Consider the following 57,671-nt stretch of genomic DNA (forward strand, 5'->3'; position numbering starts at 1 on the left):
AATGGATGATAGTTCAGTGTCTACTTTAAAAGTCTCTGTTTTAATTGGATTTGTGAATGCCACAAATAAGATCGTAGCAGTACATAAAGTTAGTGTTGATAATAATTTCTTCATTTTAATGGTTTGGACTTCAAATATATCTTAAAAAAGTAAACGGGTAAACAAATAGTGAACCATTCTTCCTAATCTTATTTCTCATTACTGGCTAGTTCCGCTGGTTGATGGTGAGGGTCATAGAAATAAATAAGGAATGTCGTCCCTTTGTTCTCTGCACTTTGTACTCCGATTTTACCATCCATAGCTTCAACCTGAGATTTTATAATGTATAAGCCAAGCCCTTTACCGTCAATATTAGTATGGAACCGTTGATAAAGGCCAAACACCTTATGTCCAAATTTCGGCATATTGATTCCAATGCCGTTATCGGCGAACGACAACACAGTGAAATCTCTGTCTACACGAGTGCTAATATTAATAATTAGCTGCCTTTCAGGCGAACGGTATTTAATCGCATTAGTTAACAAGTTAAGCAGAATACTTGTTAAGTACCTTTTTGGGAAATTAATGTGTTCAACTTTAGAGAAATCTGTTTCGACAATTGCATTTGATGATTTGATTTGATTCTCAATACTTGTCATCACTTGGTTAAGCTCAATATTCAGATTTAAACTCTCTCTGACAATTTGTTCACCGGACTTACTTGAGACGATTTCAACAAGATCGTTTAGGGTGTTATCTAATTGCTTAACAGACTGCCTTATCTTAGAATTAATCTCATCCTCCAATTCGTCCGGCAGATCACCAGCGGCGTGCATTTCTGTAAGACTCTTAAGGTTAACTACCGGTGCACGTAGGTTGTGAGAGGTTATATAAGCGAATTTTTCAAGTTCACCATTCTTCTTAAGCAGCTCCTTCGTAAGTTGTTGCAGTTCAAATTCCTTTCTTTTAATTGAATCAATATCAAGGTGCAACCCGGTTATATTAGTTGGCTGACCACTCTCATCACGATTTGAAATTTTACGGAATGACAATATCCATCGCCAGTCGCCAGTGCTGGTCTTAACACGATAGCTAATTGTATTTGAAGAATTGCGGGACGCTAAAAAGTCCTGATTGACTTTTTCTACACGGGCCTTATCTTCAGGATGGATCAAAGAATCCCATTTTCGAAGATCTTTAGACGTATCGTCCCATTGGTAACCCAGCTGGTTTAATATCCAACGTTGATTTAGATGCGCTGTTTTATCGTTTAAATTCAGCTCCCATAAACCCAGCCCTGCTGCTTCAATAGCAAGCTCGAGCCTCGCGTCAACTTTTCTACGTTCCTCGTTTTCATTTAAAAGCGCATTCGTTTTAACTTTCACTTGTCGGCGAAGTTCCCAATTCAATACAATGGCTATTAGAAATAACAAACCACCAATCATGAGGGTATATGTAAGGATATCATACCACCCGTTATTCTTCTGCTCTGCTGGATTGAAAAGAAACCCCTTCAGAGTTAAATCCGCATTTGCCAGGCCAAGTTCCTGGTAGATAGAAAGCATATTCTGCCACCTTCCAGCATTCATATGACCGATCTCAACAAATTTTGGCAGAATTAATTTCTCCAATTCTCTGGCTTCATCCAACAAGTTTTGCCGGGTTATACCTCGTTCCTTAACTCCCGGCAATGTTAGGATTTCACCTGCCAATTGCTCTTTATGACTCAAAGCATATTCCCAGCCACGGCGGGTAGCCCTGTTGAAGGCTTCTACAACTTCAGGCGATTCATCAGCATATTTTTTAGACGTAAAAATGACGTCACCGTAAAAATCCACCCCATAATCTAAAGGTCTCATCACCAGGGGATCAAGACCTAACTTCCGTAACCGGCTTGGCTGTGAGGTGGCGTAGGTGACTACAGCGTCCACCTCGCCGTCAATTAACTCTTCGGAGTCCTTAAGGCGGGGTATAATTCGGGATTTATCTACGTCCAGACCTTCCTTCAACATAATGGCCTTGAATATACTCCATCCCTGGTCACCGGCAGAAAGTATTCTCTTACCAACCAGATCGCTTGGCCGCCTGATCCCGCTTTCAGGTCTGGAAAGAATGGCGTAGGGAGAGCTTTGAAGGGTGGCAAAAACCACTGTCAATGGGTTTTCTTTGGGATTTTTGAACAATACCTCAGGATCATAAATCCCGAATTCAGCCTTTCCTTCTGAAACTACATGGATAGGTGAAATATCTTTCCCTCCTTCAATGAGGTGCATGTCGATGCCTTCGTCTTTGTAGTAACCTCGCTCAAGAGCTGCATAATAGCCGGCAAATTGAAACTGATGTGTCCATTTGAGTTGCAACCTCACAGTCACTGACTGACTATAAGCGACTGTGGAAGTAGTTAACGTAAAAAGTATGATAAATACAGAGAAAAGGCTCTTAAATCTAATTAGCATGTAAAGCTGAAAGCGACAGTAAAATATTTGTCTAAAATAATATAAGTATTTGATTTTAAGATACGTATTTTCCCTGAACTGGGTTTCAGCTGAAGTGTTCAATAAAAATTAGCCACCTTTTATTCGATTTTTTCCATATTTGAGATGAAACGCCGCCCCTTAGTCTTTTCCCGTTAAGCTCAATCTTCCAGCGATAAACATAATATACGCTTTTTGATGATAACAACTCAATGTAGAGCGGCTCGTAGCTGTATGTTCCCATTTTGGAGCGGTCGGCAAAATCTTCCACATAATTGCCCAATATAGGTTGATAGCCTTTCTCTATTCCTGCTCTGTTTACCCAAAGCAAGCTGTCAGAATTATAGAAGTATGCTATTGCATCTTCAATCCGTCCGGAGTTCCAGGCCTCTACATGCCCATCAAGCGCGGCCTTCACCTGGTCGATGGATTTCGTTTGTGCAATGAGGCTTAGAGGAAAAAGGAGAATAAAGAAAACGGGGGCGAAAATTTTCATAGATCTGAGAAGATGAAAAAGCCCTGTATTATTTAAAATACAAGGCTTCATTAAATGTAATCAATTTTTAACTAACAGTCTCTTCAGCATAGCTTTCAATTGGAGGACATGAACAGATCAAAGTGCGGTCACCATGAGTATCATTCACTCGTCCGACAGATGGCCAGAATTTGTAAGCAGCAACATAAGGTAGCGGAAACGCAGCTTTCTGACGTGAATAAGAATGAGTCCAATCATTTCCCGTCACAACAGCTGAGGTATGAGGTGCATTCTTAAGCGGATTATTCGTCTTGTCAGATTCCCCGTTCTCCACTTCTGCAATTTCTCCGCGTATAGAGATCATCGCTTCACAAAAACGATCCAGCTCGTGCTTCGGCTCTGATTCAGTCGGCTCAACCATCAACGTGCCAGCAACCGGAAAGGACACTGTTGGTGCATGAAAGCCGTAATCCATTAAACGCTTCGCAATGTCAGTAACTTCTATTCCGAATGATTTGAATGAACGGCAATCAAGGATCATTTCGTGAGCACAACGGCCTTTTGATCCGGAATAAAGAACAGGGTAAGAATTCTCTAATCTTGCTTTGATGTAATTGGCATTCAAAATAGCGTATCTCGTTGCATTAGCCAAACCATCCGCACCCATCATAGCTATATAAGCATGCGAAATGATAAGGATAGACGCTGAACCCCATGGAGCTGATGAAACTGCATGAATAGATTTCTCATGATTAATATCAACTACTCCGTGTCCGGGAAGATATTTGACCAGGTGCTTGGCTACTCCAATTGGACCCATACCCGGGCCGCCGCCGCCATGAGGAATACAAAAGGTTTTGTGAAGATTCAGGTGACAAACGTCAGCGCCGATAGTTGCCGGACTGGTTAAACCTACCTGGGCATTCATATTAGCACCATCCATATAAACCTGTCCGCCATTGTCATGAATGATCTGGCAAATATCAATTATACTTTCTTCAAACACACCATGGGTAGATGGGTAGGTGACCATCAAGCATGACAGATCATCTTTGTGATTTTCTGCTTTTGCTTTAAGATCGGTTACATCGATATTTCCGCGTTCATCACATTTTACCACCACGATCTTCATCCCTGCCATCGCTGCCGACGCCGGATTCGTGCCGTGAGCAGACGAAGGGATCAGGGCTACGTTTCTATGCATATCCCCGCGATCCATGTGGTATGCCCGGATCACCATTAACCCGGCATACTCACCCTGAGCACCTGCGTTTGGTTGTAAGCTCATCGCTGCAAAGCCGGTTATTTCACTCAGCCAGTTGTTAAGCTCTGTAAATACCTGCATGTAACCGCCTATCTGGTCAGTCGGGGCGAATGGGTGCATTTTACTAAACTCAGGCCAGGTAATTGGGATCATTTCTGTAGTTGCATTCAGCTTCATCGTGCAGGAACCCAACGCGATCATCGAATGACATAACGAGAGGTCTTTCGTTTCCAGTGATTTAATATAACGAAGCATCTCGTGCTCCGAATAATGTGTATTAAAAACTGGATGTGTTAAATATTCTGAAGTTCGCTTTAACTCGGAAGGCAGTTGTGCTGATATGTCAGAACTTAAGTTTTCTAACTCCGAATCGGCTAATGTTTTGCCTTTCACTTTCGCAAATACGCGAACCAAAGTTTTAACATCATCAAGTGAGGTTGTCTCATCCAGTGAGATAGTAACCGACTGGCCTTTATAATTTAGATTAGCTTCATTATTTACTGCTTCAGCATGAATAGAACTGGCCAAATCGCCAAGTTCAAATTTTAGCGTATCAAAGAAGAACTCATTATCTTGTTTATAACCCAAATTCTCAATCGACTTAGCCAATAAAACACTTAGCCCATGAATACGTTCTGAGATTAATTTTAATCCTTTCGGGCCATGGTAAGCAGCATACATGCCAGCCATAATTGCTAAAAGGGCCTGAGCCGTGCAGATATTGGAAGTTGCTTTATCGCGTCGAATATGCTGTTCGCGAGTTTGTAAGGCCATGCGCAGCGCATAATTACCTGCGTTATCAATGGTTACGCCTATAATACGGCCGGGCATGGAACGCTTGTATTCCTCTTTTGTAGCAAAGTAAGCTGCGTGCGGACCACCAAATCCCATTGGAATTCCAAAACGCTGGGTAGTTCCAACCACTATATCGGCTCCCCATTCTCCCGGAGGCGATAACAGCGTTAAGCTCATGAGGTCGGCAACAACGGTTAGTTTAATACCTTTTTTATGGCCTAGTTGTGCAAAGTCAGTATAGTTATAGACCGCCCCATTCCCAGCCGGATATTGTACGATGGCTCCAAACATATTTTCCGTCAATTCAACGGTTTGGTGATTGCCAATTTGTAGTTGTATTCCGTAAGGCTCAGAACGGGTTCTTAAAATATCTATAGTTTGGGGAAATAGTTCTTCAGAAACGAAAAAGATGTTTGCTTGCTGATTCTTACGCATGCTATACTGCATAAACATCGCTTCAGCCGCCGCAGTACCTTCGTCCAACAGGGAGGCGTTTGCGATTTCCATCCCGGTAAGATCAATCACCATTGTTTGGAAATTCAATAATGCTTGTAAGCGGCCTTGTGCTATTTCAGCCTGGTAAGGAGTATACTGGGTATACCAACCTGGATTTTCAAAGATATTGCGCTGGATAACACCAGGAACGATCACGTCATAATAACCCTGGCCGATGTAAGATTTAAAAACTTTATTCTTAGAAGCAGTTTGCTTAAGATCATTTAAATAATCGAATTCACTTTTTGCAGCAGGAAGGTTTAGCGGATTTTTTAACCTGATTTGAGGGGGAACTGTTTGATCTATCAATTCATCTATAGAATTAACGCCAATTGTCTGAAGCATTTCAGCAGTATCCTGCTCGTTGGGAGCAATATGACGCTGCTCAAATTTTTCCTGGAAATCTATATTTAACTTCATTAAAATGAGGGGGTTTTTGATGCTGCAAAAGTAAGGTTTTTCCCTATCATTTTACAGTGGGCGTAGTGTTGGTTGCTCAATATTCTCCAGTCTTAATTTCTTTAATTTGGAATATATCTTTGCACGATTATATAACACGGATGAGATGTTCGTTTTGCTTTTCTTCAAGCCATCCAAAAGCAATAATATTTTTTTCAGGTATCCCATGGTGGTGAAGGAGGGCCTCAAAATCCTCGGTTCTATCAGAACTTACCGCAACAAGTAGCCCTCCACTAGTCTGTGGGTCAGCCAATATGTGTTTTTGATGTTCAGTTATAGGCATCACCTTATGGCCATAGCTAGCCCAATTACGGTTAGTTCCCCCGGGAACCGAACCCTGAGAAAGGTATCCATCTAAAATGTCAATCTTTGGAACCTTATCAAACTCAATTACCGCCTGTAAATTACTTCCTTCGCACATCTCTGACAAATGTCCGATCAATCCAAACCCAGTTACATCGGTCATGGCATTTACATATTCAAGTTCTCCAAATGTTTGGCCAATTTTATTGAGCATCGCCATACTTTCAGGGGCAATGAATGCATGCAGCGGTTGCAGAATTCCTTTCTTTTGCGCAGTTGTTAAAATCCCTACTCCCAAAGCTTTAGTCAGGTATAGCTTGCAACCTGCAACGGCAGTCGAATTCTTCTTTAGGTTGTTAATGTTAATAATTCCATTTACCGCTAAGCCAAAAACCGGTTCCGGACAGTCGATACTGTGCCCACCCGCTAACGTGATACCGGCTTCTGCACAAACAGCTCGGGAACCTTCCAGAACTTGTTGAGCCACTTCAGGAGAAAGCTTATCAATGGGCCATCCAAGTATCGCGATAGCCAACACAGGCTTGCCACCCATTGCATAAACATCACTGATCGCATTGGCTGAGGCAATACGCCCGAAGTCGTAAGGATCATCCACTATTGGCATAAAAAAGTCGGTAGTAGAGATCAGTGCAGTACCATTTCCTATATCATAAACTGCAGCATCATCCCGCGTATCATTTCCGACCAATAATTTCGGATCATGTTTATTGATAATAGTACTATGTAATATTTTATCCAGTATTGCAGGGCTTATTTTGCAGCCACATCCAGCGCCATGAGAATATTGTGTCAATTTTATTGATTCGGTAGTCATATTTATCTTGTGAAGGATGATTTATTGGCAATTAACGAAAAGCGAAATATGCAGGTGAGAGTTGTAATGAATTTAAATAAGATAGAATGATAACCGCGTTACTATTAGGATCTGTATTCACACAATCGATAGGGTAAATACTTCCAGGATTGCGCTTGCTTTGTCCGCCGGTATAGGTCTTATCGTAGTAAGCTAAAACCTGCCTTACGAAGTCGGACATTCGATTTTGTTGTATAGCTATTATCGCGTCCCGAGTTTGTTCAGGACCCAGGCGTTTTCCAATTCGTTGGGTAGATTCGATAAGAAATTCAGGATCTAAGCAACCATATTCCTCCGTCAGGAAATGAACTCGCTCAAGTAGCGGAACAACCATTTTTATTACTGGTGACTGGCGCATCTGGTGCCAAATTCCATTCGGAATGAATCGTTTACCAATGGTGAGGCTTTCGTCCTCCAGCCATACAGGAACTGTATTGTCAAGTGAATCAAGTTCTATAGCCAGTAGGTTTTCAAAGTATTCCTGGCTGGGTTGTAACTCCTTGCCCATAGACCCATAGGTTGAACCCTGGTGATTGGCCAATGCCTCCAGGTCAATGACTTGCTGACCTTTCATCTTAAGTTCTTTAAGAACACGGGTCTTTCCGGAGCCAGTCATGCCGCCAAGGATTAAAATGTTATATTGTTCATTAAACTTGTTAAGGACCCAATTCCGGAAGGCTTTATAACCACCTTCCAGCAAATAGACCTTAAATCCATAAAGATTCAGCGCCCAGGCCATGGCGCCGCTTCGCATACCACCGCGCCAGCAATGCACAGCAATTTTCTTATCCGGTGCAATTTCCAGAGCTCTTTGAATGAAACCCGACCATTTCGGACCAGTTAGATCAAAACCCAGTAGAATAGCATCCTCCCTGCCTTGTTGCTTGTAGGTAGTACCTACTTTAACGCGTTCCTCGTTTGAGAAAATAGGGAGGTTAAAAGCTTGGGGTATATGAGCATGATTAAATTCAAGAGGCGTGCGGACATCAACGACTGGGGTCGTTTTAGCAATATTTAGAAAGTCATTGATGTGAAGACTGGTGATCATAGATCTTTGATAGCTTATGTCTTGCCCACAAAGTTAGCAAAGTAATGGGCTATGCAATGCTCTCCAAGGGAGTTAGCTTTCTCAAATAAATTTGAATAGTATTTTCCAATCCATAATAGAGAGCATCACAAATTAACGCATGACCGATGCTTACCTCTAGTAAACCAGGAACGTTCTGTGCAAAGTATTGAAGGTTTTGAATGTCCAGATCATGACCAGCATTTAACCCTAAACCTAATTCGCCCGCGATTCTTCCGGCTTCTGTATATGGCTGAATTGCCCTTTCTTTATCCTGATGGTATCCCACGGCATAAGCCTCCGTGTAAAGCTCGATTCGGTCGGTACCGGTTGTTGCTGCGGCCTCAATCATTTCCTTCACCGGATCAACAAATATCGATACGCGGATCCCGGCGTTTTTAAATTCAGTAATAATCTCTTTGAGATAAGATTGATGCTTAACAGTATCCCAGCCGTGGTTGCTTGTCAACTGACCTTCTGCATCAGGTACCAGAGTAACCTGCGCCGGTTTATTAGCTAGTACCAGGTCTACGAATTTCTGTTCTGTGCAATTCCCTTCAATGTTGAATTCAGTACTGATTACCTTCTTCAGGTCAAATACATCCTGGTAACGGATATGTCGTTCATCGGGACGTGGATGAACCGTTATTCCCTGCGCGCCAAATCGCTCGGCATCTAAGGCTACTTTGACAAGGTCGGGATTATTGCCACCCCGGGAATTCCGGAGGGTAGCTATTTTATTGATGTTAACGGAGAGTTTGGTCATAGTTTATGTGGATCGATCAGCTTAAGATTCTTGAAGTCGAATGTTTTGGGCATATTTTCTTCGTCAAGATGACAAGGAACAGGATATGATCGTTTATAATTTGCTTTTTTGCAAAACTTTCTCTTCTGCCAGCAACTTAAACGAAGTTGCTTTAAAACGATTATCCACTACCTGTCCGGAAACTAGAGCTTTTCTTATTTTCTGACAAAATCCATCTTTCGCATGCGCATCACCATGATCATCGATTTCGGTTCCATCAACAAAATAAGCTTTACCGTCTATCCTAACTGCAAGGTCGCAGCTTTTACCTTCCATATTAAACCGGCACTGCCCGCAGGAAGCTTCCACAGCCCGGTTTGAAAGAACTTGTCCGCTTTTCTTTATCGCGGGCTTTTGCTGAGCCGAGCTAATAGCCGCGCTGAATAGTAATGTAAAAAGTACGAGGTATAGTTTCATAGTCTTGATTTAAGAGCTAACAAAAAAAGCCGATCAATAAAGATCGGCTTTTAATAACTATTGAACAATATCAAATACTAATAGCGATAAGTTTCAGGCTTGAACGGGCCGTCTACAGTTACACCGATATATTCTGCCTGGTACTGCTCTAAAACGTCCAGTTCTACACCGATCTTGGCCAAGTGCAAACGGGCAACCTTTTCGTCAAGATGTTTCGGTAACGTATATACTTTGTTCTCGTATTTTCCGGTGTTGGTCCAAAGCTCTAGCTGAGCCAGGGTCTGGTTAGTAAATGAGTTAGACATTACAAAGGATGGATGACCTGTAGCACAGCCTAAGTTTACCAGGCGACCTTCAGCTAAAACGATTACGTCTTTACCATCAATGGTATACTTATCAACCTGAGGTTTGATCTCCACTTTTGTATTGCCGTAGTTTTCATTTAACCAGGCCATGTCAATTTCGTTATCGAAGTGACCAATATTACAAACGATAGCCTTGTCTTTCAAAGCTTTGAAATGCTCGGCACGAACAATGTCACAGTTACCGGTAGCAGTAACCACTATATCAGCTTCTTTGATAGCAGTGTTCAACTGTTTAACTTCGAAACCTTCCATCGCCGCCTGTAGAGCACAGATTGGATCAATTTCAGTAACGATAACACGAACACCTGCATTACGCAAAGAATCTGCAGATCCTTTACCCACGTCTCCATAACCACAAACCACGCCTACTTTACCGGCCATCATCACGTCAGTTGCACGACGAATTGCGTCTACCAAAGACTCTCGGCAACCGTATTTATTATCAAACTTTGATTTGGTAACCGAATCATTTACGTTGATCGCCGGAATGTGTAATGTTCCGTTCTTCATACGCTCATGTAAGCGGTGAACTCCAGTAGTAGTTTCTTCCGAAAGACCTTTAATCTCAGCGATCAGCTCAGGGAATTTATCAAAGACCATATTGGTTAGATCACCACCATCGTCAAGGATCATATTTAATGGCTTGCGCTCAGGTCCGAAATGAAGTGTTTGCTCAATACACCAGTCAAAATCTTCCTCGTTCAAACCTTTCCAGGCGTAAACAGAGATACCGGCAGCAGCGATGGCAGCAGCAGCATGATCCTGTGTTGAAAAGATGTTACATGATGACCAGGTAACTTCAGCACCCAGCTCAACAAGTGTTTCTATAAGTACTGCAGTCTGGATGGTCATGTGTAAACATCCGGCGATACGTGCACCCTTTAATGGTTTTGATGGCCCGAATTCTTCGCGAAGGGACATTAAACCCGGCATTTCAGCTTCCGCCAGTCCGATCTCTTTGCGACCCCATTCGGCCAATGTTATGTCCTTAACTTTGTAAGGAACGTAAGTTGTCTCTACTGATGACATAGTTGTTTTGTTTAATGAATTGATTTTCAATCGGTTATCGGATTATAAAAACATAATGTACAAATAATGTACAAAGGTTCTTGAAATCCCTCTGCAAATCTACTACTATTTATAAAAAAATATGTTTGATGGAAGTAACAAAAAGCCGTTCAATAAACGGGCTTAATGGTGCTTGTCAAACTCTGTCTTTATTCAAATGCTCTCAATACATTATGCAACGCCTTGTTTAACCTGGCATCCATCCCTAAAGTACTACCAGTGATAACTGTGCGCCCTTTTGCTTCTACCGATTCAGCATAGTCCATTCCGGCAACAATAACAACGGCCCAACCTTCTGGGTTCTCAGCTGCAATAGATTTAGCCCGGGATCTTCCTAACTCAATTCCGGTTGCTCTGTCCGAGCCTTGATTAGATTCTTGAAAGTCCTCATGTATTGTCTGGCCATCATAGAGCAAGATGTAACCAATTGAGCTTCGGAGGTTGCCGGTATCATCATTGAACCCGCCTTGTGCTGCTGTCTTTAACCTGGCATCGGTGATAATTTCAAGCGCAAGCTGTTCAACCTCATTGCCAATAACCCGAACGATTCGGTCTAAAAACGCATCAATTTCCTTTTGAAGATCTGCTTCTGTGAAATCTGGTGTTAAGGTTATGTTCATTTTCAAAAATAGCTTCGATCCAACCTACTGTTTGTCTTATGGTGTTGCTTTAAAGCTTCGGAAAGGTAAAAGCAGTTTTAAAATTCACGTGTTGATTCTGGTTATATTTGCTGAATGGAGAATATTAACTATCTATTATCGCTTGGAGGAGGATCTGCTGGGGTTCCTGGAAGACTTCATTATTCATATGAACTATGGGAAGTCGCCGTTCCTAACGATGGAGAAAAAGACACACATAGCTATTGTCTAAAATTGGGTAACGGGAATGACCTCCCGAAACCTGTGCTAGTTTATCGTTTCAATGGCAGCGAGATATATCCAGACACAGATACTGAAGCTCTGCAGATATATGATAGTGGAGTTATCAGATTTGTTCTGCAGTCAGAAGGGCTGAAGTTCGAGGAAAACTTAAAGGAGGAATATCCAAATCACACTATCAAGTCTATTGAGGCACTGATAACATATATTTAAATAACAGACTCAATTACTATTGTTTATTATTGTCCGGACGAAACCTATAAAATGGAATATTTTAAGATAAGTAACTTTCAACCTGGTAGTGGATTGATCGTCTCGTGTGATTGTCCGCATTGCGGTAAAGCCGGAACATTTGATAGATTAATCAACGAGGATGTTTCTGGTAATGATCACATCTTCGGTCAAAGAAGATGCCCGAACCAAGAATGCTTGGGCCATATATTTTTTATTATGCCGAAAGATATTGATAACAAGTCTCTGAAAATTTATCCGTCCCCTAAAATTAGGTTTTCAAGTAGTGGCATTCCGGCGAGTATATTGAAGGCCTTCGATGAAGCAATTTCCTGCCATGCCGCTGGCTGTTACGTTGCTGCTGCTATTATGCTAAGAAAAACCTTAGAGGAAATATGTCACAAAGAGAATGCAACCGGGGCAAATCTTTTTCAAAGATTAGAGAAGCTGGCATCTATAATTGTTATTCCAAAAGAGCTTATTGAGGCAATGAATGAATTGCGACTACTTGGGAACGATGCTGCTCATTTAGAGGCAAAGACATATGAAGAAATTGGCCGGGAGGAGATTGAAATTTCGATAGAGTTTACTACTGAGATTCTGAAAGCTGTCTACCAGTATCAAGGTCTACTAGGCAAACTAAGGGGTCTAAAAATGAAGATGTCCCAGGCTGAAGAAAACACCAACTCTTAATTTCTTATTACGAATCAAGGTAACAGATAGCACGAAGAGCCGTTTTATTTTAATACCTGAATCGTTTTACCTCTTCTACCGGCTTCCATCCAGGCCGTCAAGTCATTGATGTGGAAATACAGCTTGCGGCCTCGCTTAATGGTGGGGATGGACTTATTGAATGCAAGTATCCTGACCGCGTTTGGTGTTTTCTTGATGAATGCTGCCGCTCCATCTGTATCCAAGTAAGGGCTAACATCTGCGACTTTAGCGGGTTTATCTAGCAGGTCCATTAGTAGAGCGACCTGCTTCTTTAATTGTGCTACCTCTTTTGGAAGATCATCGTAACTTATTTGGTTCATTTTGAAATTGTATTATACTTTAAATTTAGATCAAAAATTAACATGGCGATGCTGAAGGTGAAAATACAGCAACTTGCCTGATCTCTTTCACAATTTTATTGACGTATTGATTAGACTTTGGATCGTATACAATTCTATCGGTCTTATATTCGATGTACTGCATTGTAATTTCAGACCGGTTGTATTCCTGACGATCTTTGGGCCAGTCGCCTGATGCTTTAAACAGGCTTGAACTTTGCCTGAATGCTTCAAACCCGTTCCACTCAGAGGTTTTCTCATTATATGGATTGACTGCCATTACCCATCCGCCTTTGACTTGAAATGACGAAAAATCGTTTCTTTCATCCACTTTAAGGGCCCGAGTAATCCCAAAATACTGAGGAAGTCTTTTAGCCTGCATACAACCACTGTGTTGGCAGCTTACGTTTTCTTTACCTTTTAATAAACACATATTTTTTTCCTTTCTTTCTTAAATTCAAATGTAAAACAATTATTGCACATGCACAACAATTGTTTTACATTTTATTTATATCTTTGGTAATGAACGTGAAAGAATATTTACTTAAACAGGAGGCTGTCTCTTTGGCGTATGTAGCTAAGAAGATGTGGCCAACAAACAAGAGCGCGAATACGTATCTGGCCACAAAACTTAAAGGGCAGAACCCTCGAAGGCAATGGACCGCTGCTGATGAAGCGCTTGCAAAAAGAGTTCTGAATGAACTTGGGATTGAATTACAGCAATTGTGATAATTCGCATTAAAAGCCGGTTAACGCCCGGCTTTTTACATTTCAAGCGTCTTGACCTACTTAAATATGTCAGCATGGCCATGGATTAGGCCCGCCCGCGTTATGACACGTAAAAAATCTTCAAGGTGATGAATATTGAAAGCAAAATATGTCAACATTTGTCAACATTCACAGTGAATCTTACCCCTTTTTATGGACTCCGAAAAGTCCTGTATTATGTCAACATTTGTCAACAATAGCAGCGCTATCCAAGCGCGTAATGACTCGACTAAAATCTTCAGCATTCAATAATGTTAAGTTTTGCTAAAGTGTTGCCACCGCTTAAGATAACAGCAACATGCCCACCCGTGTATTGATGGAAGAAAAATCTTCAGCGTGCACGTAATGACACCCGAAAAACCTTCTACGCCCGCGTATTGACAGCGGAAAAATCTTTGGAAGCTCCCAAACCGCTTTTGTGCTGCGGAAAATCGCTGTTTCTCTATATCGGGTTTTGTCGGGTTTTCTAAGGTTTTCAAAAAAAAAATGTATTAGGTTTTATAAGGTTTTCACCAGGTTAATAGATGAGGTTTTATGAGGTAGTAAGCTGAGTTTTCTAAATTATCACATGAGTTTTATGTCAGGTTTTGTCAGGTTCTCAGCTACATAAAAAATATAGGGGCCGGTTCAATCCTGCCCCTGTATTATGTTAATATCGAAATAGTTTACCGTCGCTATTCCTTCGACAAAGCCGGTGAAAGCCGTCTAAAGTGTCTGTAAAGGGAAGTTCAGGTAAAAGTACCGAGTTATCTTCCTGAACCTTGAAAGTGCCAACTTCTAAAGGCCCCTGGACTTGTACTAAACCCTCGAAGCTGGCGGCAATATTGCCTACACCTCCAACCGATTTAACAACTAGAGCAGTATTGTTTGGCGCCCCTGACACTTCGATAATTAGGCCGATGTTAGAACCAGAGCCCACTCTAATATTTGAATTCTTTATTTGAGCGGCTATTCCCTCGTTCAACCCGATCGTCATACCTGATGATCCTGGTATCTCAACTTCTAATCCTTTAGGGTTTATCACAACTTGCCGATAACCGCCCTCTCCATCTTCCGAACGGGATTGGATAAATCCTGAACCATCGGTATTTATTAAGCCTGACCCATTGATTAGGAACCCTGCAATTTTGCCCTCATTGGCCTGTATCATTCCTGATATTTTTGCGCCTGTTGCCATAACTAGTTTATGTGTTTACGGTTATTAATATTGATTTGTACAAAATCTGAGGTAGGACTTACCACCGGATCAATGGTGGAGGCATAAAAGATACTTGCTTTCAGTAGAGCTTCTAAGGATCTACCAGGCCCGATATATTTACAGATGAAATCCTTAACGCAGTTTATCGTATCGGCTGTTACATTGTCTGCCCTTACAGTGTTTACATCCATACCCGCGATATTGTACCCAATGCCTGAACCTTTCTCGGGATAGTTTAAATTCTCGGTTCCGTCAATGGACCGGCTCCAAACAAATAATTTACCGGCATCATCTAAACCGGTTAAAAATAAGACTGTACGGCTCGTTTCCGCGCCCTCAATAACATAGCTTGTATTAAACGATCTAACCTGTCGAAGAATCTCAGCGACCGGTAATAAGCGAATATTATCTAACACCTGGCAAAAAATATTGTCCATTTCCACGACCGTTCCGCCGTGAAAATATAACGAATCCTTAACCTTATGGAACTTCACCGCATCGTCATTCACAAAGGAGAGATCACTGACCCGGCTGGTTCTCTTATCCGCAGCTATGCAAACAGAATTGTGATCATATAACAAAATTATTAAACTCATTTTTCTTTAGATTAATAAGCCAGGGAAGAGTTAACCGCCCCGGCTTCTTTAAATGTTACTGCTTCCTAGCCTGCTCAGCTGCTCGATCGGCTATAAACTCCTTCATCGCATCTGAAACCTCTTCTGGCTTCGGCTTTTCAGGTCCTGCTTTTAGCTTCTCGTTTTCCACTTTTAGGGCCTCATTCTGGCTACTTAAGTGATCGATAATTTTTTTTGATGCTTCCATCGACTCTTGCACTTGTTTTAAAAAAATTTCATTCATGATAATATAGATTTAAGGTGAACTGAATTAGGCAGATATTGGCCAGTTATGGCATCTTTTGTTAAAAACCTTGGGAAACTTCCCATTGCTTGCAGATCTATATTCAATCCTCGCACGTTAATCATTTCCGCCATTTGATTGTAGGAATCGGCAACCTGAAGTATAAGATTGTAAAACTGAATGTCATTCAGATCGGTCAAATATTCGTTAAACTCTTCAGCGAGTTTGTCAATTGCCTTCGGGTCAAAATGAACACATCCGTTTTTGAAGGGTAGGCCATCAGGCTTTATCAAATGATTTGGAAAACGTTTCGCGTTGGATGAAATGTCCCTGGATTGCTTATATATGAAAATTACTTCGCTCCAAGCTGTCTTGGTGTCCTCAACGGCATCTTGGTAGTACTCAATAAAATGCCGTTTAACAGCTTTGTTCTGGCCTGCGATAAACTTTTCAATCTCCTTTTCCAGTCGCCCCCAATTGTTAACCATGAGTGCTAAAAACCATTCTTGGGTAAAAGCAGATTTACTGTCTAAAATTTCATCATAAGTTTCATTGAAATGATCTCGAAAAACTTTTGTGGCTTCGTGCATCCGGCCTATAAATTCCAGATATAGATCATGCTCCACCCGGCCATGATAAGTTAAAATTCTGTCAGCTGCTACAGCTGCGGTGTCAGTGTTCTTAGTTGGTTCCATTTAGTAAAGTTTCAATGTTTAGTATTTTCGTTGCCGCATCGTCTCCCGTAGCAAGCACTGCTTGCACTGCTGCAATTGTCGCTTTTGCGGTTTCCAGCTGATCAATAGCTGTCGTAATAATTAAGTGTTTGTTCATGTTTATTTATTTTAAGGGGTTTTAACTTGTTAGCTTACCATAGCCTAAGGCGTATAATTTGCGCGCTGCTTCTCTCTGGTCACCGTTGCAAACTAAGTTCACGTAGACAGCCCAATGATTAAACGCCCTGGGCTTTTTCATTTGCAGGCCTGTAGCTGGATCTGTTGACCAGACAAAAAACAATCTCTTGTCGGTGCAATAATTGCCGCTGATACCTGATTTCTTTTCAGGTCTCGTGTAACGATTGTTGGTTCCCTTCTTACCGGCCGGCTTCCATCCGGATCCAATTAGAATGCTTTCAACTTCACCATTAAGATTAAAGTCGTCGGCTACACTTACAGAAGTACTTGTTTTTGCCTTTTGCCCGCTATAGGTCTTTTTAGTCGTTCTGGGCTCTTCATATACAAACGCGAACGTTTCAGCGGCTTCGTTTAAATAAGCGCCTGCATCATAGCTGTAGCCTCTAAGACTAGCCACATTTGAGGGGGCTGTGTCTATTTCAATTTTATAGAATTTAAAATACCGCTGCATAGCTTCCACATGCTTCCGATGTTGGAGCGGTTGACTAATCTTAAACAGGCCCCATAAACCCAGCCCTGAAACCGATATTCCGCAATAAAACGTGTAGGGCATTTTACAAACGATTTCTTTGAATTGGGGAATCTGATCAGGGGTAAGCTTATCTATATCAAACTGTACAAATCCGCTATGATTAATTAGACACGCTTCATTGCGGCGGGTGAATGTGCCGCTTGGGGTAATGGCGGGCAGTTTTGCTTTCAATATATCCCTTTTCGACTTATCCGGCTCAGATCTGATCTTATCGACGCTGGTTTTATAGCTATCATCCTGAAGCCAATCCAGAATATTTATACCGGTGGGGGTAACGCTTAAATAATGTTCAAATCTTGAGACGTTCATATTATTCTTCTTTTTGAACTGAACTGGAATGGGTATGTCAGTTGCCCCATGTCAGTTCAGTTAAACTGGACTGGAATACCCCCCTTATTTATAAGGGGTATCCATGTCAGTTCCGTTGGTTGATTAAGTATTTAGCTGATTTAGTTCCTCTGGTTCCGGTCACCTTGATATATCCGAACTGCTCCCAATGCTGGATCCATTCATCAACCTTGTTCACTCCGAATACGTCTCTTTGTATCCATCTTTTAATATTGGCATGAGCGGCAATCCTTAATTGACTTCTAAGCATTTCCGGATTAACCTCAAAAGTGTCTCGAACTAGGTCGGTATGAACTGAGGGATCTACTTCATACGGCTGTTGAATGCGCTTGCTTTCGTTATGAGAAATTTTGCTAGGTGCCCAGTCATCAATTAAGAAAGGGATACCGTTGTCATCTCGCTGCAATGCGAATGCTTCAAACGGCTTTCCCCTGGTAAATTCCGGTTCAGCGACGATTTGACTAGCATCATTCTGGGATACTTTTACAACCGTCTCAGCCTTGTTAATTAGTTCGGATCCTAAATGTCCTCGAGCATGCTCATTGCCCTTGTTCTGGTGAAGGATTGTAAGTATGTGACAATTATGAACATCTGCCCACATCATCAAATTGGTAGCGGTAAGGGTTGCCTCTTCTGGACTATTAATATCATAAACCAAATCTCTTATCCCGTCAATGACAATAAGATCATGGCTGCCAGCGTCTATAATTGCTTCGATGATCTCAATTCGCTTTGTAGGGGCATGAATTTTTAAATCGTAGTAAGAAAGGTTTTCGGACTGTTTTAAGCCGGCAATAGATAAGATCCAATGTTGAGTGCGACTTCCATAGTATAAACCTTGCTCGGTATCTATCCAAAGAACTGAAATACCCTGCTTTATTGCTTGAGCTATGATCCATGCGGCAACGGTAGTTTTTCCCGCCTTAGCCTTTGCAATCAATAAGCTGATGCTCTTTTTTGTCAGCATCGGTATTCCCTGAACTTCGAAAACTACTTCAGGTGCAGGAATGTCTATGCCTTGTGGAATAAGGTGCATAGCTGCCAACGCGGCCATGTCCTCGGCTGCCTTTATTCCCAATAATTCGAAATCAGGTAGTGACATGCATTCCGCCTTTCTGTAATAGCTCATTTAAAAGAGCCGCTAGATCCTCGTTTGAGTTCCACATTTTAGCGGGCATGATCAGGGTGCAAAGTTCCTTACCCTCAAAATACATTGTAACTAATGCCTGGTCCGCTAAATAGGGTATAGCTGATAAGTGTAATTTTTTAGTCATTCGGATTAGCCTCCTCCGCAGCATTAGCAAAAAAATAATGATAGACACGTTTGCCGGTAGTTTCGCAAGGCTTGATGCAGGCTATTGTTAGCAGTTTACGGTCATAGGTAAGCTTAGATAAAGCTCTACAGAGGCAGGAAATTTCGATTTCTGTATAATTACTTATCTGTCTGCGAGATAGAGCTTGATTAGCAGAATTTAAGGCCTTGAAAATAAGTCGGGATTCTTTATCTTTGCCAGTGCGAGCTGATAAAGATTCTTTAGAGGGAGTTTTCATTTATTGAAAGCTCCTTTCTTTTTTAGGTAAACGCTCGGGTTTATGTCTTCCAGTTCTGATACTGTCCGACGCCCTTTTTCCATCCACTCAATCAGATCACTTTCTAAAAAGTACAGAGAATTACCCCTTTTGATTGAAGGAATCTGCTTTCTATTGACTATCTGCCTTAAAGCCTGCGAACTCTTCTTAATTCGCGCTGCTGCCTCTTCAGTTGGCAAATAATCATTTGTGGCTTTTACCTGGTTGAGATTTAATCCTGATAATAATCCGGACACTGCATCAGCGATTATTTCGCTTAATTCTGTTTTGGAAACAGACAAAAATACTTGCTCGTTCATGGGCTTTTTTTTTGTTGTTCCTGTTAAGGGTTGCACGAAAGTAAAGAAGCTCTAGCGGACTATTTAATTGCCGGGATTGCGTTAACGTTTAAGAAATGAATATCACTAAAACACAGAAAAGGACACCCGTTTAGGCATCCTTTTTTAATTGGCATTCTAAGTATAACTATTTTAACTTTATGTGCTTATGCTTTTTTTAAGAGCTTACTCTGAAATTCAGCAACTTTATCTGTTTTATACTTATCCAAATAGTTTTGAGTTGTCGCCAAATCCCCGTGCCCTAATTGTTGACTAATGTATGACAGAGGCACGTCCGCATCTCTTAGTATAGTTGCGAAAGAGTGACGGGCGTAGTAAGTACTTATATCATTATTGATATTTAGCTTTTCAGCTATTGACTTAATACCTGTATTGATTGCGGTAATCGTTGATTTAACTTTTTTGTGTTCACTTTCAGCATCTGAGCACTTCTGCAGAACATTAAAGACATAACCACTTTTATTAAGTGTCCTAGTGCTATGTCTATCAATAATAGCTTGTAGATCTTCGTCAATCAGAACAGTTATTTTTTTATCCGGCTGCTTTGAGCTTGTCTTTTGACGTATGAAAGAAAATTCACTGCCGGTGATATTGGACCATCGGAGCTTGAAAATATCGTACATATTCATTCCATTGGCCAGATAGCTAAACATAAACATGTCTTTGGCAAAGCTTTCGTTAATATTATCGGTTTGATAATTATACAGGAGCATTATTTCTGCCTGGCTTAAAGGCCGCTTTGAATTGTTAGACTTGGGAATCTGGTATTTGCCCTTCTCAGACTTCCCGAAAGGATTACTTTCTTTGTTTAGTTCCGAAGCGTTGACAATCGCTTTGACGCGAACCAGGTACATCCCTATTGTCGTGACGCTATACTCTTCTTTCAATGCCCATTTCTGGAAGTCTTTAAGCAGGTCCGGTGTCAATAGTTTTAATGGGAGCTTCTCCGAATCCTGTTTTTTGCTTTTCAGATATTTCTTTAAAAGTTCTGCAGCTTGATTGTATAGATTCGCGCTTCCAAACTTTTCGTCGAGACGAAAACTATCTGACTTTTCTTTTAACAGACTGAAAAGATCTGACTTATCTCCCAGGTTGAAGAATTTCTTTTCAAACGTATCGAAGCTAAAAAACTCAGAACCCTTAATAATATCTTCAGCTTTTTTTTCTAAGGCAATCAATGCGGCTCTGGTTGCCTTTTGCTCCTTGGTTGTGTGCGTGCCATTCATCACCTTCAGGAACTCACTTTTACACATTGAAAAATCAGTTCCATAGAACTTTGTCTTTAATTCATGGATCACCCTAATGCGAACCGGATATAATCCAGAAACCAAAGGTCGACGGACATCAAAGTAAATTTTTGCAGTTGCCATGCTTAAAGATACTGTTAATTTATCCATGTACAAATTATGTACAAATATATTTGTATCTCTATGAAATGGTGTGGTATATGGAAAGGGGCTATATGGGCTCTGGGGGAGGGTTTTATAGAGGAGTGTTAATGATTGGAATCCGGTAAAACGTCGGGGTTTGTCACTACTGATGACATAGATAATTTTTTAAGTGATTAATTAACAGTTAGTTATCTAAGTTTTTAAATAGCAGTTGCCCGTTATTTGCTCACTATGTTGAAAACTTCCTATTATTTGCCTCAAAATTAGGTAATTGTTTTACCAAAGTGAAAGGCGAAAGAAAGAAGTAATAGAGGGTTAGGTTTTTTTACGTTGAACTGTTAATGATTCGACGCAAAGAGGTAGATGATAGCTTAATCTTGCACCCTTTATTCACTTAGTTATAGTAGCTCGCACGCCTCAGTTATTGCTTCATTTTGTATCATGATATAAAGATAAAGGAAATAAGAACGCAATAATTGAAACACAAATATGTCGTTGGCTTATTTTGGAGTACTGTTATTTTTAGGGGTGTGCAGTACTCGCTGGATTCGATTCGCTTATCATTCCATTTAATATACTCACCTAAATTGACGATTATAGATGTAAATTTTACCATCTCGATAGTCGAGTACATGTGAATCCGTCATCTCGAACCTGTCGTTATCCATCTTTTGATAGAGAGGTAATGCCTTTAATTTGAATAATTATGACTCCGGCCGAGGGTGGCTATAAAGTCGGGCAAGATATACGGCGACTTAAACCAAATTTACAAACAGAAGTAATTAGAACAATTGCTTTGTTAAATCTCAACTCCCCGTTAAAGCACTCCATATTATGTCATGAACCTCTGTTGCAGAAATTTTATCCGACTCCAAATTTACATCAGTAACTAGTACTGGTTTGTATTGATCTTTTACGTTGGCTCTACCATGTGAACCTTTTATTAAGGTAGCATCCAGCGGAATCACATCCATTACATATCTAAATCCGGCTTTCTTCCTCATCAGCTTGTATCCCGCCCGAACCTTGGAAGTCATGAACATTTCTACTGGATCAAAACCGGGTTTTTTGTGAATATCAACACAACGTGCGTAATCCGGTGCTTTAGCATCATCCAGCCAAAAGTAATAGGTAAACCAACTATTCTCGGTTGCCACTACAACCAGATCTCCTGATCGCTCATGATCTAAACCATATTTCACTTGTTCTTCGCGGTCTAATACTAACTCTATTCCATTAACCTTCTCCACAAGCGTCCTAACCTTCGAGGCAACTGAAGGATCGTTTATATATATATGAGCAATTTGGTGGTCGGCTACCGCGAAGGCTTTCGACGCGCCCGCATCCAATAGCTCAAGTCCTCTCTCTTCTCTGATCTGCAATAAACCGTTCTCACGGAATAGGCGGTTGAGGTGAACGGGGCTACTAACCGGCGATATTCCATACTCTGAAAGAATAATTATGCGGGCGTTTTTCCGCTCGTAAAATTCTACCAGACTTTTTACAACGGCATCAATCTCATTCAGATCTTTTGAAACTTTTGAAAAATCCGGACCGTATTTTTGAAGACAATAATCAAGGTGCGGGAGATAGATTAAGGATAGGGTAGGATCATATTGATCATCAACCAACATAGAAGCATCCGCAATCCATTGGGTGGATTTAATGTTTGCACCCGGACCCCAGAATTGAAATAAGGGGAACTGCCCGAGTTTTTCCTGCAATTCATCGCGTAAGCTTGCCGGTTGTGAATAACAGTCAGGCAACTTGCGACCGTCAGCCAGGTAGTTAGGTCGTGGTGTCACTGAGTAATCGGCTGAGGAATACATATTGTACCACCAGAACATGCTGGAGCAGGTGAACGAAGGATCTTCTTTTTTGGCTTTTTCCCAGACCTTCTCGCCCTGCACAAGTTTATTAGATTGTTTCCAGAATTTTACTTCGCACTCTTCACGGTCATACCAGCCATTACCTACTATACCGGTTTCTGAGGGCTGTTTTCCAGTAACATAGGCCGACTGTACAGAGGTTGTAACTGCCGGAAGTATCGGTTCAATCGTGACCAGCTTACGACTTGAAAGGTATTTTTTTAAAAAGGAAGTGTGTTCACCGATTACTGAGGCCGACAAACCGACAATGTCAATAACAACTGTTTTATTCATATAGAAGAAGTGTTGTGATGAGATTCAGCATACAGATATATGCATCTTGAAACATTCATTTTTTAAGTGTTGATAGCTGTATTCTCTTTAACCCACTCCAGCTCACGAATAATGGACTGATTAAGTGGTAACTTCAGAGAATCCGGTAGTACTTCCCATGTATATGTTTCTACTTCCAGATGATTAGTAAATGGCATGCCATTTTGTATTTGCAAAACCTGAATAATATCAGATTGGGTTGATCGCACTAGTCCAAAATCTTCCATAAAGATTGGAACATGGAAATGTGCGCGCCATTCTTCAACTTGTAAATTTTCCACATCTGATAAAGCTTCAGGAAGATCAGGGTATCGCAAAAGTTCACCGCTTTTCATTCTGGCCACTACCTGGTGGAGATAGGTAGGTTCATTAAAGCGCCTGAAAGCATCTTTTACAGGTAATCTTCCAATCGGGCTTGCGGGTAAGGCGGCTTTTAAAGCAGCGCTTATCTGTATTTTTCCAACCTTTATGCCTTTCGCAGCTAAGGTTTTTATCACATCTTCGTGGGGTTCGTATCCGATGGCAAAATGGCATACATCATAGCATAAATTCACATGCTTTTTCAGATGATTTTCGGCTTCAGCAACAGAAATCTGAAGTCTTTCAGAAAGGTACTTTATGCCCTGAACAAGAAGATGTTCTTCAAACCAGCACATAAACTCTTCTCCTGTTTCCAGCAAACCATCCGGCTCCGGTTCTATATCCAGATGCATTAATATCCCGGTGGTTTGCCGGATATGGATCAGTTCTTCGGCTATCAACAAAATATTTTGAGTGGATAAAGCTTTTGCTTTTTCTAATTCTTCCCCTGTACCGAACCAGTGTTTATAGCTTAAAGGAGAAGTGGAAATACCGCCATCTATATTTGCAGGAAGCAGGTCTTTTAGAATATGGAATAATCGCAGTGTATAGTCAACCCGTTCTCTAGTCGTCCAGTCGGGCGCATGAACCTGATCTTTTACCCTTGTGTGATGAAATTCTCCGTAAGGAAATCCGTTCATGGTAAATACATAAGCCTGGTTTTCATCAAGCCATTTCCTGAATTCGGTTAGGTTTTCTTCCCGTATCAAATCTACACTGGCAAGGTTAGATAAGCGTAATCCAATTCCCATCGGTTCTGCCGGAGAAATATGGCTCTTTATTTCCGGGAAATTTTGCTTTAAAGCCTCGAAATGATCCTTCCAGTTTTCGCCCGCATGGATATTGGTGCAATAGGTTAAATGTGCTGAACTCATTTCTTAGGATTGGAATAACTAGTTGGTTAAGGAGAGGGATTGATACTCGTTGAGAATTTTGCCTGCTTGTTTTAAAAGTTCCGCATCAATTTCATGGACTTCAGTTCCTTCGCCGATTGCATTGAGCAGCATGATCGTCAACTCCCCACCTAAATGTTCCCTGAACTCCTGCAAACCAACAAGGATTGGGCTTTCATTATTTTCTATTTGCATAAATGGATGGGAGAGATGAAAACCTAGTTGCTGAAGCAACAAAATGACTCTTTTAGCTTCCGGCTCTGATAGGCGGCCACACAGGTTAGAATAGACCGTATCCAGCGCGATGCCCATGGCCACCGCCTCACCGTGCAGTACTTCAAAGCTTGTTAGCTGCTCTAACTTGTGAGCGCTCCAATGCCCGAAATCCAGGGGTCGTAAAGAACCTCTTTCAAAAGGGTCGGATCCAGCGATATGATTTAAATGCAATTCGGCACACCGCCTGATCAGATAATTCATCACAGGCAAATCGCGATTTGTCAGTGCAAGAGCGTTTGCTTCAAGCCATTCAAAAAATTGAGAGTCCTTAATTAGCGCGACTTTAATAGCTTCTGATATACCTGACCTCCAGTCGCGGCTGGATAAGCTGCTTAAAAAATGATCATCGTTAAAGACCGCCGCCGGAGGCGTAAATGTTCCGAGAAAATTCTTTTTGCCGAAATAATTAATACTGTTTTTAACTCCTACTCCCGAATCATTTTGAGATAAAACAGTTGTGGGTATACGAATATGTTTAACTCCACGATGTGATATGGCAGCTGCGTAACCAACCAGGTCGAGCAGCGAACCGCCACCTATTGCCGCGATGTATGAATGACGATCTATTCCATAAGTAGTAACGGCCTCTAATAGCCGTTGAAGAAAAGAAGCGTCATTCTTAATTGTTTCTCCGCCGGGCAAAATCAAGATATCGTCTATAAGGTGGACTGTTTTATGTGCCGCGAAATATCGTTTAATCTGTTCTGGCAGGTCGGCGGTTCCTCTTAAAACTCCCTGATCAACTACAAAAAGAATTTTTTTAACGGACGTTGGTGTTCCGCTGCTAGTTAAAAAATCATTAAGAACAGTGTTGGAGATATCGAAAAGTAGGGAGGTGAAAAAAACCTTGAACTCAAATTTTACCGTAAAGGATTGTTGTAAGTATTCCATAAAATTAAAGAAAATGTATCGTTAGCAGAATTCTCAACCTTGGAAGGTAAAGATAAATTTCACTTATGTAACGGCAAAAACTTTAGCAAGCCAGAGCGATACAGGTAGTAAAAGGATGATAATTGCAGCTGTTGTAAAGGAATTGAAAGCTGCCGCCCAGGCGGCGTCCATAATGATCAGGGAAATGACCCCTGCTTTCACTGCCTTGCCGATGTTCTTTCCAATCGGCTTCCGGATGGCATGCAACAACGGTCTGAAGATCATCGCTGCTAAAAACAACAGACAGATAAGGGTTAGTACTAGTTGGTCATTAACTATTGAAATGTACAGGATAAGTCCAAGAACAGTTGAGTACAGCGCGGCTGCGGTGTACAAACTTTTCCTGTCTCCTCCGTGAACCTCACCGCGGCTGATCATAGTAATCGAATATATATACATAATCGGCACGGCAGCCAGAAGAAACCATTCGTTTAGAGCAGTGGCAATAATGCTGATGCCTAGCAGAAGGTTTAACCCACGGCATATGCCCATGTTTAAAGGGCCCAGAAATGAATGGTGTTTCCCATACCTGTTATAAAGAAGTGCAGCAAAAGCTATAGACACGGCCAGGATACCGGAGATGTAGCTCACCAACATAGCTGAAATTATACCTCCGATTAACAATAAGCCTCCCAGCAGGCTGGCCTCTCCGATAGTTATCAGTCCGCTCGGAATAGGCCGTTCGGGCCGTTCAGTCGCATCCAACCTGGCGTCAAAAACATCATTGAATACTATTCCCCCTCCATACAAACCGATAGTAGACAGACAGAGCAAGATCACCGGATAGATTTTATCCTGGTCGAAAGTGAAGCTTATAAAAAAACCGGAAATAGCTATACCCGCAAGTATATCAGCAATTGCCGTAATAATATTCGCAGGACGTATCAGCCGCAGATAACCGAATGTTTTTTCCAAAGAATTTAGCTGATAATTATGGAGGATTTATCAATTCTTGGCTGCTGGCCACCCCGTAAAATGGTGTTACCTTCAAATTTCTGACTTTGGTCAATGACTTTCACATCCGCAAAATCAGCTTCATTAATTTGTCCGCTTTGCCCGAAAGCCGTAATCGCATTACGGTAGGTGATTAACCCGATCGCTTCATCACTTATCCCGCGGATCTTCATCAACGCGGCAGTCTTAGGAACAGCTAACGGATCGCTGATTCCCCAGTCGGCGGCTGAGTTGATCATTATCCGGTCAGGACCGTATTGTTTGGTGATACTCACCATTCGCTCATTTCCCATTTTGGTAAAAGGGTAAATGGTGAAGGCTGCCCAAAAACCGCGATCAAGCACTTCTTTAACGGTTTCCTCATTGTTATGATCAATGATAACCATAGCAGGATCGATGCCATGCTCTATGGCAATATCCATACTACGCTGAGTACCTCTTTTTTTGTCGCGATGGGGGGTATGAACCTGTACAGGCAGACCAGCTTCTTTAGCCAGCTCAAGCTGCAAACGGTAATATTTATCTTCAGCCGCAGTCTGATCATCAAACCCGATCTCTCCGATCCCCACAACCCCGTCCTTGTAAACGAAAAGTGGAAGGAGTTCCATTACCTGTTCGGCTAAACTTTCGTTATTTGCTTCACGCGAATTCAGTCCAATTGTACAATAATGTTTAATGCCGAACTGAGAAGAGCGGAATCTTTCCCAGCCGATAAGACTGCTGTAGTAGTCCCTAAAAGTATCAATACCAGTGCGTGGCTGGCCTAACCAAAAAGCGGGTTCAATTAGGGCTACTACTCCGGCATCTGCCATTGCCTGATAATCGTCGGTGGTGCGGGACGTCATGTGAACATGAGGATCGAAAAACTTCATTCCCTTTATTATTTCCAGATCAAGTGGGACTGACGTTCCTTTGTTATCTTCTCTTTCCTCGGGAGAAATGCTGCAGCACATATTCTTAAGATTTATATTTTAATTAATCGGTTTTTTTAGGCAAGTGATAAATTTTGCCATGTTAATGATTTGTTGTTAACGATGTTGTATAAATCGGGATATGAAGCAAGCAGCTCCTTTGCAGGTTCATATTCAGACTGATAGACAGCAAGTGCAGCTGCTTTTCTGTCGGTTTCAATTTCACTGACAAACAGCTTTTGTATATCTTGAATGAGCTTTTCATCTATAAACTTTCCGGTTAAGCGCCATAACTGTGGATTTACTGGACGGTTGGCAGCCCATCTTTCGTGAGCATAGTCTGAAAGAATGTTAGCTAACTCTTTATTAGCCCGTTCATCTAGACCAGTAATCAGATCTACATTTTTATCGGTAAAAAAAGCTTTCAAAATCATCTGATTCCAGGCATCCTGGTCCAAATTATTAGAAGGATATGGGTTATGGTACATTACGGCTTCCAGCACAGAACCTATGTTACTTCTGATACCTTCCGCACAACGCTTCCTCCAAAGTTCGGGGTAAGTGAGTAAAGGTAGCGCAGAATATAGAGCTACCAGTTCATTCATCTCGGCTACTACAAAGAGGGTTTCTATATTATGAAAATAAATAGGCTTTTCAGATGCGTGCATGTTTAACAGCACATACACCCGGCAAAGCCGGTCAATCGTCCATCCTTCAATAGAATAGCCATTAGAGAACGATCGAAGAAGTTCTTGTTGCGATTTAAGAATTTGGATTGGCTGTATTCCAACCTTCCTTGGAAGTATTGTAAAAGTTGTACTAATTTTTTTAAAATCCGGTTGCTTTAGTGTGTTTTCTGTAATCCAGAACCAGCTTTCTGGCGATACGTTATCTCTGATCACTTCGCCAAATAACTTTTTAAATTGTTGGTTATTTGTGTCTATTTCTCCCTGCATGTCTTATGTTCAAACACTAAAAACACTCTAAATTGTAATTCAAATTTGAGGAGGATATTAGACTTTCCTACTCAACTCTCACTATAGCAAAGGCATCTCTTCAGACAAAGAAATAATTCAATGTAGTGCAAAGTTTAACTTCTTAATTACTTTTAAAATTCTGCAATCTCGCCTTAATCATTGATATACCTACTATAAGTAATAAGAAGCTTAACCTAAGTTCCTTACAAAAAAATAATCAAAGGTCAAGGCTGCTACCAATATCAGCAATCCGAAAAACTCCCTGGTCTTTTCAATGTAAGGTTTAGTTGCTTGCATGCTCTCGGTAATGCTCTGCCGGTCATACTTTATAAACCAGTCAAGTGCGCCATCCTTGACAAAGAAAAGAAAAATAGCATAAATTAGATATACCGCGATCAATGATAGATATATTGCGGGGTAATATAGTTCTATAACGACTAGTCCGCAACATAGGGCAGCCATAAGATAGATTGGTACCCATAACCATGAATCCTTATCATTTAGGTTGAACCATGCGAAAACAATAAATGTTAAGAAAAAAAATCCATTAAGTACTTTTACCAGCATACTACAGTTTTATATCCGTAAGTAATTCTAACTCATCTATCACACTTTGAAACCGGCTATAAAGTAAGCTAATATTCTGCCATAGATAAAGCTTCATTTTTCTCAAGCTCAACCGGCTTGTAGCCTCCCTTGCGTGACTTAAAGTAAAACATTAAACATAGGTAAAATATTAACATGAAAACAGGAAACAAAGCGACCGTTCTTAATGCGTTTTTCTTTGCGTCATTCTGAACGTTATCAATAGTTTGTGCTGTTTCAAAAGGAGCATCGAGAAGCTTGCTGGCGTCAAGTGCGATGTAGGATCCGAAAAGGCCCCGTTTTTCTTCTGTAAGATAAGTCGAATGCAACTCTGTATTATTGTTTTTATCATAAAGAGCAAGGTTCTTGTCGAGTTGTCTGTCCTGTACATAGCCAAGAATTACAGCTCCAATTACCCCAACTCCCATCATACCGACTGCACCTGTGAAATTTAAGGCAAGTGCCCCTCCCTTCGGAAATTGTTCTGAAACTACTCCAAGCATAGTGGGCCAGAAATAAGTTTTACCTAAGGCATAAACTGTGGCGGCAATTATGATCAGAAAACCGGATGAATATGAAAGAAAGAATAAACCAGCGGCAGCAATCGCAGAGCTTGCTGCAAGCAGCCCTACAGGAGAAAGTTTGCGAACCACCGGGCCTGAATAAAACCTCAGGAATGCCATAATTATTGAAGTATAGATCAAAACCCATCCACCCTGCAGACCCATTGCTTTCATAGCGGGAGTCATCAGATCCGTTATCCAGCTATCTGTGCCTAATTCTGTCGTAGCAAGTGGGATCATAATTAATAGCAGCAGGATGAATAGAGGCCTTCCTAACGATCTCACAAAGTATGCGAAGGTACCTACGATGATCAAAGTGGAAATAATACTGGTGGTATATGACCATTCAAACAGATTACCCAACTGAAACATACTTAAGGATACTATGATCAGCAAACCCAGAATACCAACTTCTTTGAGCATATCAAGGTAAGAAACACCGGCTTTCACACGCTCATTAAGCGGAAAGGTTCGTTTCACAATCACCCAGCCATAAATAATTGTAGGAAGCATGATCAACCCAATAATAAATATCCAGGGTATTTTCTGATCGATCATCACAATTCCCAGTACTCCTCCTATAACCATTCCAACAGGCCAGGCAGCATGAAGAATATTCAACCATTTGGTTTTTTCTTTGGGATACATTGTAGCCACAACTGGATTGATTACCGCTTCTACAGCCCCATTTCCTAAAGCAAAAAGAAATGTACCGAAATAAAGCATCCAATATCCGTTGGCCATGATCGTAATAATGACTGATAATACATGACAGATGAAGCCAAAGACCATCGATTTTTTATAACCGATCTTGTCAATTATAAGACTGAAGACAACAATGCTGATTCCGAAGGGCCAAAAACCGACTCCGAAGATCTCTCCCTGTTGGGTTTTACTCAGATCGAACTGAATTCCCCAGTCCGCCATAATAAAGGCACGGAAAACAAATCCGAATGCTGACGCAACGATTGCCATAAAACAGCCCCAAAAGAGTAATTTTTTAGCTTTTAAATCAGTTTCTTCAATGTCATTACGGTAAACCTTGTCTAAACTCATATCAATTGGTTGGTTAGGTGATTTTATATTGGTTGGTTAGTTGATTTGTTGAACATGTTGTCCCAATTACGGAGTAAATAGCTTTTTGTAGAACTCAAGTCCTTCAATGGCAAGCTCGTCTGAACTATTTGCTAATGGCCGCCATATACTGGCCGCTTTGGCTATTTCTTCTGATACTTCTCCGAAGGTTTCAATGACAATCGCCTTATCATATCCAATCTCGGTGAGGGCATCTTTAATACCTAGCCAGTCCAGATTTCCGGTACCGGGTGTTCCACGGTCACTTTCGTTGGCCTGAATGTGACATAATAGATTCTTGCCGACTTTCCGTATCGTATCCGGGATGTTTTTCTCTTCAATATTGCAGTGAAACGTGTCTAATTGAATCTTGATATTTGGGCTGTCCACTTCCTGCACCAGGGATAGGCCCTGTTCAGCTGTATTTACCATATCTGTTTCAAACCTGTTCAAAGGCTCAAGGCCGACAATGATTCCATAGTCTTCGGCCGCCTTGCCAACTTTTAGAAGATTTTCGACGCACCAGGCTCTTTCCCTTTTTTTCTGTTCATCGGTTATAAACCTGGTTTTCCCAACGGCAGAGTAAATGGGGCCGCCAAATATCGGACTCCCCATATCATGGGCAATCTCAATACAATCTGTGATATACTTCAAACCGTTCTCTCGGATGCGGGGATCATGACTTGAAATATCCCGTTCAGGCCCAAATGCTCCACTAACAGTGACTTGTAATCCCGTTTCCTTTATGATCTCTTTCAGTTTGACCCAATCAATCAGTTCCTTCTTTTCAACAGCCACTTCAATTATGTCGAAACCCATCTCTTTAATTTTATAAGCCAACTCAAAGGAATTGGTGGAAAATGGTGATACCCAAAGAAATGTACTAACTCCAAACTGCATAATATTTATTTTATAGAGATAATTGAGATAGAGGGAAACTAGAGTTCGAAGGTTGGAATGTCAATTCTTTTTCCATTATTCATGGCAGATTCATGTGCACAAATGCCAGCACAAGTATAGTTAGCGGCAAAGTCTGCATCAACTGCAGAGTTTCGGCCTTCAACAATTGCTGCAATAAACTCCTGAACCAGGTGAGGATGTGATCCTCCATGGCCAGCGCCCTGAAGAAAAGAAACGTGGTTCGGATCATCTATCTTTTCTCTTCTGGTAAAATGAGCAATTTCTTCAATAAGCATCTGATCTGTATCTGGAACATCTACACGCCTGGAATTTTCGCCACCATCAAAGATGATATGGCTTTCATCCTGTAACTGCTCCCATTCAAATGACATTTTCGTACCATAAACATCGTAACTTTCCCGGTATTGCCTTACCACATCAAATAAGGAGCGGGTTGCTTCTGCAATTACATCCGAATTTTTTAGAGTGAAAGTGGCCGTTTCAACTGCGAAAGGAGATCCGTACCTTTCTGCAAGATCGTCACTCAACCGGCCTGAGCCGTGACAAACAACCGTTTCTGCTTTAGTATTATTGATCCGCAAAAGTGGTGAAATAGCGTGAGTGCCGTTAAGCATAGGAGGGAACCCTTTCCAATAATCAGCCCATCCGTCCATGCTCATATCCTGTATATGGGATCCTCTTACGAATTGTATTCTTCCAAGATCTCCATTTTCGGCAAGCTTCAGACCATATAAAAATTCCCTGGTATATAATGCAGTTTCCATCATCATATACACTTTATTGGCTCTTCTCTTTGCCTCTACAATGGCTTTGCAATCTTCAACTGTCATCGCCATCGGAATTGTACATGCAGTATGTTTATTTGCGTTTAACGATGCAAGGGTCATTTTTGCGTGTTCAGGTACCGGAGTAACAATATGTATTGCATCTACATCGCTTCGCCCGGGAATATCATCAAAGTTCTCAAAACAAAGATTTTCATCCAGATTGAATTTTGCAGCAAGTTCTGACAGTGTTTTTTTGTTACGGGTGCAAATGCCCACTGCTTTAATATTTGGATGACTTTGGTAAATCGGAATAAATTCTTTTCCGAAACCCATACCTACAATAACTACGGTAATTTTTTTATCGCTCATTTTTTTATTGATATGACTGTTTATAAAATATTGTTAATTCGATGGCATAATGGTTCGCAAATAGCTGAAGCTACCCGTATCAACAGTTAGTTTATCCGGTTGTCCCTTCACTTTTATAAATTTTGATTTTATCAGTACTGTAGATCGTGGTGATACCTTTGATGACGAATTATGTGCATGGAAAACATATCGTAAATCGCCGTCCGTTCCGTTGAAAAAATCCCCATGACCTGGTCCGTTAACATTCAAAAGCTTCCGGCTGATCACCGGGTTATTTTCATGCTTTTTCCATGGTCCCCATGGGGAGACGGAGGTTGCATAGCCTACTCCGTAATCAATATTCCTGAAATCGTTAGCTGAATAAAAAAGATAATATAATTTGTTACGTTTTATGACCGTTGGCCCCTCTGCAACCGGCCAGGTTGCGTTCGCTGTGTTTTCCCAAGGTTGAGAAGCAGCGCTGATACACTCGACAGCGGTTCCCGGCTCAATGTCAGAAAGATCATTTTTCATTTGCGCAACGTATATCCGATTGCCGTTGGTTAGTCGTACGTGATAAAGGTAAATCTTACCATTATCCATAAAAATAAAGGGGTCTATTTGCTTACCAGGGCCGGCAATGGCTTTCATCACTTTCTGTACAAACGGGCCAAGAGGGCTGTCACTTTCAGCGATAGCAATATGTTCATCGGCGGTATAGGCCATGTAATACTTATCATTATGTCTGAATACCTGTGGTGCCCAAAACCCTTTCGATCCAAAACTGTCTCCTTGCATCAGTGCATGCCCATTTCGTTTACCAACAGGTCCTTCCCAGTTTTTCAGGTCAGCGGATTGGTATACCAGGAAACCTTTGTTACTTCCGGTGCCATACAGGTAATGAATTCCTTTATCAGTAAATATGGTTGGGTCTGCCAGAAATATTGTATCTGACTTTGCAGAGCCTGAATGTAAAGGCTGTGCAACCGATTTCAAATGAAGAATAATACACAGAATACACAGGATTAAGTACCGTTGCATATGCTGCTGTATTACTTCCTTGCTACCCATGTTACTGCATTGCGCAGTAGCGTTTGATAATTAGAAATATCATGAGATTCAGCATCATGGCCTAATGCTATGGCTGCTATTCTGGCTTTAGGGTTCTTTATAACAAATACAGATGGAAAGATTTTCTCAGATCCTCCAACACTATTACTGGCCAGCACTTCGATACCAGGTCCGGCAGGGTCCGGTATATAATAGTACCGTTCATCTTTTAGAGTAAATCCCTGTTCTATTCCCTTTGTAATAGGGTGGTCCTGGTTTGTAACATTAACCTGGAAGTCGCCATAGCGATCATGGCCTTTAGATCCACCACCGGCCACCTGCAGGTTATATTCCGGCCAGTCTTTCCAGTTGTACCATAAAGCAGCATGTAATAAAACAATGCCGTTACCTTTACCTGCAAAGTCTAAAATAGATTGACGTACCGCTAAATTGTTGATGGGCTGGTTATTAGTTAACACGAGTACATCTGATTTTTTCAGGTATTCTGCGATTGAATCTGTATTAGTGGTGTAGATCACGTTGCTCAGACCGTCTTTTTGTAATGTTTTGACATCCGCATCTTTATACCAGCGATCGAAATCATGTGAAGAACCACCGCCTACCATCAAAACGCGAATGCTTTTGGAAGAGGTGTTGCCTGCGGCAGACTTAACTACACAGGAGCTTAAGTGAGCACTTAGAAATGCAATAATCAGAAATGTAAATATTCTGAATGATTTAGGAAAAAAGTGGGTTATCTTCATTTTAATTGAGGTTTTTATAATTTTCCGCTAATCTATCTGCCTGGTTTATTTAACAACTCTCATTATTCCGTTCATACCTCTCCAATGTCCCGGGAAAGTACAAACGAAGGGATAATCCCCAGGGGTGGTGGGTGCTGTAAATGTTAGTTTCCTGCTTTCTTCAGGATTCAGTAATTTGATTGAATTTAAAATCTCGGGGATAGCTGGTATATAACTTTTCTCTGCCGCCTTCGGATCTCTTAACATCGCATCAGCTGCAGCACCTACTTTTTGCAAGGTACCTGGCTTAATAATAAGCATGTTGTGAGGCATGCCGTCGGTGTTCTCAAAGTCAATAGTAACTTTTTGTCCGGCTTTTACAGTAAACAATTTTTTGCTGTACTGCATCATATCAGGTACGACGCCTATGCTGATAACTATCGGCTTAAGGGCTACGGTATTTGGCTTTGCGGTAGTTTTAGCAGTTGCTGTGTTAACCTGTTTTTTTGTCGGATTCTTCAATTCGACTGATGCGTTTTGCATATCTCCTCTTAATGGAAATGCTCCGTCATACTTGCCAATATTATCATCACCGTCTGCATCCCTGCCAATTCGGATGTTTTGAATCAGGGGTTTAGTGAAGAGGGATACTGCTTTGGCACCCGCAACTTTTTTACCATCTATAGCAATACTCATTATTCCGTTTTGAGTTAAGCTGGCTAAGACATCAAATTTTTCAGGAAGTGGTTCACTTGTGGCGGCAGTGACGGTTCTATTGTTCTGATTTACTACGAAATTCAATTTTCCATCCTGAATAAATAAGGCAAATCCATTAGCCTTACCTCCCTGAGCAACAATAACTCCTTGTAAACTTTCATTTCTTTTAATTAAGGACGCGTTAACAAACAATTCTTTTCCGGTGACATCAGGAGATGAAATCATCGGATTTCTTCTGTCAAGCGGATAAATTTCCTGATTTACTAGTATCGCTATGCGTTGACTGAAGTTCAGTTGAGCAGAGTCGGCTCCTGATTGAACTGGAGGCCCCGAGGCCAGAAAACCATCCCGATGGGTTATAGCTGCGGCGAACAAAGCTTTAGAGAGCCATTCATCATTTGCAGTTTCAGGGTTTTTACTTGCTTCATATACTAATTTGCCCGCTTCTGCAGATGGAGACATTGCAGCAATTGCTAACAGCACACTTTTACGAACATTCAGATTGGGATCATTAATTAGCCCGCTCTTTTGTAAGAGACCAAATGTTTGCGGTTTAATAGGTAAGATTTCAATAGCAGCTTTTCTAACACCTGCTGCCGGATGTGAAAAAGCTTTAGTAACTACCTGTAGTGCTTCTGCGTTTAAATCATTCACCGCGCCCAGGCCTTGTAAAGTCCACAGAGCGTTTACAGCAGCACCATTAAGTCCAATTTCATCTACCCGCTGGTCGTTTATGATCTTGTAAAGCCCAGGGAGTACGGATTGATTTTTAGATTCCACCAGCAGTCGTTGGGCAGTAATACGCCAGAACATATTGTCGCTCTCTAGTGCTGCAAGCAATCCCGGGGAATCGGTTTTAGACAGTTGAACGGATTTATAAGGTTTTGCCTTCTTATAGACTATTCTGTAAATCCGGCCACAATCAATATCTCTTAACTTGGTTTCCAGTGCATTTCCCTGGCCTCTTTTCTGATCTGCAAGAGTTAATGGCAGGATCACTTCTGTTGGCGCTTGCGCGGGAACAAATGTATTATGCTGTATAATAAAATTATACCAGTCGGCAACCCAAACGGCGCCATCAGGCCCTACTTCTGCTTGTACAGGTGCTACCCATTCATCCGAACTTGCTAACAGATTCCAGCCATCTTTTTCAATAAAGCCAGCACCCTTAGGTTCGATGATTGCATTGTGAATGAGTCTGACAGTTGGCTCAGAAACCAGCGCCATTCTGTTCCAGTATTCTTTAGGAAAACTCCTGGCAGTGTATAGATGGTGACCGGCTGCAGAAGTAAACCCACCAACAACGTCAACCTGGCGCAAATTAGGGGTCATGGCATGAACATCATAGTGGCCATCCAACTTTTGCACAGCTTGTATAGTATTGCCCGTGAGCCCTCTTTGCATATATCTTGCAGGCATAGAGTAATAAGCGCTGTGAGTATTATTGGCGGTAGATATAAATACATTATTATCCTCTGAGAATCCAAGGCCCCAGGTATTATTACTGGTAGATGCCAGGTACTCCAGGTTTTTTCCGTCAGTGTTAAAGCGATACACGCCTTGTCCGAACCGAACATTATTGCCGTTTATGGTACCATTGAAGCCAGAATATCCTAGTACGCCCCATATTTTATTGTCAAACCCATATTGTAAATTAGATGGGCCTGCGTGTGTATCGTTCTTTCCAAACCCTGTAATAATTGTCTCACGGACATCTGCTACATCATCCCCATCGGTATCCTTCATAAAAACAAAGTTCGGAGCCATAGAAACAATTATTCCGCCGTTGGCAAATACCATGCTGGTAGGAATGTTCAGGCTATCGGCGAATACGGTAAACTTATCTGCTTTTCCGTCGCCGTCTGTATCCTCGCAAATCTTAATGCGATCATTGGCTGCACCGTCAGTCTCAGTAAATGTGTTCGGATAATCCACTGATTCTACAATCCACAAACGTCCTTTTTCATCCCACGACATGGCAATCGGGTTAGTTATATCAGGCTCTGCGGCAAACAGTTTTATTTCAAAATCCACGGGTACCTGCATCAGTTTAATTGATTCTTCAGGAGTCAATCCTCTTTGAGACTTTGGAACTAAATGACGCGCGGTAAAATTTGAAAGTGTGTCTGGATAAATGCTTACATTCGGGATGTTTAAGGCTTGTATTTGACCTTTTACCTGATCTCCCATAGCCCATAGTATACCGTTCCCCACTAGTTTTAAGAATTCCGATTTTTTCCAGGTGACGTCATCGTGTCCGTAAGCAGTATAGAAAACCCGCCCTTTTCCTTGCTGACGCACCCATGTATATGGTTCGTGCTTTGACCCATCTACTCGTTCCATCAGCACATTTATATCTGGATTGATCTTTTGATGTACATACGTTTCATCAGTGGTCTCAAATTCTGACAGCCCCTGTGTTACCGGATGAGATGGTTTGACAATTTTGGAAGTGAACAAACCATTACCGTGTGAAAGGAATTGACCTCCTATTGCTTCTGTATACCATTCTGAATTTTTAAAACAACCTGCAGCCGAGTGCAGAGGAATTAATCCTTTGCCACTTTCAACAAAGTTTTTTAAAGCACTCTCCTGAGATGCAGATATGGTATCATGATTTGCATAGATAACAAGCCCATCGTATTTGCTCAGGTTATCGGTATTCAAATCATTCAAATCAGTAGTATAAGTAAGATTTATACCGCTTTTGAATAAGGAAATAGCAAGCCACGGGGCGTATTTGCCGGAGTCATGATGCTTACTCTCATTTCCTAAAAATAAGACTTCGGCTCTTTTAGGATTCAAGTCATGTACTACTGTAGATTGGCTTCCATTTATTGCCTTTTTCGAGCAGCTGTTTAAAAGGAGGCAGGTAAAAACAAACAAATAAATAATCTTTCTCATCCGTTTCGATTTGGTCAGTTAGCAATATTAATTTTTATTAGATGGTAAACCTTACTACATATTATCTAATAGTGACTGTTTTGTATCATAGATCACCCTAAAATCTATGATAATGGGATAATAATATAACAGGTCTTTGGTTACTTTTTTTGGCAACTTAGTCCGTGCCAAGTGTAATTCATGGTTCTGTTCATTCCCGGCATGATTCACTTAGCTAAAGAAGGGGAGAGATTACGCAAACCAAGCTCATTGGATTCAATTATCAGGCAGAAATTTCACTCAGAAACATGATTTCAGTATTCAAGCACCTTCAGGCGATTTGTGCTGAAGGGCTTGAATTCACTTAGTGTATATAAATAGCCGTCTGACTTATTTACCCGAATTTAATTTTTTTATCAAATCTACTTCATCCTGACGGTAGGGGGTGCCATCAATTTTGAAGATATCGTGAAACCATTCTATAGGTTGGGAGCCATCAGGCAAGGGTGTGTCCCAGGCATAAATAGTATTAGATTTTCCGGCGACAAATCCCCAGTTGATCGCACCGATGTTCTCTTTTTTCAACATCGGCAGTATGTTCGAAAATCTACTATTACGGCTACGTGCCATATACTCGGTGCAGATCATCGGGCGACCATGTGCTTTTAGTAAATCGATTACACGCTGATGCCAGGGTTGATCCTCGTAATTATGATAAGTGATAACATCAGAATTTAGCGCCTGGAATTCATTTAATTCTTCATAATCCCATGCCCATAAACCCACACTGATAGGTTGATCAGGATTCACATCACGCGCCCAGCCAAATACTTTTTTAAGTAATGGAAGTGATGAGGTTAATTTACCGGAATTGCCCGGTTCGTTGTAAAGATCCCATAATAAAACCCGTTTATCGTTTTTAAACTGGGTCATAACATCTTTAACATACTTTTCAAGCTCAGGAAAAGAAGCGGTATCCTTATGTCCGGGATCTCCGGGATCCTGAACCCAGCCAGAATTGTGAATGCCAGGTTTGGGTGCCGGTTGAATACCTATTTTACCCTGTTTATTCCAGCAATCATCAAAAAATACAAATATAGTTCTGATTTTATGCTTGTCAGCAATGCTCAGATATTTGTCTACACGTTGTTTGAACCCGGTTGGGTCCTGTTTCCATGCTAAGCTATGAAGGTATACTCGCATAGTATTAAAACCAATGTTTTCCGCCCAGGCAAGCTCTTTATCAATGGTTTTCTCATCAAAAGTTGATGCCTGCCACATTTCAAGCTGATTAATAGCCGTGCTGGGAAGAAAATCCGCGCCACTAATCCATTTGAATTGTTTATACCAATCATTTGCTTTCTCAACAGACCAAACCTTACCGGGAGAAGTTTTGGTTTGTGTTTGTTTTTTACTTTGTGCGTTTAATCCTGCTGTTGTGAAAAATAAAAACAGTGTGAATAGCACCTGAATTTTAGTTTTGATCATGATGTATTGAGGTTAATGAATTACGTTTTGGTTTTCTAACAAAATTTATTGGCTTCAACTATTTTTCAGCAGGAACCTCTACCGGAATATTCGATTTTTGTGGAATTCCGAAATCAGGGCTACCATCCGCATTCCAGGTAAACTTCTGAGCGCGCGGAGCACGGTTCTTTCCACATCCCTGCCCCGGTTCAGAATTGGCATGATACAGTATCCAGTCTTCCTTACCATCAGGAGATTTAAAAAAGGAATTATGCCCGGGGGCGTAAATTCCATTTTCGGGTGACTTTTCGAAAACAGGTTTATCTTTTTTCTTCCATGATGAGGCATCAAGAAGATTGTCCTTTCCTGTAAAAGTAAGTAGCCCGAGTGCGTAAAAATCTGTCCAGCAACCGCTGGCAGAATATATAATAAACAAGTCTTTCCCGTTTTTTAGAAACTGAGGACCTTCATTCACGTCTACGTGAGGAGGGTTGTTCGGATCGTTTAAGTCACCATGTTTTTCCCATCCATAGTCAGGTGTTGAAATCATCACACGCTCAGATTCAATCGTCCATGGATTTTTCATCTTAGCGATATAGATATTCTGCCGGCTATTGGTATCGCCCTCCCAGCCCGACCAGATCATATACAATTGCCCTTTGTGTTTAAAAACATTACCGTCGATAGCCCATTTATCTGATGGAGCCGAAATTTTTCCCTTAAATATCCATTGTCCTTTAAACGGATCGTTGGAGGAATTTTCAAGAACGTACATCCGGTGTGTTTCGTTCTTACCATTATCGGCAGCAAAGTAAGCATACCATTTCCCTTTAATGAAGTGAAACTCGGGGGCCCATATGCTTTTTGAGTACGCCTGCCCGGGTGGTGGGGTCCATATAACGGTTTGTTTCGCTGTTTTCAGATCAGTGAGATTTTTAGTCTTCCATAGGGCGATTTTATTTCCCAGGGTATGGGTATAATAATAATTTCCTTTCCTGTAAAAGCTATATGGATCTGCACCTGATGGTAAAAGCGGGTTGGAGAAGGTATTGTCCTGCGTAAATGCCGTAATACACGGCAACAGTAGTAAAATTAACAGATATATTCTCTTCATGTTGCTTAAGCAGTTTTATTGATTAAATGTACCATTTGTGGGTTCGTTCTGCGTATCTACTCCAGCCATACCTGCTGAGTGAATGCGCCATTTGCGGCAATATCCCACATCTCTATTCTCACCCACTTTCTGTCCTTCAGATTGGTGTTGAAAGTGAACTTCTTGTTGCCGAAAGCACGCGTATCATTCAAATTAATCCTTTCACGATAAACCTGCTTGCCGTCGCCTGAAATGATCTCGGCGAAGTTTAAAGGAAAGGTCCAGCTTGCTTCCAGGCTGATCTCTGCTTTACCGTCAGAAGCAAGTTTGGCAGTTTCACCCGACTTTTTGTTATTTACAGCAAAAGCAGGGAACAACACTTCGCCTGTTGTTGCGAAGAATTTGCCCTGCCGCATAGCATTAAGTACAGGCTCCCAGCCATCGGAAAATACAGGGACCTTGTCAAGCTGAAGGTAGTTAACGTTTAAGTGGGCGTACATTTCATTCTCCGGTTCGATTGTAAACAGGTCGGCCTCAGCAATTACATGCTTTTTAGCCCCCCAATTTGACATATCATCCATCAGGTCAAGTACGCGCTCACCTAACCGGGGGATGGAAAGATCAGCAGGTATCGGTTTCCAGGCGGCGCCGAGAAAACGGTCAGACTTAAAAAAATCTTCTTCTTTATATTTATCAGGAAAGCCGGTGGAGCCTTTTGTCCGGGCATGTGCTGTCCAGGCTAATCCCTTTTCCGCTTCAAGTAATTTTAACATATCGTCTTTATCCCTGATACGGTAAACTGTACCGTACTTCGGATCTGTTGATACGAAGGGCATTTCAGACTTCCTATCCATGATCCAGTAAATAGGATTTGGAAAGAACTGCATCCAATGGCCTCCAAAAAACTCATTAGGTTCTTCTCCGGGAAGTAACAGAAAGTTTCCGTCTGAAAGCCGTCTGCACTCATCAAACAACGTTTTGAGTTCCAATAATCTTTTCTCATCCGGACCTTTTGGATGTGCAGTGTAGTGAAATTCCCCCAGGTGGACGATGTTAATACCAGTGTTCTTAAAAACATTTACAAAGTTCGGTACCTCGGGAACGGGTTTGCCGGCCAATACAACATTCATCACGTGTTCGTTATGAAAATGACTGGACATTGTTTTGTACCCCGGAAGGGGGACATAGGAATCATTGTGAGTAAATTTCTTTACTTCTTCCAGGGCCTTATCAGCGGCTCCGGTGCTCAACAGGCAAAAAAAGTTTAATCGTTGCTGTGTTTTTGGAGGAGCATTGAACCAGGGAACCCAGCGCTTATCACCCATCAGATCTTGCCTGATTCCCATTCCAAACTCGGGAACCATATCCCTGTACTTACTGCCGAACCAGGTGAATTTAAGATTAAAAGCTTCATCAAGTGGATAGAAGTATTGATGAGGGGCCGGGAAAATTGCCAGGTTACCCGACTTGTTTCCGCCAATGATGGTACGATACTTAACCGCCAGGTTTCTGCTGGTATCCGTTAATTTTGGCTCGGCCGACTGTAAATTGTTATTTGTATCAGACCATGAAATTTTACTCCATCCGTTCTTTTTACTAACCAGGCCAGCATCATATAATATCGCGGTAGAGTCTATTTCTGTAGCCATAACTGCAGCTACATTTAACAATGGGCTGCCATTATACAATGTAATTTCGATATCACCCTTGAAAGTTCCTGCCTGAACGCTAGAGACTTTTATAACTGTTCGAGATCCTGAAGTCGAAACGCTGGCATTTCGCTTTTCGAGATTGACACGATAGGACTTATGGGGAAGGCGGTTTGTCTTGTCAAAAAAGATATTCCAGCCATTTTGCGAAACCAGGTCTCTTTTTCCTACGGTTAAAAGGAAAGCAGGATCAAGGTCGGTTCCAATTTCTTTGAAAACGCCTAACTCACTTAACTGGATACTTTTGAGAAGAGGCTTATTTTTTTCCAGGTCGATTACTATTTTGCCCCGCTCTGTTCCTCCAGTTGGCCAGGTAATATCTAATAGCTTATTCTTAACTTTTGCTGTTGCCTGGTTTTTTTTATCAAAGCCCGAGAAACTTACAGGTACCTGGGCTTGTGTACTTATGCTAATAATTAAAAGGAAAAACAGAATGCTTTTTTTCATTAGAATTTATTTAGTGGGCAATGAAGCTTGCATAAACTATTGAGTTCGGTTAGTCGGTTCCAGCTTATCCAGGTTTCATTTGAAAAGAGCATGCTAACCAGGTTAAGTCAGCCTTTATTTGGATTACAGAGTTTTTATCTAAAGTCACCGCTTTTTTTATCTGAAAACGGGGATTCAAATAATTACACCCGGGACAGATCGGATTATTTCTGAACTGAAAATCTATAGATTGAGCTTGTTTTGTAGATGTCCGTGGGCTTTAAAATAGTAGTGGGGAACGAAGGCTGATTTGGAGAATCAGGAAAATGTTGTGTTTCCATACAGAAAGCTGTTCTGAAATCATCTTTTGAACCTCCTTTGAATGTATTTTTGCTTTGCATAAAATTTCCGCTGTAAAACTGCAATCCGGGTTCCTGAGTATATACTTCCATCATTATTCCTGATTTATCTCCCCAAACTGTTGCTGCCAGGTTCAATCCTTCTCCTTTACCCGGGTTCAAAACATAATTGTGATCGTAACCTTTTCCGCTTTTCAGTTGGACATTGTCGTTGTTAATTCTTTCACCTATCGTTACCGGCTTTCTGAAATCAAAGGGTGTTCCTTCAACCTGTGCCAGTTGACCTGTTGGTATCAACGTGGTATCAACAGGAGTATACCTATCGGCATTGATCTGAACCTGATGATTAAGAATGCTTCCGCTCCCTTCTCCATTCAAATTGAAAAAGGCGTGATTGGTTAAGTTTATTACTGTTTTCTTATCGGTTGTAGCTTCATAATCCATTTTTAATTCGTTGTTATCTGTAAGCGTATAGATAACCTTCACGTTCAAATTGCCTGGATACCCTTCTTCCATATCTTTTGACAAGTAAGTGAATTCGACCGTACGATCATCCGTTTGCCGTGCATCCCATACTACGTCCTGAAAGCCTTTTTTACCTCCGTGAAGTGTATTTACTCCATTATTGGTGAACAATGTATAGATTTTGCCATCCAGGGTAAATTTCCCCTTCGCAATACGATTTCCAAATCTGCCGATGGTTGCTCCAAAGTAAGGTTCAGTAGATTTCTTGTACTGGTCTGCACTAGAGAAACCAACTACAACATCAGTCAATTTTCCGTCTTTATCCGGAATGAGCAGGCTTATCAGTCGACCCCCGTAATTGGTAAAAGAAGCCTGGGCATTATGCTTATTCTTTAGGATGTACAAATCCGTTTTTTTTTCATCAATAGTTTGTTGAAATGAATCTTTTGAAAGCATATTGTCATGTTTTAGGCTATCCGCTGAATTTACAGATTGATTGGTTGGATTACTACAGGCGCACAGAGAAAGTAAGTATATTCCTAACAGAAGTGGCGATTGAGTGTATTTCATTTTCTATTCCTATAAGTGACTTGCTTAAACAATATTTGTTCTCTGCTATTATAGACCTTCTTTGTAAAAAGAAGCCCGTATTGAGTTTGAAGTTTTATAGCGGAGTTTTCTGGGCAGAAGGAGCGAGGGTTATTACCATAAGCTCCATGGATAAGAATTAGTTTCAAAGAAAGTCATCCGGTTTTTCTCCCGGATGACTTTTTAAGTTAGTATAACAATGTTATAAAGTTATTTTCTTAGTAGGTGCGAATAACATATCATCCACTCCGGAGAATTTAACTCCTATTCTTGCAAATACATAGTTTTGAGAAGGCACTAATGTTGGGACGGTGACTTCCAGGCTCACACTATTGAAATTTGTAATGGCGCTTCCGGCTAAATTTGAGGTAGCAACATTTGTTTGCGAATCAGCAAACTGCGTTTTACTTATATAAAGTGTTACGCGTTCAACATCCTTGGCATTGGCATCGGTTACAATCTTTTCCAGTGAACAGGTTGCTAAAACTTTGCCGCCCGAAAAACTCAACTGAGGAGTTCTTATCATATAGTAAGGCATAACCTCAATATCCATATTTGTGGTTCCCCTTAGCGTTATTGCAACAGTATCCGGTTTACCTGCAGAAGTCTGCTTCCATACAAACGGCCCCTGCCCGGCAGGCACCACCAACTTGTAGTTTCCATCAAAGAGCAAATGGGAGAACAATCCCTCCGGTGTAAAAACGCTGCCAATAGGGCCGGTTTTACCAAAGCCTGGCTGATATAATTCATAACTTACCCTGTTATACTCAAAGTTGAGCGCCTCGCCGTTATAAACGATACGTCCATTCAACGCAGCTGCAGGTTCGTCATAATTATCCTTTTTACAGGATAGAAGAGCGACACACAGCGCAAAAAATAATATATAATTAAATCTGATTTTCATAACTAACAGTTTTATAAGTAATACTTATTGATTAGGTTGTTTAATTAGTTTAGGGTTATTTGTCAGGATACCTGCATTAATCTCACTATAGTAATTACCCATTTGCCAGTTGTCACTTGCAGTTACTTTATTTGAAAGATCGACTTTATAAATCCATTTACCATTATTTGGTGACCCCGGAGAGTAGAATTTATAAGGTATCAAACCATAGGGCTGAGTACTGCGTTTAGTAGCACTGGATAAGTTGCTCAACAGGTCTGATTGACTCAGCGCAACACCATCAAATATTTTGTGTGCTATTCTGAAACGCCTCAAGTCATAAAAATATCTACCCTCAAATGCGAATTCAACCCGGCGTTCATGAACAATCCGGTCAAAAGACAGATCGCCAGCAGTCAGGGGAATAATTAAGCCTGCACGGGCACGTACCTGGTTCATATAGTCTGCAGCCACCTGGGTCTGGCCTAATTCAAAAGCTGCTTCTGCGGCATTCAATAATATTTCGGCATAACGATACCTTACCAACCAAACTGCGCTTCCGATGCCCCGCTGACCTGAGCCAATGGCCGGATCATTGTATTTACGAATATAAAAACCTGTTTGAGCAGAAAACTCAATTCCGCTTATAGGACCGTCAAAGCCAACAACCTGCTCAGGTACGGTTTTACCCGGCAAAGTTTTTTGAGCACCACGTTCACTTCCGCTTATTACACTTCCGTCAGCTAATTGTACTCCAGCCCAAATATCAACCGGCCTGGCTTTAAAACTTGATCCCGGAATCATGACCGTTCCGGCAAGGCGGGCATCTCTGTCTGCGAAGATATCCTCTGGTTTGGTATAGTAGATAAAATTACCTGCAGCGTCATTAGTCGCAAAAGGTGCAAACGTATTGTCAAGCTTTTCGAATGATTGAACCAGGTTGAGTGATGGATTGATACGACCACCTTCTTCTTCTTCAGCCCCAAAACGAGGTTGGTTTACTTGTGTAAAGCCATGTCTCCTGAATTTTAATGCATAATCATCAACCCAGATAACTTCATTATTTTGGCTTTTATCATAGAATAAAGCAGCGAAATTTTCAGAAAGATTATTTGGTTGTTTTTTATACAAAGAATAATTACCTGCTGATCCGGCTATAACTTCCTGAGCAGCTTTTAATGCGGTAGCATAATACCCGCTAGCCATGCTGGCAGGAATACCTACCTCGCCTCCTGAAAGTGATACCGAAGGCGTGGTCGCACCATATTTTGCAATGGAAGCTGCAGCTAGAGCTGCCCTTGACTCCATAGCCAGTGCAGCGCCTTTGGTGGCCCTCGCTTTTGTAGAGGTTTTCGCAGGAAGCAATTCTTTCAATTCTTCGGCTTCCTTGATGACAAAGTCATACATCTCAGATTCTTTAGACCTGGCAAACTGTAGTGGAGTAGTATTTCCGCTGCCATCATATTCCAGTGACTTCAGAATAAGTGGAACACCGCCATATAAGCCGGTTAAAGTGAGATAGTAGTTTGCACGTAGAAATCTGGCTTCAGCTATATATAAAGCTTTAGTAGGAGCATCCAGCGCCGTAGCGGTTGCGCACCTCTCCATAAACAGGTTAAGTTCCCGAATGTACGTGTAATCCCAGGTTGTCCAATAGTTATCAGGCCCTTGAAAGCCCCAGGAGTTATTTCCGTGATAAGAATTATACCGGCCATTTTCTGAATAGAATGCTTCGTTAAAATCACCTACCGTTGCCCAGTCCGTCAGTCGCGGATAATCGTACTGGCGTGTGTAAAGGTTAGCCAGAATAGATAAAACCTGAGCAGGATCGCTAAAGGCTAGTTCTGTACTAAGTACCTGGGTTGGTTTAATATCTAAATACTCAGAATCCTTTTTGCAGCCCATGCTGAAAACAAAAAGGGTGACTATTATGGTTAAAAATTTCTTTTTCATGTTAATTAATTGAATGGTTATAAAGTAAGGTTAATGCCCATGTTCACAAATGAATTTTGTGGATACTGTAATCCATTATCATTCTGAATTTCAGCGTCAACATGAAACTTCATTAAGTTGTCAACAGAAAATAAGTTGTGACCATTTACGAACAACCGGGCTTTTTGAATATTTACCTTGCTTATGAGACTTTTTGGTAATGAGTAACCCAGTTCAATTGTCCGGGCACGAAGAGCGGTTACGTTGTGCAGCCAAAAATCAGAGTTTCTGTTAACGGAACTGTGAGAATTGACATTAAACCGTAACGGCGGATATTTACCGGGTATCCACGCACTGTTCAGATCAAAAGGATCCGTTCTGTGCCACCTGTCGGTGAGTATTTCATTCAGGGCACCGCCATTATAAGAATATCCACGGCGAATCTCATGATTTTGATTATAGCTATACATTGAGCCTAATGAAAAATCAGCGGCAAAATCAAAACCTTTCCAGCCTAATGCAAAGTTTAAACCGCCGTTGATAACCGGTTGGTTGGTTCCATAGCCAAGCGGCCGCTCGTCATATCCATCAATTTTTCCATCTCCATTCTTATCCTTGTATATCAGGTCACCGGGAAGCAGTGTTTTATTACCCTGACCATCAATATTCACAGGGTGATTGTTAATCTGCTCTTGCGATTGAAATTGACCTTCTATGTCATACGCCCAAAAAAGTTCCTGATATCTTCCTTCAGCAGAAGTCCGGTATTGATCCCATGAGTTAAAGAATATGGGTTTGTAAGAAGAAACGAACTTACTTCGTGCGTAACCTATATTTCCTCCAATAGTGAAGGAAAGCTTACCAGCTGTTCCACTATAGGAAAGCGCTCCTTCTCCACCTGATTGCTTGTCTTTGTTTATGTTTTCATCAGGCAAGTTATAGCCCAACTCATTAGGTACCACGATGTCGTATTTACGGCCTCTCAGTCCTGTACGCAATCTGTTAAAGTAATCTACACTTCCACTCAGCCTATTGTTAAATAAAGAAAAATCAGCACCTACGTCAAAGATCTTACTCTTATACCAGGAGATATTCAAAATAGGTTTCCCCTTGTCTCTGGATCCAATAATCGGATTATTATCCAGAATACCATACCCCTGATTATAATTATATCCTTCCAGGTAATCAGTTGGTGATACTCCGTTATTATCATCCCCCACTATACCGTAAGAAGCACGGAACTTCAAATCATTTAGTTTACTGTTTTCACCTAATAATGATTTCATAAATTTCTCCTCGGTAATTCTCCATCCAACAGAAGCGGAAGGGAAATATCCTACTCGTTTATCCGGGGAAAATTTCCATGAGGCATCACGTCTGGCTGAAACCTCCAGGTAATATTTATTATCAAAATTATAGTTCACCCGACCGATGTAGCCTATCCTGGCTTCCCGGTCATCCCGATCATCGTACGTATCAGAAGTGTTGAAATAGATAAGTGGAAGAACGTTTGTTGCCGGTACCGCATGTACAAATACCTCTTTATCTCTTACGTCGTACCTTTCTGAGATCAGCAAGCCCCCAACGGTATGTTTGTTAAAGGTATTGTTGTAATGCAATCCAGCCTGATAGTTGTTTTTCTCTATTTTCTGTGTTCTCCGCTCGCGCCAAGGGTTCGTACTTCCACCAGTAGCCCTGTAGGTTTCATCGGTTGCGTTATACGTATATGTTTTATAGGTATACTCGTGTCCGTCTACTAAACGGTCTTCAAGGCCGTAAGAATAAGAACCCTTTGCCTGAAGTCCTTTAACAAAAGGAATATCATATTGAGCGGTAAAACGGGCTGATCCGTAACGCCTTCTGTCATTGGCATAACCGCCGTTCTTTTTATTGTTGTATGCCCAGTTGGATTCATTATGACCGATATCATTGATGTAATCCGGATTGTCATTGGCATATGGTCGTTCCCATGGTCTGTTCCATAAAATTGCCGCCCTGGGCAAATTGTAATCATCACCACCAGGTATGCCGGGATTATCCCTGACCTCATTATATCCCGTTATTCCCACTCCGACTTTTAGCCGGTCGGTTATATTCGCATCGATGTTGGCATTTATATTTTTACGTCCGTAGGTAAATTCACGCCCTAATACAGAATACTGGAACAGGTTAGTTCCGGAAAAGTAATAGTTTATTTTGTCTGACCCCCCTGAAGCATTAATACTCTGCTGATACAGCGGCGCATTCTCTTGTACGATAAAATCCTTCCAGTTGAAACTTTGATATCCTCGCTCTGTTCCAGCCTGGTATTTAGCCAGTTCTTCTTTAGTAACAGAGGTTGCACCCGAGTGATTCATTTCCGCATCAGCCTTACCTAAATACCACTGATAAGAATCATTCACTACGTCAGGAAATCTGCTCCAATTTTGAAATCCTGTAAAAGCATCTACACCTACCGAACTGCGGGTACCTTTACTTCCTCTTTTAGTAGTCACTACAACCACCCCATTGGCAGCACGTACACCATAAACAGCTGCAGATGCATCTTTTAGTATGGTGATACTTTCCACATCACTGGAAGCAAGGTTATTAAACTGGCGGGCATCCTGCTGGATTCCGTCAATTACGTATAGTGGGTTTCCCATGTTCCGTATCTGAACATTCGCACCTGCACCAGGCCGTCCGTCAGGCATCCGGAAGGTAACTCCGGGTAATTTTCCGGCCAGACCGGTACTGACCTGGGAGCCCCCATGCACTTTTTCTAAATCTTTGCTGCTGATAGTTGAAACAGCCCCGGTTATTGATTCTCTTTTTTGTGTGCCGTATCCGGTAACTATAACTTCACTCAGTTGTTGCTTGTCTTCTTCTAGTACCACATTAATAGTGGTTGTAGCATCAACTGCAACTTCTTTTGTCAGGTAACCTAAATAGCTAAATTCCAGTATCCCTTTTCCAGTAGGTAGTGAAATAGCATATTTACCATCGTTATCGGTACTAACTCCGATGGTGGATTCCTTTAATTTAACAGTCACCCCTATAAGAGACTCACCATTGCTAGAAGTCACTTTACCACTGATGGTTTTTTGTTGCGCATACGCATCAGTTTGTGACAATAAAACAACGGTAACCAGTAACAGGAAAAAACTGATCTTAGTCATAAACCATTTTTTACTGGCTTTTTCAAATGGAATATTCTTTTTCGGTAATAAATTTTTCATTTTGTTGCTTTGGTTAATTGGTTAGTTAAAACAGTGTGATTCACATTTAGATATTATTTCCGGTATACCTCCCTTTTAATTATCTGATTAAATGATTCGAATTGACGAAATAAGCTATGTTCCACTCCCCGGTTCTTCTGAGGTTTCAGACTACTTATAGTTGGTTATAAATTCGTTGGTTAACTTTCATCCAATTGCCCCGATGATTACGAATCGGGCAATTTTCTTTTCATCCTAATAAAATATTTTAAACCCCATGAATTCTGGCAAGAGCTTGAACTCACTTAGCTTTCATTATTAATTAATTAGGATAAACAATACTAATTTTTATTGCATGACAAAACTTACTTTATGTTATCTGATAATGACTGTTTTATATCATTAAACTAATCTAATGGTTAGAGTATAGGATAAAATTATTAGGGAGAAGGTATTGACCCGTGAATCTGGATGCACCAGGATTATCCAACGGGTTGACATAAAATCAGCGTTAGGAAGTGGAATACGAACCAGAAGGAATTTTTAGAGCTGATACGATGGTAGCTATATGCACGGCGTTGCGACGCCCGTTGCCATATCCATGTCCTGATTTACCATAATTGTAATAAAAGCCGGTTTATCAACCGAACCTCAGCTTTCAGTAAATGAAGTGCAGTTACATCATTATTATAGGAAACCGGATAGAATAAGCAATTACTGGGCAGATACCCTTTTTCGGGTTTTAAGTTTTTGGACAATGAACGTTCCGAGGTCACTTCCTTCCTGCTCGCCGTTTACAATGGATGGCATATAATGAATACCTCCGTAAAATCTACTTATAGCAGCTTCCGATGCAGCGTGCTTAAATGATTCGAAATTTCGGGCTGGAATTCCAAATTCAAGCTCCGTAGAATCTGAATACGAAAAGTTGTCACCAAATAATTTGGTAAGTATTATTGCAGAAGCTGTGGATATTACACTATGGCCACTGGTATACTCAGGGAAAGGAGGTGTTTGAAGCAAGGGCATCCAATCTTCGTCGATATATTGATTAATAAAGGTTTCAGGACGTATTACATTGCTTCTGTATTTTTCATCCCAGCAACTTATAAAGCTGTCGGCAAGTGTAATCGACAAACTGGCGTACGCTTCTGCAGACTCAATAAGATCAGCATCTGTTTTATTGCAAACCAGACGGGTTATATTGATCCAATGCCCCGCTGGCGTAATTTTCTTTGTGGCAAACATTACATGCCCGTTAATATTCATTTTAAAAGGGTTACAATCCCAGAAGTTTGCCATTTCTTTCTGTTCAGCTGACAGTTTCAGACCGATCTGATGTACACTTGAAGCCTCTTTATAAAACTGGCTGTTTTTATCCGAAGAGAATGGGGTTGGAGGAAGAGGCTTGAATTGTTGAGCGGAGTCAATTAAAAATGGTCGCACCTTATTCCAATGGGGCTCCACTGCTCTCATGTAACTTGGGGCAGTTGGTTTCCACGAAGCTTCATCATCGCTGACGAAAAATTTAGGGAATGACCGGGTTTGCTTGTAATTATCTGAAGACGCCCAAGCCAGAATATGAGCCGCTATCTGGTTCCCGAATGAAACAGAATTATCAAACACCTCTGCCGGCATTCCTGTGGATTTAAACTCATCCATTATTTTTGCATGAAAGCTTTCAATTTTTTTCTCTGACGCTACAAGTGATTTGCCCACAGTCAGAATTGCCTGAACGGAAGCCAGAGAATTACTGTATTCTTTACCCGCATCGGGGGCTGGTAAGGTGCCGAGGTTTTTTAATTGTCCCGCCAGAGTGGTATAGTCAGAATTATTCGCAATAGCAGCTTCATAGGCTGCGATCGTTACATAAGCATAAGTACGGCTTGCCACGGGAGGAGAGTAGATATCATGCACCATAATATCCGTCACCTGCTTTATGGACCTATGTATATAAGATGCCTTCTCTGATTCATTCTTCCAGTTTTTAGTTTGCGGGGCAGAGCATGAAGCTAATACTAGAGTAGTCAGAAGTATGATGAATAAGTTTTTCATAGTTGATTCTTGGTGTTCAAGGTATTCCAGATCCGCCCGCCTATCGCCCCTCCGAATCCTGCCGGAATAATGTGCAAAGTAATTTAAGAAATCGACTTTTTGCTGCCTGACTTATTTTTGTCATTTAAAAAGGGGACTTAGGCTGAAAAACACGATAATTTCTGCTTAGTCGGGAAAGGCTTTCATTCACTCCCTTTAAGCGCTTGCTGGCGGTCTTGAAATGAGTCGGGTACGGGTTGGGTTTCCTGGGGGTTTCCTAGTAGTTCTTAGTAGTTTGCTAGTAGTATTTTACTAGCAAACTACCAGGATTATATAAGGTTCTTACAAGGAAGTACTTTGAGAGAATTTTGGAGTTATGATTAGGAGTAAAGTATGTTAAAGTATTGGGACAACGCTTGGAAAGAGCTGTCATACATCCAGCACTTAATGCTTATATTTTTTTTATTAATTAAAACTTTATATGGCCCCGCTGCGGAAGAGAAATATTGCAAAGCAGCAGAAAGACAATAAAATTGTTACTTTTCGGGACTTAATTATAGGACCTGTATGAAACTAGTTAATCCGATTCGGCAATTTTCTCTTCTGGCTGTGCTTATATCCACCCTGTTTATTGCTTGTGCTGAAAAGGAAACAACTCTTTTTAACTTGCTTCCGGCATCCCAAACGGGGGTTAATTTCGCAAATACTATAACCGAAAGCGATAGCTTAAACATTTTAAGTCAGGCTAATTTATACAACGGTGGGGGTGTAGGCATCGGGGATTTTAACAATGACGGATTGGTGGATGTGTACTTCGCCGGAAATATGGTTTCCAATAAATTGTATCTGAATAAAGGTTCATTGAAATTTCAGGACATAACCGATGATGCCGGTGTGACTGGTGAAAATAGGTGGAGTACAGGGGTATCTGTTGTAGACATTAACGCGGATGGCTGGCTTGACATATACGTCTCAGCGTCATTTCGGGGAGACTCAATCAGACGAACCAATTTGTTATACATCAACCAGGGACTTAGTAAAGAAGGAATACCTGTTTTTAAAGAAATGGCTAAATCTTACGGCTTATCCGACGCAGGCTACAGCACGCAAGCCGTTTTCTTTGATTATGACATGGATGGTGATCTGGATATGTACCTGGTTACAAATCAGCTAAATGATAAAAAGACACCGATAAGGTACAGACCCAAAGTAACGGATGGCACAGCCCTTAATACTGACCGGCTTTACCGGAATAACGGGAACGCAACTTTTACAAATGCATCCCGCGAGGCCGGGATTTTGATCGAGGGCTGGGGACATGCAGTATCTATATCAGATATTAACTTGGATGGATGGCCCGACATTTATGTGAGCAACGATTTTATTTCCAACGATATTTTTTATATAAACAATCAGGATGGAACCTTTACCAATCGACTGCCTGAATATTTTAAACATACCAGCTGGTACACCATGGGAACCGATATGGTTGATATCAATAATGACGGGCTTGTAGATTTATTTTCCTTAGATATGCTTCCTGAAGACAACCTGCGCAAAAAGACTGTGTTAGGTGGTAATGAATATTACAATTACTTTAATAGCAAGAGGTTTGGTTATGATCCTCAATATGTGCGAAACGTTTTTCAACTCAATCGGGGAGTTACGCCGGATGGCCATCCCGCATTTAGTGAAGTTGGATACATGGCCGGCGTTTTTCAGACAGACTGGAGCTGGTCTCCGTTAATTGCCGATTTTGATAATGATGGCTTCCGCGATCTGATTGTTACCAATGGCTTGCCTCGGGACGTTACTGACCTTGATTATATTGTTTACAATAACGGTCAGGGATATAATGGAACAGGTGTGAATGCAACGCTGGGTATGGCTGATTCACTTCCGGTTGTTAAAATTTCAAACTATGCATTTAAAAATGCTGGCGGCATTTTGTTTGCCGACAATACCAAGGCCTGGGGTATAACCCAGCCTTCATTTTCAAATGGTGGGGCCTATGCTGATTTAGATAATGATGGTGATCTGGATCTGGTAGTGAACAACCTCAATGACCAGGCATTTATTTATGAGAACACGTTAAACAAGGGCGAGCAGAAAGGCCAGCATAGTCTGTCAGTAGTCCTTGCGGGTAATGGTAAAAATCCCGGAGGCATAGGAGCCACAATACGTATATATTATGCCGGGGGCAAGCAGCAATTATATGAACATCAGCCCAGCCGTGGATATCTTTCATCTGTGGACGGCAAAGCACACTTCGGTTTGGGAGATGTTAAGGACATAGACTCTATGCGTGTAAGATGGCCGGACGGTAAGAGTCAATTGCTTAAAAATATTAAAGTAGACCAGGTATTAAAAATCACTTATCAGGATGCGGTGGAGCTTAATAGGGGTGCCAAACAAAGTGAAGAAAAGGCTCTTTTTGCGGAAGTATCAGATAGTTATGGAATAAATTTCAAGCATCAGGAAAAGGATGCAGTCGACTATAATATACAGCCAACACTTCCTCATAAACTGAGTCAGTATGGACCCGGGATTGCCGTAGGAGATGTGGATAATAACGGTTATGACGATTTCTATATTGGGGGCTCAGCCTCTAATCCCGGAATATTCTACATGCAGGATGCAAAGGGGCGTTTTACAAAGGATGCTACACGTATTATACAGGAAGATAATGGCGAAACCGAAGAAATGGGGGTGCTTCTTTTCGATGCAGATAATGATAAAGATCTGGATTTATACGTCGTAACTGGAAGCTATGAATTTTCGCCGGATCACCCTTCAAATCAAGATCGTTTGTATATTAATAATGGGGAAGGGAAATTTAAATGGGATCACACCGCGATTCCCGGTGAACTGACTAATGGTTCATGTATTCGTGCGGCAGACTTTGACAAGGATGGGGATCTTGATTTATTTGTGGGTGGACGAAGTACGTCAGGTGCATATCCTTTAGCCCCCAACAATTATATTTTGGAAAACAGAGGTGGTTTATTTTACGATGTGACAGAAAAATACTGTCCCGGGTTGCAGAATTTAGGGATGATCACCGATGCTTTATGGTCTGATTTTGACAAAGACGGGAAAGTGGACCTTGTGCTTACAGGGGAGTGGATGCCGGTAACTTTTTTAAAGAATACGGGTACTACGTTTGTGTCAGCCAATAAGTCAACAGGTATTGCTGACCATACCGGTTGGTGGAATAGTTTGACCGCCGGTGACTTTGATAACGATGGAGATGTAGATTATGTAGCAGGAAACCTGGGGCTGAACTCAAGTTTTAAGGCGACTCAGACAGAGCCCATGACCATTTTTGCAAAGGATCTTGATGAAAATGGCAAATTGGATCCGATGATATTTTGCTATCTAAAGGCTGATGATAATACAAGGAAGCCTTTTCCAATGCATACCAGAGATGATTTGATTAGCCAGTTGGTATCCATAAGAAAACGGTATCCTACATTTAAATCATTTGGACAGGCTTCTATGGACAATTTATGGAATCAGAAGGATAGAGAAAATGCTACTACCATGAGCGTAACCAATCTCCAAACCAGCTATATCGAAAACAAGGGTAATGGGAGGTTTAGTATCACACCCCTGCCAATAGAAGCGCAGATTGCGCCGGTTTATGGGATAAAAAATGAAGATATAGATGGGGATGGTAATTTGGATCTGATACTGGTGGGCAATGATTATGGCATGGAACCACTCGGGGGACGGCATGATGCTTTTATGGGTTTGTGCCTGAAGGGAAATGGAAAAGGAGGGTTCACCAGCATGCCTATAGCGAAAAGTGGATTTTTTGTTAAAGGAGATGCTAAAGGTTTGGCTAACATCCATTCGGCTAAAAATGAAGACTTATTGCTGGCTACACAAAATCAGGATAAGCTTTTGGTTTACGCCAGGAACATGGAACCTGGTAGAAAGATTCGGAAATGGATAAACCTGAAGCCAGATGATTTCTGTGCAGAGATTGTTTATAAGGGTAATAAAAAGAGACGAATGGAATTTTATTATGGTGATACCTACCTGTCACAGTCGTCCCGGAAGCTTACCTTGGATAAAGATATTTTGAAGGTTGTTATTACAAATTTCAAAGGAGATAAAAGAGAAGTATTTTAGACATGCAAGAGAACCAGGTTCTTTTACAGATACCCTTAATCTAAAAATATGTTCAACGCTTAATAAATTGAGATAAGAATAACATTTCTGATGAAACATATCATTCCAAAATCAGCAATTCCTGAGTCAAGAGCTTTTGTGATCAAACAGATAGACGCTCCTTATTTTGATCCTACGTTTCATTTACATCCCGAGTTTCAGCTGTCTTTTGTGGTAAAAGGCGAGGGAACCCGTTTTGTTGGGGATAACATGAAATCCTTTAAAGATGGAGACCTGGTACTTACAGGACCAAACCTTCCGCATGTATGGCGGAGCGACAATAAATACTTTGAGAAGAAAAGTGAATTGAGTACTACTGTTATTGTAATTTATTTCCATGATTATTTTTTGGGAGAAACACTTCACCTGAAGGAAGAAATGGAAGACATAAGCCGGCTTTTTCAGAAAGCTCTTAGGGGATTAGAGATAACGGGAAAAACTAAAATCATTATATGCGAAATGATGAAAAAGTTGCTTGGTTTAAAAGGAATGGACAGCATTATTCAGCTACTCTCCATATTAAACGTATTAGCAAAATCTAACGACTGTCATTTTATTACTCATAATCATCATATTTCTTTAAATACAGAAGCTGAAGCAAACCGTATGAACAAGGTGTACGGATATGTAATGAAGAATTTCAGGCATAAGATAAATTTGGCCGAAGTTGCAGATATAGTAAATATGACCGATACATCTTTCAGCAGATATTTCAAATCACGTGCTAATAAATCATTTTCAGACTTTCTGAAAGAGGTTAGAGTGGAATATGCCTGTAAGTTGCTTAAAGAAGAAAAAATGAATATTGACCGAATAGGGTATGAGTGCGGCTTTCAAACGCTTTCAAATTTTAATAAGCAATTTAAAACAGTGATGGGAAAACAACCGCACTGCTACAGAAATGACTATCTGCAGGTTACCGTCAATACCTACCGTGACTAACATCACTGCAAGGGGCTGGGGGCTGAATACAAATCATCATAGTGATAAGACGATTGATATAAAGCGACACCATTTTTTCTAATAGTTTGTGACAGTACGTTGATTATGTAATTATTACATGATTTTTATAAAACGTATTTTTGCATATTGTTAATTATTAAACTTATCCGATTTAAGATATGTATCCAGAATATTTAGTAGAGCCAATGCGTCAGGATCTTACCAGCGCAGGCTTTGAAGATCTAAGAACTGCTGAAGAAGTAGAACGTGCCATCAAGGCAGAAGGAACCGTTTTTGTGATGGTAAACTCCGT

General features: G+C 41.2%; 50 protein-coding genes (2 of these 50 running past the window's edge). 7 read left to right on the forward strand and 43 right to left on the reverse strand.

What is annotated here, in order from left to right:
* The 10 genes from AC1MCB_RS19655 to AC1MCB_RS19700 form a co-directional block, all read right to left on the reverse strand.
* Positions 1-114, reverse strand: the 5' end (the start) of a protein-coding gene (locus AC1MCB_RS19655) for a YceI family protein (RefSeq protein ID WP_479966425.1). It extends 468 nt beyond the left edge of the window; the window shows 114 of its 582 coding nt (coding positions 1-114); its start codon is at positions 112-114; the stop codon falls past the left edge of the window.
* Positions 115-188: 74 nt separating this feature from the next.
* Complete coding sequence (locus AC1MCB_RS19660) at positions 189-2,435, reverse strand: ABC transporter substrate-binding protein (protein WP_479966426.1); 2,247 nt, start codon at positions 2,433-2,435, stop codon at positions 189-191.
* A gap of 85 nt (positions 2,436-2,520) precedes the next feature.
* Complete coding sequence (locus tag AC1MCB_RS19665) at positions 2,521-2,949, reverse strand: DUF4440 domain-containing protein (RefSeq protein ID WP_479966427.1); 429 nt, start codon at positions 2,947-2,949, stop codon at positions 2,521-2,523.
* A gap of 67 nt (positions 2,950-3,016) precedes the next feature.
* Positions 3,017-5,902: an aminomethyl-transferring glycine dehydrogenase gene (gcvP, locus tag AC1MCB_RS19670; protein ID WP_479966428.1), complete on the reverse strand. Its 2,886-nt coding sequence runs from the start codon at positions 5,900-5,902 to the stop codon at positions 3,017-3,019.
* Positions 5,903-6,029: 127 nt separating this feature from the next.
* A complete protein-coding gene (gene selD / locus AC1MCB_RS19675) occupies positions 6,030-7,079 on the reverse strand; it encodes a selenide, water dikinase SelD (protein WP_479966429.1) in 1,050 nt (349 codons plus the stop codon).
* 31 nt (positions 7,080-7,110) lie between these two features.
* Positions 7,111-8,166, reverse strand: a complete 1,056-nt coding sequence (gene mnmH / locus AC1MCB_RS19680; RefSeq protein WP_479966430.1) for a tRNA 2-selenouridine(34) synthase MnmH — start codon at positions 8,164-8,166, stop codon at positions 7,111-7,113.
* 49 nt (positions 8,167-8,215) lie between these two features.
* A complete protein-coding gene (locus tag AC1MCB_RS19685) occupies positions 8,216-8,950 on the reverse strand; it encodes a pyridoxine 5'-phosphate synthase (RefSeq protein ID WP_479966431.1) in 735 nt (244 codons plus the stop codon).
* Between the two features lie 93 nt (positions 8,951-9,043).
* Positions 9,044-9,406 (reverse strand): DUF6370 family protein, encoded by a 363-nt coding sequence (locus AC1MCB_RS19690; protein WP_479966432.1) that lies wholly within the window; start codon positions 9,404-9,406, stop codon positions 9,044-9,046.
* Between the two features lie 77 nt (positions 9,407-9,483).
* Positions 9,484-10,800, reverse strand: a complete 1,317-nt coding sequence (gene ahcY, locus AC1MCB_RS19695; protein WP_479966433.1) for an adenosylhomocysteinase — start codon at positions 10,798-10,800, stop codon at positions 9,484-9,486.
* 188 nt (positions 10,801-10,988) lie between these two features.
* Positions 10,989-11,459 (reverse strand): hypothetical protein, encoded by a 471-nt coding sequence (locus AC1MCB_RS19700; RefSeq protein WP_479966434.1) that lies wholly within the window; start codon positions 11,457-11,459, stop codon positions 10,989-10,991.
* Here AC1MCB_RS19700 and AC1MCB_RS19705 point away from each other — a divergent pair.
* Positions 11,452-11,709 carry a hypothetical protein gene (locus AC1MCB_RS19705; RefSeq protein ID WP_479966435.1) on the forward strand — a complete coding sequence of 86 codons (258 nt, stop codon included), beginning with the start codon at positions 11,452-11,454 and terminating at the stop codon, positions 11,707-11,709. The genes AC1MCB_RS19700 and AC1MCB_RS19705 overlap by 8 nt on opposite strands.
* Before the next feature lie 272 nt (positions 11,710-11,981).
* Positions 11,982-12,641 carry a DUF4145 domain-containing protein gene (locus AC1MCB_RS19710; RefSeq protein WP_479966436.1) on the forward strand — a complete coding sequence of 220 codons (660 nt, stop codon included), beginning with the start codon at positions 11,982-11,984 and terminating at the stop codon, positions 12,639-12,641.
* A 44-nt stretch (positions 12,642-12,685) separates the two neighbouring features.
* Here the strand turns inward: AC1MCB_RS19710 and AC1MCB_RS19715 are convergent, their stop codons facing one another.
* Together AC1MCB_RS19715 and AC1MCB_RS19720 are read right to left on the reverse strand one after the other, a co-directional pair.
* Positions 12,686-12,982, reverse strand: a complete 297-nt coding sequence (locus tag AC1MCB_RS19715) for a helix-turn-helix domain-containing protein (protein WP_479966437.1) — start codon at positions 12,980-12,982, stop codon at positions 12,686-12,688.
* A 37-nt stretch (positions 12,983-13,019) separates the two neighbouring features.
* Positions 13,020-13,382, reverse strand: coding sequence for a hypothetical protein (locus AC1MCB_RS19720; protein ID WP_479966438.1), 363 nt, complete (start codon positions 13,380-13,382; stop codon positions 13,020-13,022).
* 140 nt (positions 13,383-13,522) lie between these two features.
* Between AC1MCB_RS19720 and AC1MCB_RS19725 the strand changes: the two genes are divergently transcribed.
* Positions 13,523-13,729 (forward strand): hypothetical protein, encoded by a 207-nt coding sequence (locus AC1MCB_RS19725; RefSeq protein ID WP_479966439.1) that lies wholly within the window; start codon positions 13,523-13,525, stop codon positions 13,727-13,729.
* 688 nt (positions 13,730-14,417) lie between these two features.
* Here the strand turns inward: AC1MCB_RS19725 and AC1MCB_RS19730 are convergent.
* The 27 genes from AC1MCB_RS19730 to AC1MCB_RS19860 form a co-directional block, all read right to left on the reverse strand.
* Positions 14,418-14,945: a hypothetical protein gene (locus tag AC1MCB_RS19730; RefSeq protein WP_479966440.1), complete on the reverse strand. Its 528-nt coding sequence runs from the start codon at positions 14,943-14,945 to the stop codon at positions 14,418-14,420.
* A 2-nt stretch (positions 14,946-14,947) separates the two neighbouring features.
* Positions 14,948-15,562, reverse strand: coding sequence for a hypothetical protein (locus tag AC1MCB_RS19735; protein WP_479966441.1), 615 nt, complete (start codon positions 15,560-15,562; stop codon positions 14,948-14,950).
* A gap of 55 nt (positions 15,563-15,617) precedes the next feature.
* Entirely contained in the window at positions 15,618-15,824 is a 207-nt protein-coding gene (locus AC1MCB_RS19740) for a hypothetical protein (protein WP_479966442.1), read from the reverse strand.
* Positions 15,821-16,519, reverse strand: a complete 699-nt coding sequence (locus AC1MCB_RS19745; RefSeq protein WP_479966443.1) for a hypothetical protein — start codon at positions 16,517-16,519, stop codon at positions 15,821-15,823. Before AC1MCB_RS19745 ends, AC1MCB_RS19740 begins: the two co-directional genes overlap by 4 nt.
* Positions 16,506-16,655 (reverse strand): hypothetical protein, encoded by a 150-nt coding sequence (locus tag AC1MCB_RS19750; protein ID WP_479966444.1) that lies wholly within the window; start codon positions 16,653-16,655, stop codon positions 16,506-16,508. Before AC1MCB_RS19750 ends, AC1MCB_RS19745 begins: the two co-directional genes overlap by 14 nt.
* A 21-nt stretch (positions 16,656-16,676) precedes the next feature.
* Positions 16,677-17,576 carry a BT4734/BF3469 family protein gene (locus tag AC1MCB_RS19755; RefSeq protein WP_479966445.1) on the reverse strand — a complete coding sequence of 300 codons (900 nt, stop codon included), beginning with the start codon at positions 17,574-17,576 and terminating at the stop codon, positions 16,677-16,679.
* Between the two features lie 106 nt (positions 17,577-17,682).
* The gene (locus tag AC1MCB_RS19760; protein WP_479966446.1) at positions 17,683-18,717 is read right to left on the reverse strand and encodes an AAA family ATPase; all 1,035 of its coding nucleotides are present in this window, start codon (positions 18,715-18,717) and stop codon (positions 17,683-17,685) included.
* On the reverse strand, positions 18,704-18,889 hold the full coding sequence (locus AC1MCB_RS19765; protein ID WP_479966447.1) for a hypothetical protein: 186 nt from the start codon (positions 18,887-18,889) through the stop codon (positions 18,704-18,706). The genes AC1MCB_RS19760 and AC1MCB_RS19765 overlap by 14 nt, the downstream gene beginning before the upstream one ends.
* A 273-nt stretch (positions 18,890-19,162) precedes the next feature.
* Positions 19,163-19,504 carry a helix-turn-helix domain-containing protein gene (locus tag AC1MCB_RS19770; protein ID WP_479966448.1) on the reverse strand — a complete coding sequence of 114 codons (342 nt, stop codon included), beginning with the start codon at positions 19,502-19,504 and terminating at the stop codon, positions 19,163-19,165.
* Between the two features lie 185 nt (positions 19,505-19,689).
* On the reverse strand, positions 19,690-20,913 hold the full coding sequence (locus tag AC1MCB_RS19775; RefSeq protein ID WP_479966449.1) for a tyrosine-type recombinase/integrase: 1,224 nt from the start codon (positions 20,911-20,913) through the stop codon (positions 19,690-19,692).
* Positions 20,914-21,740: 827 nt separating this feature from the next.
* Positions 21,741-23,096: an alkaline phosphatase family protein gene (locus AC1MCB_RS19780; protein WP_479966450.1), complete on the reverse strand. Its 1,356-nt coding sequence runs from the start codon at positions 23,094-23,096 to the stop codon at positions 21,741-21,743.
* Between the two features lie 62 nt (positions 23,097-23,158).
* Positions 23,159-24,370, reverse strand: coding sequence for a metabolite traffic protein EboE (gene eboE, locus AC1MCB_RS19785; protein WP_479966451.1), 1,212 nt, complete (start codon positions 24,368-24,370; stop codon positions 23,159-23,161).
* An 18-nt stretch (positions 24,371-24,388) separates the two neighbouring features.
* On the reverse strand, positions 24,389-25,555 hold the full coding sequence (locus AC1MCB_RS19790) for a 3-dehydroquinate synthase (protein WP_479966452.1): 1,167 nt from the start codon (positions 25,553-25,555) through the stop codon (positions 24,389-24,391).
* Positions 25,556-25,618: 63 nt separating this feature from the next.
* The gene (eboC, locus tag AC1MCB_RS19795; protein WP_479966453.1) at positions 25,619-26,509 is read right to left on the reverse strand and encodes a UbiA-like protein EboC; all 891 of its coding nucleotides are present in this window, start codon (positions 26,507-26,509) and stop codon (positions 25,619-25,621) included.
* Between the two features lie 5 nt (positions 26,510-26,514).
* Positions 26,515-27,501 carry a TatD family hydrolase gene (locus tag AC1MCB_RS19800; RefSeq protein WP_479966454.1) on the reverse strand — a complete coding sequence of 329 codons (987 nt, stop codon included), beginning with the start codon at positions 27,499-27,501 and terminating at the stop codon, positions 26,515-26,517.
* 35 nt (positions 27,502-27,536) lie between these two features.
* The gene (locus AC1MCB_RS19805; protein WP_479966455.1) at positions 27,537-28,415 is read right to left on the reverse strand and encodes an EboA domain-containing protein; all 879 of its coding nucleotides are present in this window, start codon (positions 28,413-28,415) and stop codon (positions 27,537-27,539) included.
* Between the two features lie 210 nt (positions 28,416-28,625).
* Entirely contained in the window at positions 28,626-29,003 is a 378-nt protein-coding gene (locus tag AC1MCB_RS19810) for a transmembrane 220 family protein (protein ID WP_479966456.1), read from the reverse strand.
* Between the two features lie 68 nt (positions 29,004-29,071).
* Entirely contained in the window at positions 29,072-30,640 is a 1,569-nt protein-coding gene (locus tag AC1MCB_RS19815; protein ID WP_479966457.1) for an MFS transporter, read from the reverse strand.
* 66 nt (positions 30,641-30,706) lie between these two features.
* Complete coding sequence (locus tag AC1MCB_RS19820) at positions 30,707-31,558, reverse strand: sugar phosphate isomerase/epimerase family protein (RefSeq protein WP_479966458.1); 852 nt, start codon at positions 31,556-31,558, stop codon at positions 30,707-30,709.
* A 38-nt stretch (positions 31,559-31,596) separates the two neighbouring features.
* Positions 31,597-32,715 carry a Gfo/Idh/MocA family protein gene (locus AC1MCB_RS19825; protein WP_479966459.1) on the reverse strand — a complete coding sequence of 373 codons (1,119 nt, stop codon included), beginning with the start codon at positions 32,713-32,715 and terminating at the stop codon, positions 31,597-31,599.
* 33 nt (positions 32,716-32,748) lie between these two features.
* Positions 32,749-33,735 (reverse strand): glycoside hydrolase family 43 protein, encoded by a 987-nt coding sequence (locus AC1MCB_RS19830; protein WP_479966460.1) that lies wholly within the window; start codon positions 33,733-33,735, stop codon positions 32,749-32,751.
* A gap of 11 nt (positions 33,736-33,746) precedes the next feature.
* Positions 33,747-34,508: a ThuA domain-containing protein gene (locus AC1MCB_RS19835; RefSeq protein WP_479966461.1), complete on the reverse strand. Its 762-nt coding sequence runs from the start codon at positions 34,506-34,508 to the stop codon at positions 33,747-33,749.
* Positions 34,509-34,553: 45 nt separating this feature from the next.
* Positions 34,554-38,108 (reverse strand): PVC-type heme-binding CxxCH protein, encoded by a 3,555-nt coding sequence (locus tag AC1MCB_RS19840; protein WP_479966462.1) that lies wholly within the window; start codon positions 38,106-38,108, stop codon positions 34,554-34,556.
* Positions 38,109-38,477: 369 nt separating this feature from the next.
* Entirely contained in the window at positions 38,478-39,575 is a 1,098-nt protein-coding gene (locus AC1MCB_RS19845) for a glycoside hydrolase family 2 TIM barrel-domain containing protein (protein WP_479966463.1), read from the reverse strand.
* 58 nt (positions 39,576-39,633) lie between these two features.
* Positions 39,634-40,668 (reverse strand): glycoside hydrolase family 43 protein, encoded by a 1,035-nt coding sequence (locus AC1MCB_RS19850; RefSeq protein ID WP_479966464.1) that lies wholly within the window; start codon positions 40,666-40,668, stop codon positions 39,634-39,636.
* A 56-nt stretch (positions 40,669-40,724) separates the two neighbouring features.
* Positions 40,725-42,803 carry a CehA/McbA family metallohydrolase domain-containing protein gene (locus tag AC1MCB_RS19855; RefSeq protein WP_479966465.1) on the reverse strand — a complete coding sequence of 693 codons (2,079 nt, stop codon included), beginning with the start codon at positions 42,801-42,803 and terminating at the stop codon, positions 40,725-40,727.
* A 203-nt stretch (positions 42,804-43,006) separates the two neighbouring features.
* A complete protein-coding gene (locus tag AC1MCB_RS19860; protein ID WP_479966466.1) occupies positions 43,007-44,062 on the reverse strand; it encodes an aldose epimerase family protein in 1,056 nt (351 codons plus the stop codon).
* Here AC1MCB_RS19860 and AC1MCB_RS19865 point away from each other — a divergent pair.
* Complete coding sequence (locus tag AC1MCB_RS19865) at positions 44,053-44,337, forward strand: hypothetical protein (protein ID WP_479966467.1); 285 nt, start codon at positions 44,053-44,055, stop codon at positions 44,335-44,337. The two genes, AC1MCB_RS19860 and AC1MCB_RS19865, sit on opposite strands and share 10 nt — an antisense overlap.
* A 59-nt stretch (positions 44,338-44,396) precedes the next feature.
* On the opposite strand, the gene AC1MCB_RS19870 is transcribed toward AC1MCB_RS19865, so the two are convergent.
* The 4 genes from AC1MCB_RS19870 to AC1MCB_RS19885 form a co-directional block, all read right to left on the reverse strand.
* Positions 44,397-45,098 (reverse strand): DUF3823 domain-containing protein, encoded by a 702-nt coding sequence (locus AC1MCB_RS19870; RefSeq protein ID WP_479966468.1) that lies wholly within the window; start codon positions 45,096-45,098, stop codon positions 44,397-44,399.
* A 24-nt stretch (positions 45,099-45,122) separates the two neighbouring features.
* Positions 45,123-47,030: a RagB/SusD family nutrient uptake outer membrane protein gene (locus tag AC1MCB_RS19875; RefSeq protein ID WP_479966469.1), complete on the reverse strand. Its 1,908-nt coding sequence runs from the start codon at positions 47,028-47,030 to the stop codon at positions 45,123-45,125.
* A gap of 17 nt (positions 47,031-47,047) precedes the next feature.
* Positions 47,048-50,227, reverse strand: coding sequence for a SusC/RagA family TonB-linked outer membrane protein (locus AC1MCB_RS19880; protein ID WP_479966470.1), 3,180 nt, complete (start codon positions 50,225-50,227; stop codon positions 47,048-47,050).
* 693 nt (positions 50,228-50,920) lie between these two features.
* Complete coding sequence (locus AC1MCB_RS19885; protein ID WP_479966471.1) at positions 50,921-52,261, reverse strand: vanadium-dependent haloperoxidase; 1,341 nt, start codon at positions 52,259-52,261, stop codon at positions 50,921-50,923.
* 546 nt (positions 52,262-52,807) lie between these two features.
* Here AC1MCB_RS19885 and AC1MCB_RS19890 point away from each other — a divergent pair.
* The 3 genes from AC1MCB_RS19890 to AC1MCB_RS19900 all read left to right on the forward strand — a co-directional run.
* Positions 52,808-56,377, forward strand: a complete 3,570-nt coding sequence (locus AC1MCB_RS19890; RefSeq protein ID WP_479966472.1) for a VCBS repeat-containing protein — start codon at positions 52,808-52,810, stop codon at positions 56,375-56,377.
* 90 nt (positions 56,378-56,467) lie between these two features.
* Positions 56,468-57,358 carry an AraC family transcriptional regulator gene (locus AC1MCB_RS19895; protein ID WP_479966473.1) on the forward strand — a complete coding sequence of 297 codons (891 nt, stop codon included), beginning with the start codon at positions 56,468-56,470 and terminating at the stop codon, positions 57,356-57,358.
* A gap of 179 nt (positions 57,359-57,537) precedes the next feature.
* Positions 57,538-57,671 carry the 5' end (the start) of a BrxA/BrxB family bacilliredoxin gene (locus AC1MCB_RS19900; RefSeq protein ID WP_479966474.1) on the forward strand. It continues 277 nt past the right edge of the window, so the window shows 134 of its 411 coding nt (coding positions 1-134); its start codon is at positions 57,538-57,540; its stop codon lies off the right edge, out of view.

The sequence above is a fragment of the Daejeonella sp. AP26 genome, assembly GCF_056680515.1.

Bases quoted from the DNA above. Each gene is read 5' to 3' on its own strand.
- AC1MCB_RS19735 (WP_479966441.1), bottom strand. From the start codon at position 15,562: ATGAGTTTAATAATTTTGTTATATGATCACAATTCTGTTTGCATAGCT.
- AC1MCB_RS19690 (WP_479966432.1), bottom strand. From the start codon at position 9,406: ATGAAACTATACCTCGTACTTTTTACATTACTATTCAGCGCGGCTATT.
- AC1MCB_RS19710 (WP_479966436.1), top strand. From the start codon at position 11,982: ATGGAATATTTTAAGATAAGTAACTTTCAACCTGGTAGTGGATTGATC.
- AC1MCB_RS19835 (WP_479966461.1), bottom strand. From the start codon at position 34,508: ATGAAGATAACCCACTTTTTTCCTAAATCATTCAGAATATTTACATTT.
- AC1MCB_RS19860 (WP_479966466.1), bottom strand. From the start codon at position 44,062: ATGCTTTCAAAAGATTCATTTCAACAAACTATTGATGAAAAAAAAACG.
- AC1MCB_RS19755 (WP_479966445.1), bottom strand. From the start codon at position 17,576: ATGAACGTCTCAAGATTTGAACATTATTTAAGCGTTACCCCCACCGGT.
- eboE (WP_479966451.1), bottom strand. From the start codon at position 24,370: ATGAGTTCAGCACATTTAACCTATTGCACCAATATCCATGCGGGCGAA.
- ahcY (WP_479966433.1), bottom strand. From the start codon at position 10,800: ATGTCATCAGTAGAGACAACTTACGTTCCTTACAAAGTTAAGGACATA.
- AC1MCB_RS19840 (WP_479966462.1), bottom strand. From the start codon at position 38,108: ATGAGAAAGATTATTTATTTGTTTGTTTTTACCTGCCTCCTTTTAAAC.
- AC1MCB_RS19870 (WP_479966468.1), bottom strand. From the start codon at position 45,098: ATGAAAATCAGATTTAATTATATATTATTTTTTGCGCTGTGTGTCGCT.
- AC1MCB_RS19720 (WP_479966438.1), bottom strand. From the start codon at position 13,382: ATGCAGGCTAAAAGACTTCCTCAGTATTTTGGGATTACTCGGGCCCTT.
- AC1MCB_RS19715 (WP_479966437.1), bottom strand. From the start codon at position 12,982: ATGAACCAAATAAGTTACGATGATCTTCCAAAAGAGGTAGCACAATTA.
- AC1MCB_RS19875 (WP_479966469.1), bottom strand. From the start codon at position 47,030: ATGAAAAAGAAATTTTTAACCATAATAGTCACCCTTTTTGTTTTCAGC.
- AC1MCB_RS19765 (WP_479966447.1), bottom strand. From the start codon at position 18,889: ATGACTAAAAAATTACACTTATCAGCTATACCCTATTTAGCGGACCAG.
- AC1MCB_RS19730 (WP_479966440.1), bottom strand. From the start codon at position 14,945: ATGGCAACAGGCGCAAAAATATCAGGAATGATACAGGCCAATGAGGGC.
- mnmH (WP_479966430.1), bottom strand. From the start codon at position 8,166: ATGATCACCAGTCTTCACATCAATGACTTTCTAAATATTGCTAAAACG.
- AC1MCB_RS19800 (WP_479966454.1), bottom strand. From the start codon at position 27,501: ATGTGCTGCAGCATTTCTCCCGAGGAAAGAGAAGATAACAAAGGAACG.
- AC1MCB_RS19775 (WP_479966449.1), bottom strand. From the start codon at position 20,913: ATGGCAACTGCAAAAATTTACTTTGATGTCCGTCGACCTTTGGTTTCT.
- AC1MCB_RS19815 (WP_479966457.1), bottom strand. From the start codon at position 30,640: ATGAGTTTAGACAAGGTTTACCGTAATGACATTGAAGAAACTGATTTA.
- AC1MCB_RS19890 (WP_479966472.1), top strand. From the start codon at position 52,808: ATGAAACTAGTTAATCCGATTCGGCAATTTTCTCTTCTGGCTGTGCTT.
- AC1MCB_RS19750 (WP_479966444.1), bottom strand. From the start codon at position 16,655: ATGAACAAACACTTAATTATTACGACAGCTATTGATCAGCTGGAAACC.
- AC1MCB_RS19855 (WP_479966465.1), bottom strand. From the start codon at position 42,803: ATGAAAAAAAGCATTCTGTTTTTCCTTTTAATTATTAGCATAAGTACA.
- selD (WP_479966429.1), bottom strand. From the start codon at position 7,079: ATGACTACCGAATCAATAAAATTGACACAATATTCTCATGGCGCTGGA.
- AC1MCB_RS19845 (WP_479966463.1), bottom strand. From the start codon at position 39,575: ATGATCAAAACTAAAATTCAGGTGCTATTCACACTGTTTTTATTTTTC.
- AC1MCB_RS19660 (WP_479966426.1), bottom strand. From the start codon at position 2,435: ATGCTAATTAGATTTAAGAGCCTTTTCTCTGTATTTATCATACTTTTT.
- AC1MCB_RS19880 (WP_479966470.1), bottom strand. From the start codon at position 50,227: ATGAAAAATTTATTACCGAAAAAGAATATTCCATTTGAAAAAGCCAGT.
- AC1MCB_RS19780 (WP_479966450.1), bottom strand. From the start codon at position 23,096: ATGAATAAAACAGTTGTTATTGACATTGTCGGTTTGTCGGCCTCAGTA.
- AC1MCB_RS19790 (WP_479966452.1), bottom strand. From the start codon at position 25,555: ATGGAATACTTACAACAATCCTTTACGGTAAAATTTGAGTTCAAGGTT.
- AC1MCB_RS19760 (WP_479966446.1), bottom strand. From the start codon at position 18,717: ATGTCACTACCTGATTTCGAATTATTGGGAATAAAGGCAGCCGAGGAC.
- AC1MCB_RS19850 (WP_479966464.1), bottom strand. From the start codon at position 40,668: ATGAAGAGAATATATCTGTTAATTTTACTACTGTTGCCGTGTATTACG.
- AC1MCB_RS19895 (WP_479966473.1), top strand. From the start codon at position 56,468: ATGAAACATATCATTCCAAAATCAGCAATTCCTGAGTCAAGAGCTTTT.
- AC1MCB_RS19725 (WP_479966439.1), top strand. From the start codon at position 13,523: ATGAACGTGAAAGAATATTTACTTAAACAGGAGGCTGTCTCTTTGGCG.
- AC1MCB_RS19820 (WP_479966458.1), bottom strand. From the start codon at position 31,558: ATGCAGTTTGGAGTTAGTACATTTCTTTGGGTATCACCATTTTCCACC.
- AC1MCB_RS19665 (WP_479966427.1), bottom strand. From the start codon at position 2,949: ATGAAAATTTTCGCCCCCGTTTTCTTTATTCTCCTTTTTCCTCTAAGC.
- AC1MCB_RS19705 (WP_479966435.1), top strand. From the start codon at position 11,452: ATGTTCATTTTCAAAAATAGCTTCGATCCAACCTACTGTTTGTCTTAT.
- AC1MCB_RS19830 (WP_479966460.1), bottom strand. From the start codon at position 33,735: ATGCAACGGTACTTAATCCTGTGTATTCTGTGTATTATTCTTCATTTG.
- AC1MCB_RS19700 (WP_479966434.1), bottom strand. From the start codon at position 11,459: ATGAACATAACCTTAACACCAGATTTCACAGAAGCAGATCTTCAAAAG.
- AC1MCB_RS19740 (WP_479966442.1), bottom strand. From the start codon at position 15,824: ATGAATGAAATTTTTTTAAAACAAGTGCAAGAGTCGATGGAAGCATCA.
- AC1MCB_RS19745 (WP_479966443.1), bottom strand. From the start codon at position 16,519: ATGGAACCAACTAAGAACACTGACACCGCAGCTGTAGCAGCTGACAGA.
- AC1MCB_RS19825 (WP_479966459.1), bottom strand. From the start codon at position 32,715: ATGAGCGATAAAAAAATTACCGTAGTTATTGTAGGTATGGGTTTCGGA.
- AC1MCB_RS19885 (WP_479966471.1), bottom strand. From the start codon at position 52,261: ATGAAAAACTTATTCATCATACTTCTGACTACTCTAGTATTAGCTTCA.
- gcvP (WP_479966428.1), bottom strand. From the start codon at position 5,902: ATGAAGTTAAATATAGATTTCCAGGAAAAATTTGAGCAGCGTCATATT.
- AC1MCB_RS19810 (WP_479966456.1), bottom strand. From the start codon at position 29,003: ATGCTGGTAAAAGTACTTAATGGATTTTTTTTCTTAACATTTATTGTT.
- AC1MCB_RS19770 (WP_479966448.1), bottom strand. From the start codon at position 19,504: ATGAACGAGCAAGTATTTTTGTCTGTTTCCAAAACAGAATTAAGCGAA.
- AC1MCB_RS19685 (WP_479966431.1), bottom strand. From the start codon at position 8,950: ATGACCAAACTCTCCGTTAACATCAATAAAATAGCTACCCTCCGGAAT.
- AC1MCB_RS19805 (WP_479966455.1), bottom strand. From the start codon at position 28,415: ATGCAGGGAGAAATAGACACAAATAACCAACAATTTAAAAAGTTATTT.